52 protein-coding genes and 3 tRNA genes (2 of these 55 only partly in view) are annotated in these 56703 nt (G+C 71.0%); 36 read left to right on the top strand and 19 right to left on the bottom strand.

Annotated features, from left to right (window positions below):
- The 5 genes from IE250_RS16110 to nagB form a co-directional block, all read left to right on the top strand.
- Window positions 1–1174: the 3' portion of an extracellular solute-binding protein gene (locus IE250_RS16110; protein WP_189670260.1), read on the top strand. 119 nt of this gene lie to the left of the window's left edge; only the last 1174 of its 1293 coding nucleotides appear in the window; its start codon lies off the left edge, out of view; the stop codon is at window positions 1172–1174.
- A 168-nt stretch (window positions 1175–1342) separates the two neighbouring features.
- Window positions 1343–2290: a carbohydrate ABC transporter permease gene (locus IE250_RS16105; RefSeq protein WP_229872505.1), complete on the top strand. Its 948-nt coding sequence runs from the start codon at window positions 1343–1345 to the stop codon at window positions 2288–2290.
- A complete protein-coding gene (locus tag IE250_RS16100) occupies window positions 2287–3141 on the top strand; it encodes a carbohydrate ABC transporter permease (protein WP_189670259.1) in 855 nt (284 codons plus the stop codon). Before IE250_RS16105 ends, IE250_RS16100 begins: the two co-directional genes overlap by 4 nt.
- Before the next feature lie 53 nt (window positions 3142–3194).
- Window positions 3195–4184: an ROK family protein gene (locus tag IE250_RS16095; protein ID WP_189670258.1), complete on the top strand. Its 990-nt coding sequence runs from the start codon at window positions 3195–3197 to the stop codon at window positions 4182–4184.
- The gene (gene nagB, locus IE250_RS16090; RefSeq protein ID WP_189670257.1) at window positions 4184–4963 is read left to right on the top strand and encodes a glucosamine-6-phosphate deaminase; all 780 of its coding nucleotides are present in this window, start codon (window positions 4184–4186) and stop codon (window positions 4961–4963) included. Before IE250_RS16095 ends, nagB begins: the two co-directional genes overlap by 1 nt.
- 4 nt (window positions 4964–4967) lie before the next feature.
- Here nagB and IE250_RS16085 read toward each other — a convergent pair whose 3' ends face one another.
- Window positions 4968–6410 (bottom strand): AAA family ATPase, encoded by a 1443-nt coding sequence (locus tag IE250_RS16085; RefSeq protein WP_189670256.1) that lies wholly within the window; start codon window positions 6408–6410, stop codon window positions 4968–4970.
- A gap of 137 nt (window positions 6411–6547) precedes the next feature.
- Between IE250_RS16085 and IE250_RS16080 the strand changes: the two genes are divergently transcribed.
- From IE250_RS16080 to rdgB, 9 genes are all read left to right on the top strand, one after another.
- Window positions 6548–6850: a DUF3039 domain-containing protein gene (locus tag IE250_RS16080; protein ID WP_189670255.1), complete on the top strand. Its 303-nt coding sequence runs from the start codon at window positions 6548–6550 to the stop codon at window positions 6848–6850.
- Window positions 6847–8652, top strand: a complete 1806-nt coding sequence (locus IE250_RS16075; RefSeq protein ID WP_189670254.1) for a DEAD/DEAH box helicase — start codon at window positions 6847–6849, stop codon at window positions 8650–8652. Before IE250_RS16080 ends, IE250_RS16075 begins: the two co-directional genes overlap by 4 nt.
- A 109-nt stretch (window positions 8653–8761) precedes the next feature.
- Entirely contained in the window at window positions 8762–10210 is a 1449-nt protein-coding gene (locus IE250_RS16070) for a nicotinate phosphoribosyltransferase (protein ID WP_189670253.1), read from the top strand.
- Window positions 10211–10347: 137 nt separating this feature from the next.
- Window positions 10348–10656, top strand: a complete 309-nt coding sequence (clpS, locus tag IE250_RS16065; RefSeq protein WP_189670342.1) for an ATP-dependent Clp protease adapter ClpS — start codon at window positions 10348–10350, stop codon at window positions 10654–10656.
- Window positions 10653–11423, top strand: coding sequence for a DUF2017 family protein (locus IE250_RS16060; RefSeq protein WP_189670252.1), 771 nt, complete (start codon window positions 10653–10655; stop codon window positions 11421–11423). Before clpS ends, IE250_RS16060 begins: the two co-directional genes overlap by 4 nt.
- 101 nt (window positions 11424–11524) lie before the next feature.
- Window positions 11525–12328 (top strand): glutamate racemase, encoded by an 804-nt coding sequence (gene murI / locus IE250_RS16055; RefSeq protein ID WP_189670251.1) that lies wholly within the window; start codon window positions 11525–11527, stop codon window positions 12326–12328.
- The gene (locus tag IE250_RS16050) at window positions 12328–13155 is read left to right on the top strand and encodes an MBL fold metallo-hydrolase (protein ID WP_189670250.1); all 828 of its coding nucleotides are present in this window, start codon (window positions 12328–12330) and stop codon (window positions 13153–13155) included. Before murI ends, IE250_RS16050 begins: the two co-directional genes overlap by 1 nt.
- A gap of 40 nt (window positions 13156–13195) precedes the next feature.
- Window positions 13196–13951, top strand: coding sequence for a ribonuclease PH (rph, locus tag IE250_RS16045; RefSeq protein WP_189670249.1), 756 nt, complete (start codon window positions 13196–13198; stop codon window positions 13949–13951).
- On the top strand, window positions 13948–14583 hold the full coding sequence (rdgB, locus tag IE250_RS16040) for an RdgB/HAM1 family non-canonical purine NTP pyrophosphatase (protein WP_189670248.1): 636 nt from the start codon (window positions 13948–13950) through the stop codon (window positions 14581–14583). Before rph ends, rdgB begins: the two co-directional genes overlap by 4 nt.
- Here rdgB and IE250_RS16035 read toward each other — a convergent pair.
- The 5 genes from IE250_RS16035 to IE250_RS16015 all read right to left on the bottom strand — a co-directional run bounded on the left by IE250_RS16035 (window position 14580) and on the right by IE250_RS16015 (window position 18610).
- Window positions 14580–15314 (bottom strand): SDR family NAD(P)-dependent oxidoreductase, encoded by a 735-nt coding sequence (locus IE250_RS16035; protein ID WP_189670247.1) that lies wholly within the window; start codon window positions 15312–15314, stop codon window positions 14580–14582. The genes rdgB and IE250_RS16035 overlap by 4 nt on opposite strands.
- Window positions 15315–15375: 61 nt before the next feature.
- On the bottom strand, window positions 15376–16482 hold the full coding sequence (locus IE250_RS16030; protein WP_189670246.1) for an alanine racemase: 1107 nt from the start codon (window positions 16480–16482) through the stop codon (window positions 15376–15378).
- Between the two features lie 44 nt (window positions 16483–16526).
- A complete protein-coding gene (locus tag IE250_RS16025; RefSeq protein ID WP_189670245.1) occupies window positions 16527–17003 on the bottom strand; it encodes a RidA family protein in 477 nt (158 codons plus the stop codon).
- A gap of 140 nt (window positions 17004–17143) precedes the next feature.
- On the bottom strand, window positions 17144–17824 hold the full coding sequence (locus IE250_RS16020) for a GntR family transcriptional regulator (RefSeq protein WP_189670244.1): 681 nt from the start codon (window positions 17822–17824) through the stop codon (window positions 17144–17146).
- A 105-nt stretch (window positions 17825–17929) separates the two neighbouring features.
- On the bottom strand, window positions 17930–18610 hold the full coding sequence (locus IE250_RS16015) for a haloacid dehalogenase type II (protein ID WP_189670243.1): 681 nt from the start codon (window positions 18608–18610) through the stop codon (window positions 17930–17932).
- A 179-nt stretch (window positions 18611–18789) separates the two neighbouring features.
- Between IE250_RS16015 and IE250_RS16010 the strand changes: the two genes are divergently transcribed.
- Entirely contained in the window at window positions 18790–20067 is a 1278-nt protein-coding gene (locus tag IE250_RS16010; protein WP_189670242.1) for an NAD(P)/FAD-dependent oxidoreductase, read from the top strand.
- Here IE250_RS16010 and IE250_RS16005 read toward each other — a convergent pair.
- On the bottom strand, window positions 20064–20462 hold the full coding sequence (locus IE250_RS16005) for a DUF3054 domain-containing protein (protein WP_229872504.1): 399 nt from the start codon (window positions 20460–20462) through the stop codon (window positions 20064–20066). The two genes, IE250_RS16010 and IE250_RS16005, sit on opposite strands and share 4 nt — an antisense overlap.
- Window positions 20463–20640: 178 nt before the next feature.
- On the opposite strand from IE250_RS16005, the gene IE250_RS16000 reads away from it, so the two are divergent.
- Window positions 20641–21660 carry a trypsin-like serine peptidase gene (locus IE250_RS16000; protein WP_189670240.1) on the top strand — a complete coding sequence of 340 codons (1020 nt, stop codon included), beginning with the start codon at window positions 20641–20643 and terminating at the stop codon, window positions 21658–21660.
- A 98-nt stretch (window positions 21661–21758) separates the two neighbouring features.
- Here the strand turns inward: IE250_RS16000 and IE250_RS15995 are convergent, their stop codons facing one another.
- Window positions 21759–22964, bottom strand: a complete 1206-nt coding sequence (locus IE250_RS15995; RefSeq protein WP_189670239.1) for a sulfotransferase family protein — start codon at window positions 22962–22964, stop codon at window positions 21759–21761.
- Between the two features lie 159 nt (window positions 22965–23123).
- Between IE250_RS15995 and IE250_RS15990 the strand changes: the two genes are divergently transcribed.
- Window positions 23124–24788 carry an ATP-binding cassette domain-containing protein gene (locus IE250_RS15990; RefSeq protein WP_189670238.1) on the top strand — a complete coding sequence of 555 codons (1665 nt, stop codon included), beginning with the start codon at window positions 23124–23126 and terminating at the stop codon, window positions 24786–24788.
- Between the two features lie 35 nt (window positions 24789–24823).
- Here the strand turns inward: IE250_RS15990 and IE250_RS15985 are convergent, their stop codons facing one another.
- Window positions 24824–25396 (bottom strand): NUDIX hydrolase family protein, encoded by a 573-nt coding sequence (locus tag IE250_RS15985; protein ID WP_189670237.1) that lies wholly within the window; start codon window positions 25394–25396, stop codon window positions 24824–24826.
- A gap of 157 nt (window positions 25397–25553) precedes the next feature.
- Here IE250_RS15985 and trxA point away from each other — a divergent pair, with 157 nt between their 5' ends.
- Entirely contained in the window at window positions 25554–25916 is a 363-nt protein-coding gene (gene trxA / locus IE250_RS15980; RefSeq protein WP_189670236.1) for a thioredoxin, read from the top strand.
- Window positions 25917–25944: 28 nt separating this feature from the next.
- Here the strand turns inward: trxA and IE250_RS15975 are convergent.
- The 3 genes from IE250_RS15975 to bcp form a co-directional block, all read right to left on the bottom strand.
- Window positions 25945–26029, bottom strand: a tRNA-Leu gene (locus tag IE250_RS15975).
- A 35-nt stretch (window positions 26030–26064) separates the two neighbouring features.
- Entirely contained in the window at window positions 26065–27276 is a 1212-nt protein-coding gene (locus IE250_RS15970; RefSeq protein ID WP_189670235.1) for an acyl-CoA dehydrogenase family protein, read from the bottom strand.
- A complete protein-coding gene (gene bcp / locus IE250_RS15965; RefSeq protein ID WP_189670234.1) occupies window positions 27276–27758 on the bottom strand; it encodes a thioredoxin-dependent thiol peroxidase in 483 nt (160 codons plus the stop codon). Before bcp ends, IE250_RS15970 begins: the two co-directional genes overlap by 1 nt.
- 128 nt (window positions 27759–27886) lie before the next feature.
- Here bcp and IE250_RS15960 point away from each other — a divergent pair, with 128 nt between their 5' ends.
- From IE250_RS15960 to IE250_RS15930, 7 genes are all read left to right on the top strand, one after another.
- Window positions 27887–28183: a GroES family chaperonin gene (locus tag IE250_RS15960; RefSeq protein WP_189670341.1), complete on the top strand. Its 297-nt coding sequence runs from the start codon at window positions 27887–27889 to the stop codon at window positions 28181–28183.
- An 87-nt stretch (window positions 28184–28270) separates the two neighbouring features.
- Window positions 28271–28346 (top strand) — tRNA-Lys (locus IE250_RS15955).
- Between the two features lie 107 nt (window positions 28347–28453).
- Window positions 28454–28526: transfer RNA gene (locus IE250_RS15950), tRNA-Lys, on the top strand.
- Window positions 28527–28750: 224 nt separating this feature from the next.
- Window positions 28751–32290: a metallophosphoesterase gene (locus IE250_RS15945; RefSeq protein WP_189670233.1), complete on the top strand. Its 3540-nt coding sequence runs from the start codon at window positions 28751–28753 to the stop codon at window positions 32288–32290.
- Window positions 32287–33474 (top strand): HupE/UreJ family protein, encoded by a 1188-nt coding sequence (locus tag IE250_RS15940; protein ID WP_229872503.1) that lies wholly within the window; start codon window positions 32287–32289, stop codon window positions 33472–33474. Before IE250_RS15945 ends, IE250_RS15940 begins: the two co-directional genes overlap by 4 nt.
- Window positions 33475–33609: 135 nt before the next feature.
- Complete coding sequence (locus IE250_RS15935; protein ID WP_189670232.1) at window positions 33610–34629, top strand: VOC family protein; 1020 nt, start codon at window positions 33610–33612, stop codon at window positions 34627–34629.
- On the top strand, window positions 34626–35393 hold the full coding sequence (locus IE250_RS15930; protein WP_189670231.1) for an SDR family NAD(P)-dependent oxidoreductase: 768 nt from the start codon (window positions 34626–34628) through the stop codon (window positions 35391–35393). The genes IE250_RS15935 and IE250_RS15930 overlap by 4 nt, the downstream gene beginning before the upstream one ends.
- A gap of 70 nt (window positions 35394–35463) precedes the next feature.
- Here the strand turns inward: IE250_RS15930 and IE250_RS15925 are convergent, their stop codons facing one another.
- Entirely contained in the window at window positions 35464–36720 is a 1257-nt protein-coding gene (locus IE250_RS15925; protein WP_189670230.1) for an MFS transporter, read from the bottom strand.
- A 154-nt stretch (window positions 36721–36874) separates the two neighbouring features.
- Window positions 36875–37789 (bottom strand): LysR family transcriptional regulator, encoded by a 915-nt coding sequence (locus IE250_RS15920; RefSeq protein ID WP_229872502.1) that lies wholly within the window; start codon window positions 37787–37789, stop codon window positions 36875–36877.
- A gap of 167 nt (window positions 37790–37956) precedes the next feature.
- Here IE250_RS15920 and IE250_RS15915 point away from each other — a divergent pair, with 167 nt between their 5' ends.
- The 4 genes from IE250_RS15915 to IE250_RS15900 are packed head-to-tail and all read left to right on the top strand — an operon-like array spanning window position 37957 to window position 42287.
- The gene (locus IE250_RS15915; RefSeq protein WP_189670229.1) at window positions 37957–39126 is read left to right on the top strand and encodes an alpha/beta hydrolase family protein; all 1170 of its coding nucleotides are present in this window, start codon (window positions 37957–37959) and stop codon (window positions 39124–39126) included.
- The gene (locus tag IE250_RS15910) at window positions 39123–40124 is read left to right on the top strand and encodes a cyclase family protein (protein WP_373301705.1); all 1002 of its coding nucleotides are present in this window, start codon (window positions 39123–39125) and stop codon (window positions 40122–40124) included. Before IE250_RS15915 ends, IE250_RS15910 begins: the two co-directional genes overlap by 4 nt.
- A gap of 25 nt (window positions 40125–40149) precedes the next feature.
- Window positions 40150–41283 carry an FAD-dependent monooxygenase gene (locus IE250_RS15905; RefSeq protein WP_189670228.1) on the top strand — a complete coding sequence of 378 codons (1134 nt, stop codon included), beginning with the start codon at window positions 40150–40152 and terminating at the stop codon, window positions 41281–41283.
- A complete protein-coding gene (locus tag IE250_RS15900) occupies window positions 41280–42287 on the top strand; it encodes a fumarylacetoacetate hydrolase family protein (protein ID WP_189670227.1) in 1008 nt (335 codons plus the stop codon). The genes IE250_RS15905 and IE250_RS15900 overlap by 4 nt, the downstream gene beginning before the upstream one ends.
- A gap of 12 nt (window positions 42288–42299) precedes the next feature.
- On the opposite strand, the gene IE250_RS15895 is transcribed toward IE250_RS15900, so the two are convergent.
- Entirely contained in the window at window positions 42300–42458 is a 159-nt protein-coding gene (locus IE250_RS15895; RefSeq protein WP_229872501.1) for a hypothetical protein, read from the bottom strand.
- Window positions 42459–42591: 133 nt separating this feature from the next.
- On the opposite strand from IE250_RS15895, the gene trmB reads away from it, so the two are divergent.
- From trmB to IE250_RS15880, 3 genes are all read left to right on the top strand, one after another.
- On the top strand, window positions 42592–43386 hold the full coding sequence (trmB, locus tag IE250_RS15890; RefSeq protein ID WP_189670225.1) for a tRNA (guanosine(46)-N7)-methyltransferase TrmB: 795 nt from the start codon (window positions 42592–42594) through the stop codon (window positions 43384–43386).
- Window positions 43387–43577: 191 nt separating this feature from the next.
- A complete protein-coding gene (locus IE250_RS15885; protein ID WP_189670224.1) occupies window positions 43578–43916 on the top strand; it encodes a DUF485 domain-containing protein in 339 nt (112 codons plus the stop codon).
- Between the two features lie 11 nt (window positions 43917–43927).
- Window positions 43928–45562, top strand: a complete 1635-nt coding sequence (locus tag IE250_RS15880; RefSeq protein ID WP_189670336.1) for a monocarboxylic acid transporter — start codon at window positions 43928–43930, stop codon at window positions 45560–45562.
- A 66-nt stretch (window positions 45563–45628) separates the two neighbouring features.
- On the opposite strand, the gene IE250_RS15875 is transcribed toward IE250_RS15880, so the two are convergent.
- Entirely contained in the window at window positions 45629–47953 is a 2325-nt protein-coding gene (locus IE250_RS15875; protein ID WP_373301703.1) for an FdhF/YdeP family oxidoreductase, read from the bottom strand.
- 167 nt (window positions 47954–48120) lie between these two features.
- Here IE250_RS15875 and IE250_RS15870 point away from each other — a divergent pair, with 167 nt between their 5' ends.
- Both IE250_RS15870 and fdhD read left to right on the top strand, forming a co-directional pair.
- Window positions 48121–48546, top strand: coding sequence for an ester cyclase (locus IE250_RS15870; RefSeq protein ID WP_189670223.1), 426 nt, complete (start codon window positions 48121–48123; stop codon window positions 48544–48546).
- 66 nt (window positions 48547–48612) lie between these two features.
- Window positions 48613–49461 carry a formate dehydrogenase accessory sulfurtransferase FdhD gene (fdhD, locus tag IE250_RS15865; RefSeq protein ID WP_189670222.1) on the top strand — a complete coding sequence of 283 codons (849 nt, stop codon included), beginning with the start codon at window positions 48613–48615 and terminating at the stop codon, window positions 49459–49461.
- A gap of 9 nt (window positions 49462–49470) precedes the next feature.
- Here fdhD and IE250_RS24870 read toward each other — a convergent pair whose 3' ends face one another.
- From IE250_RS24870 to IE250_RS15855, 3 genes are all read right to left on the bottom strand, one after another.
- Entirely contained in the window at window positions 49471–49605 is a 135-nt protein-coding gene (locus tag IE250_RS24870) for an MFS transporter small subunit (RefSeq protein WP_268247834.1), read from the bottom strand.
- Window positions 49606–49607: 2 nt separating this feature from the next.
- Complete coding sequence (locus IE250_RS15860; RefSeq protein WP_229872518.1) at window positions 49608–50999, bottom strand: OFA family MFS transporter; 1392 nt, start codon at window positions 50997–50999, stop codon at window positions 49608–49610.
- A 174-nt stretch (window positions 51000–51173) separates the two neighbouring features.
- Window positions 51174–52502 carry a serpin family protein gene (locus IE250_RS15855; protein WP_229872500.1) on the bottom strand — a complete coding sequence of 443 codons (1329 nt, stop codon included), beginning with the start codon at window positions 52500–52502 and terminating at the stop codon, window positions 51174–51176.
- A gap of 215 nt (window positions 52503–52717) precedes the next feature.
- On the opposite strand from IE250_RS15855, the gene IE250_RS15850 reads away from it, so the two are divergent.
- Together IE250_RS15850 and IE250_RS15845 are read left to right on the top strand one after the other, a co-directional pair.
- Entirely contained in the window at window positions 52718–55108 is a 2391-nt protein-coding gene (locus tag IE250_RS15850; protein ID WP_189670220.1) for a Tex family protein, read from the top strand.
- Window positions 55109–55272: 164 nt separating this feature from the next.
- Window positions 55273–56703: the 5' portion of a dihydrolipoyl dehydrogenase family protein gene (locus IE250_RS15845; protein ID WP_189670219.1), read on the top strand. Its footprint extends 153 nt past the window's final position; the window shows 1431 of its 1584 coding nt (coding positions 1–1431); its start codon is at window positions 55273–55275; the stop codon falls past the right edge of the window.

The following is a 56703-nucleotide window of genomic DNA, read 5'->3' as shown; positions in this document are numbered from 1 at the left end:
CCGGGTCTGGCTCGTGGGCTCCGACACGCCCCCGGAAGCCCGCGACTACCTGAAGAAGACCTTCGAGGAGCAGAACGAGGGCAGCACCCTCGTCATCGAGGAGCAGGCCTGGGAGGGCCTCGTCGACAAGTACACGACGGCGCTGTCCGGCTCGGACGCCCCCGACGTGGTCGAGATCGGCAACACCCAGGCCGCCGCGTTCACCTCCGCAGGCTACTTCCGCGAGATCACCGCGGACGAGTTCGAGACCCTGGGCGGCGACGACCTGATCCCGGGCTTCGTCGAGGCCGGTGACTGGGAGGACAAGCACTACGCCCTGCCGTACTACTCGGGCTCGCGCGTCGTCTTCTACTCCAAGCAGGTCCTGGGTGACACCCCGGTGCCGACCACGCTCGACGAGTACGTCGAGACCGCCGTCGACATGACGACCGACGACCTGTCCGGCGTCTACTGGCCCGGCCAGGACTGGTACAACGCCCTGCCCTTCATCTGGGAGAACGGCGGCTTCGTCGCCGAGCAGGCCGAGGACGGCACCTGGGAGGCCGGCTTCTCCTCCGAGGGCGGCCTCGCGGGCCTGGAGCAGATCCAGACCATCATGACCGAGGGCAACAACGCCCCGGCCGACGCCAACGAGACGGACCTCCAGGTTCCGTTCTGCGAGGGCAAGGTCGGCTTCCTCTCCGCCCCGAGCTGGATCCAGTGGTCCATCAAGGCGCCGGAGAAGCCCGAGGACCCCGAGGGCGTGCCGGGTTGCGAGTCCACCTACGGCTCCGACCTCGAGGGCATGGCCCTGCCGGGCAAGGACGGCGGCGCCGCGCAGGTGTTCGCCGGCGGCTCGAACATCGCCATCGCACAGAAGTCGGCGCGTCCGGACCTCGCGATGAGCGCCTACGAGATCATCCTCAGCGACGAGTACCAGTCGATCCTCGCCGGCATGGGTCTGTTCCCGGCCAAGACCTCGCTCTTCGAGAAGGTCGACCAGTCCACCTCGATCGGCAAGGCCGCTGCTGAGGCCGCCGCCAACGCGAAGCTCACCCCGGCCTCGCCGAAGTGGGCCGACGTCGAGTCGAAGATGCTGCTGCAGAACGCCTTCTCGAAGATCGCCTCCGGCGAGGACGTGCAGACCGTCGCCGAGCAGCTCGACGCGGACATCGAGGAGATCCTCAACAGCTGACCCGTCAGCGCAAGCCCTCCCGTCCCGCCCGGTGCCTTACCCCAGAATCCCCGGGCGGGGCGGGACACCACTGCCCACCTGATGCCCGCCGTCGGCGCGCGCCCGGGCCTGTCGAGCCAGGTCTCGAAAGGCTCGACGAGCGAGGGCCGCCTCTCCGGAAGACAGGACATGAGCTCCGTACTTCAGAAACCCCCGGCGCCGACGCGCCAGCTGATCCGGCAGAAGCGCCGGCCGTCCTACCTGCCGTGGCTCCTGCTCTCGGCGTCGATGATCCTCGTCGGCGTGATGACGGGATATCCCGTCGTCCGCCTGCTCGTGATGTCCTTCCAGGAGTACGAGCGCGCCCAGCTCATGGGCCAGCCCGCCGAATGGGTCGGCCTCGACAACTACGCGACCGTCCTGACCGACGTCGAGGGGTTCTGGACCGTGCTGGCGCGCAGCTTCGCGCTCATGGTCGTCCTCGTGGTCACCACGCTGGTGCTCGGCATGCTCGTGGCGCTGCTCATGATCCGCATCGGCAAGGGCATGCGGCTGCTGGTCTCCGTGGGCCTCCTGCTGGCGTGGGCCATGCCGTCGCTGGCCGCGACCACGGTGTGGGGCTGGGTCTTCGACACCCAGTACGGCGTGGTGAACAACCTGCTCACCGCGATCACCGGCGACAGGTGGTTCGGGCACTCCTGGCTGCTCAACCCGTGGTCGTTCTTCCTGATCCTGACCTGCATCGTCGTGTGGGGCGCCGTGCCGTTCGTCGCCTTCACGCTGTACGCGGGCCTCACGCAGATCCCCGAGGAGGTGATGGAGGCCGCGCAGCTCGACGGCGCGAGCGCGTTCCAGCGCTTCCGGCTCATCCAGGTGCCCTACGTGCGCAGCATCATCACGGTGCTCGTGATCCTGTCGATGATCTGGGACCTGAAGCTCTTCACGCAGGTGTTCGTGCTGCAGGACATCGGCGGCGACCGGGAGCTGACCAACACCATCGGCGTCTACGTCTACCAGATGGGCATGGCCCAGGGTCACTACGGCCTGGCGAGCGCCATCGGCGTCATCTTCGTGATCGTCATGCTGGCCATCTCGTACCCCTATGTGCGGCGCACGCTGCGGGAGGAGGAGCTGTGATCAAGATCCGCAAGCGCGCCGCCGACGCCTGGTTCGGCGTCCTGGCCCTGATCGTCTTCGTGTTCTCGGTGTTCCCGGTGTACTGGATGCTCAACACGTCGTTCCTGCCGAACAACCGGATCCGAGGCGAGAACCTCGCGTTCTTCCCGACGCCGGACGTGTTTACGCTGAACAACTACCGCGCCGCGATGTTCGGTGAGGCGCGGGCGCCGTTCCCGCCCGCCGTCCTGAACTCGATAGGGGTCACGTTCCTGACCCTCGTCATCGCCCTGGTCGTGGGCTTCCTCGCGGCGCTCGCCCTCACCCGGTTCTCCTTCAAGGGCCGCCGGACTTTCATCGTATTGATCCTGGTTGTCCAGATGATCCCAGGAGAGGCGATGATCATCTCGCTGTTCCGGATCATCGACGGCTGGCAGCTGCTCAACACGATCATCGGCCTGACGCTCGTGTACTCGGCCGGTGTGCTGCCGTTCACCATCTGGACGCTGCGCGGATTCGTCAACGGTGTACCCAAGGAGCTGGAGGAGGCGGCGATGATCGACGGGTGCTCCCCGGCCGGCGCGTTCTGGCGGGTCACGTTCCCGTTGCTCGCGCCGGGCCTGGTGGCCACCGGTGTGTTCGCCTTCATCCAGGCGTGGAACGAGTTCGTCATGGCGCTGGTGGTCATGCAGCGGCCCGAGGCGATGACCCTGCCGCTCTGGCTGCGCACGTTCGTGCAGGCGACGCAGGCCACCAACTGGGGTGCGGTCATGGCTGCGGCGGTGCTCATCGCGATCCCCGTGGTGGTCTTCTTCCTGATCGTCCAGGGCCGGATGACCGGTGGTCTGGTGTCCGGCGCGGTGAAGGGCTGATGGGCGTCAGCAGTGGCAGGTCCAGCGATGAGTCCAGCAAGCGAAAGGTTGGGATGGGAACGGTCGGCAAGCGCAGGGGGAGTGCCGGGTCCGGGAACGGGCCGGCGCCCCGATACACGGTCGGCCTCGACATCGGCGGCACCAAGATCCTCGGCGCGCTCCTGGACCCGGCGGGCGACGTCGTCTCCACGGTGCGCCGGTCCACCGTGCACGGTGCGGACGGCCTGATAGCCGGTGCGGCGCGGGCGGTGCGCGACGTCGTAGCGTCCGGCGGGGTGGAGCTCTCGGACCTGGCCGGCGTCGGGCTGGGCATCCCCGGCATCGTCGACCACCGCTCCGGCACCGTAAAGCACGCGGTCAACCTCGGGGTGAACGACGACGAGCTCCCGCTCGCCGGCCTCCTCTCCGACGAGCTGGGCGGCGTGCCCGTGGTGGTCGAGAACGACCTCAACGTCGCCGCCGTCGGCGCGGCGCACGTGCTGGAGCGGTCGGGCGCCGACGGTGACCACGAGGACCTCGCGTTCCTCGCGCTCGGCACGGGCCTCGCGTCCGGGCTGGTGCTCGACGGGCGGCTGCGGCGCGGGGCGAGCGGCGCGGCGGGGGAGATCGGGCACGTCCCCGTGGACCCGCTCGGACCGGACTGCTCGTGCGGTCAGCGCGGCTGCCTGGAGCGGTTCGCCTCCGGCAAGGCGCTGGAGGCGGCGTGGCCGTCCCGGCACGGCAAGCCCTCCCCGGTCGAGCTGTTCGAGGCGGCCCGCGCCGGGGACGAGGAGGCGATAGTGGTCAAGGACAGGTTCGCCTCGGCGACGGCCGCGGCCGTGCGGCTGCTGGTGCTGACCACCGACGTGCGCCACGTGGTGCTCGGCGGCGGCGTCGCGCAGCTCGGCACCGAGCTCCTGGACGCGGTGCAGGACGCGCTGCGCGAGCAGGCCAAGGTGTCGCCGTTCCTCGGTTCGCTCAAGCTGGCGGAGCGGGTCCGGCTCGCTCCCACACACGTCCCGGTCGCGGCGGTCGGCGCCGCGGTCCTCGGAAGGAGAAGCTGATGGAGGTTGTGATCGCGCCGGCGGGCGAGCTCGCCCGGCTTGCGGCGGACGCCGTCGAGGGGTTGCTGCGGGCCGAACCGGAGGCGGTGCTGGGGCTGGCCACGGGGTCGTCGCCGCTCGCGGTGTACGACGAGCTGGTCGCCCGGCACAAGGAGGGGCTCTCGTTCGCGCGGGCCAAGGCCTTCATGCTCGACGAGTACGTGGGCCTGCCCGCGGACCACCCCGAGCGGTACCGCAACGTCATCGAGAAGGAGTTCGCCTCCCGTGTCGACTTCTCGCCCGGCGCGGTGCAGGGTCCGGACGGCCTCGCCGAGGACCTCCCCGCGGCCTGCGCCGCGTACGAGAAGAGCATCGCGGACGCCGGCGGCGTAGACCTGCAGCTCCTGGGCATCGGCACCGACGGGCACATCGCGTTCAACGAGCCCGGCTCGTCGCTCGCGTCGCGCACGCGGATCAAGACCCTGACGAAGCAGACCCGCGAGGACAACGCGCGGTTCTTCGGCGGGTCCGTCGACGACGTGCCCCGGCACTGCCTCACCCAGGGCCTCGCGACCATCATGTCGGCGGGGCACCTCGTGCTCCTGGCCTCCGGGCGCGCCAAGGCGGAGGCGGTGCACCAGCTGGTGGAGGGCCCGATCTCGGCGATGTGGCCCGCCACCATCATGCAGCTGCACCCCCACGCCACGGTGCTCGTCGACGACGCCGCGGCGTCGCGCCTGCAGCTCGCCGACTACTACCGGCAGACGTACGCCGGCAAGCCCGGCTGGCAGGGCCTCTGACCGGTCAGAGGTAGTTCCCCGCCACCGGCGCGGGCTTCCACCGGCCCGACGTCGCCACGTCGGCGACCCGGCTCGTCGTCAGACCGTCGGGGCCGTGCTCCAGGATGGAGCGGCGGGCGACCTCGCGCAGGTCCGCACCAGTGGCGCCGTCCAGGTAGGAGGCGACGAGGTCCACGTCGACCGGGGCGTCCGGCGGCAGGAAGAGGCGCAGGATCTCCATGCGACCCGCCTGGTCCGGCGGCGGCACCTCGATGATGGTGTCGAAACGCCCGGGGCGCTTCACCGCCGGGTCCAGGGCGTCGGGGTCGTTCGTGGTGGCGACGGTGAGCACGTCGTCCGAGCTGCGGGTGCCGTCCAGCGCGTCGAGGAACTCGGCGAACGACGTGTCCCCGCGCGAGCCCTTGGACGCCACGGAGTCGATCTCCTCCAGCACCACGAGGCACGGGCCGAGCCCGCGGATCTCCTCGTAGAGCTCGGTCATCCAGGTGCGCAGCACCTCGGCGGTGACGAGCACCACCGTGAGCGGCCCAGCGAGCTCCGTGGCGATCACCCGCGTGAGCTTCGTCTTGCCGACGCCCGGCTTGCCGGCCAGCAGCAGGCCGCGCGACGTCGTGTGGCCAAGGGCGCGCAGGGCGTCGCGGCGCGTGGTGACGCTGGAGCAGAACAGGTCCACCTCGCGCCACAGGTCGGCGGGCAGCACGACGTCGCCGCGTACCTGCACGGTGTGCTTGACCGGCGTCAGCTCTACGGTGCCGTTGCCCGGCCGCGCCGACAGGACGCCGCCGCGGTACGGGTGGTCCGCCTCGAGCGTGCGGGTCAGGTCCTCGAGGACCTGCTCGGCGAGCGCCAGCCCGCCCGGCGGGGCGAAGGCGGTGATGGTGGGCGTCCCGTACCGGTAGGCCACCTCGACGGCCACGGGCGTGTCGTAGGCCGACCCGGCCGGGAAGAGACATGCTGCGACGCTCGGCACGCTCACCGAGGTGCCGTTGCCAAGGGCGAGCGCGGCGCGCTGCGGGGCTCCGCCCGGGCCGAACACCGAGACGTCGTCCGCGTGCCGGTCCACCCAGAGCTGCAGCGCGTAGGCGTGCAGCCGCTGCAGGGTGCGCGACATGTCGCGCGAGACGTTGACCAGCGCGCTCTCGTCGACGCCCCACTTGCGGCTGAGCCACTCGGCCGAGGAGCGGGGATCCTTGGGGCGCTCCGGGATGGGGCGGCCGAGCATGGCCGCGACCGCGGCCACGGCACGGCGGGCGGCCTCGTCGTTGTCGCCGAAGTCCGGCCAGACGGGTTCGGGCAGGCCGCGGGGGAGTGCGCCGGCCAGGTCGTCCGGCAGCGGACCGGTCAAGTTGTCGGACAGCGCGTCGGACAGGGTTTCCGCGAGGTCGGCCGCAGACGCGGCGCCGTCGTCGGGCAGGATGAGGCTCCTCTCGGGGCGGGGGTGTGACATGCACACAGTTATATCCGTGGTCACCGACACCACCGCAAGGTATTCCGCGACTGAACTTGTCCCGACGATGCCCCGGACCTGCTCGGGAGCGCGCGCCGCTGGAGAGGGTGTCGGTGGTCCCGCGTAGACTTCTCGGCATGACCGAACCACTCTCCAACCCGCAGGACGAGCCCAGTACGCAGGGCGGTACGAGCGTCCTCGAGCGCGAGGAGACCCGGGAGGAGACGCAGCCCGGGGACCACGAACGCTTTGCGCACTATGTGCGCAAGGAGAAGATCATGGAGTCCGCCATGAGCGGCAAGCCCGTGATCGCGCTCTGCGGCAAGGTCTGGGTGCCGGGCCGCGATCCGGGCAAGTTCCCGGTGTGTCCGCGGTGCAAGGAGATCTACGACGGTCTCCGGGAACCGCAGGACGGCGGCAAGGGCGACTCTTCGAAGTGACGAGCCAGCCGCAGCAGCTGCCCCACACACCGTCGTCTGCGGCCGCTTCGTCGCTCAGCCCTGCCTTTCCACGCCGTGCCCCCTGGGGTACGGCGTCGAGCCTGCGCGCCTGGCAGGCGGAGGCCCTGGAGCAGTACCGCGAGCAGAACCCGCGGGACTTCCTGGCCGTCGCCACCCCGGGCGCGGGCAAGACGACGTTCGCGCTCCGCATCGCCACCGAGCTCCTGGAGCAGGGCGTGGTCCGGCGCGTCACGGTCGTGGCGCCCACCGAGCACCTGAAGACCCAGTGGGCCGACGCCGCCGCACGCGTCGGTATCCGCATCGACCCGCAGTTCAAGAACTCGCAGGGCAGGCACGGCACGCACTACGACGGTGTCGCGCTCACCTATGCGCAGGTGGCGGCCAAGCCGGCGCTGCACCGCGCTCGCACGGAGGCGGCGCGCACCCTCGTGATCCTCGACGAGGTGCACCACGGGGGCGACGCCCTGAGCTGGGGCGACGCCGTCCGTGAGGCTTTCGAGGTGGCCGAGCGCCGCCTGGCGCTCACCGGCACGCCGTTCCGCAGCGACACCTCGGCCATCCCGTTCGTCGAGTACGAGGCCGACGCCGAGGGCATCCGCCGGTCGAAGGCCGACTACACGTACGGCTATGGCGAGGCCCTGCGCGACCACGTGGTCCGCCCGGTCCTGTTCATGTCGTACGCGGGCGACATGCGCTGGCGCACCAAGATGGGCGACGAGGTCAGCGCCCGTCTCGGCGAGGCCATGACCAAGGACATGACGGGGCAGGCGTGGCGCACCGCCCTGGACCCCGAGGGGCAGTGGATCCCGTCGGTGCTCTCGGCGGCGGACAAGCGCCTCACCGAGGTGCGCCGTACGGTGCCCGACGCCGGCGGCCTGGTCATCGCGACGGACCAGGACAACGCCCGTGCCTACGCCAAGCACCTGCACGAGATCACGGGCAGGCGACCCACTGTCGTCCTGTCCGACGACGAGGGCGCGTCCGGGCGCATCGAGGAGTTCGCGCAGAGCGAGGACCGCTGGATGGTGGCCGTACGCATGGTGTCGGAGGGCGTGGACGTGCCACGCCTCGCCGTCGGCGTGTACGCCACGAGCGCCTCGACGCCCCTGTACTTCGCGCAGGCGATCGGCCGGTTCGTGCGTGCGCGCAGGCGCGGAGAGACTGCGTCGATCTTCCTGCCGAGCGTCGCGCCGCTGCTGAACCTGGCGGGCTCCATGGAGCAGGAGCGTGACCACGCGCTCGACCGGCCGCGCACGGCCGAGGAGCAGGGCATCGAGTACGACCCGGAGGCAGCGCTGATCGCGGAGGCCAACCGGGAGGAGAAGGCGTCGAGCGAGCTGCAGGGCTCGTTCCAGGCGCTGGAGGCCCAGGCCTCGTTCGACCGCGTCCTGTTCGACGGCGGCGAGTTCGGCACGAGCGCGGACGTCGGCTCGGCGGAGGAGCTCGACTTCCTCGGCCTGCCCGGCCTGCTGGAGCCGGACCAGGTGGCGACGCTGCTCCGGCAGCGTCAGGCGGACCACCTCAAGGCGCGCGGCGGGGCGCCGACCTCCCGCGAGGTGGAGAACGAGCGGTCGGAGCAGGAGCACCGTCGCGCGGCGGAGCTGCGCAAGGAGCTGGCCAAGCTCGTGTCGGCGTGGGCCAAGCGCAGCGGGCAGCCGCACGGCATGATCCACACCGAGCTGCGCCGCAAGTGCGGCGGGCCCGAGGTGCCCCTCGCGACGGCCGATCAGCTGACCGCGCGTGTGGCCCAGGTCCGGCGCTGGTTCGTCGGGCAGAAGTAGCACGGGAGCAGGACGATCCGCATGGCGAGACGATCCGCATGGTGAGACGGGGGGCCGTCGCGGCCGCATTAGTTCGGTCCAGGCCAGTTCTCTGGCCTACCGTGAGTGCATGACCGACGAGCTTCGGGGCATAGGCGCCCCGCTCACTGACTCGTGGCCTGCCTTTGACAACGGTGTCGAAGAGCCGCGGCCGCTTCCCGCAGCACCTCTGCCGGCGGTGCGCCCGTCGGTCGCGCTCCTGACCGACCGGTACGAGCTGACCATGCTCCAGGCGGCTCTCGCGGACGGGACCGCCCACCGGCACTGCGTGTTCGAGGTGTTCACGCGCCGCCTGCCGGCGGGCCGCCGCTACGGCGTCCTGGCGGGGACCGGCCGCATCCTGGAAGCGTTGCCACACTTCGTGTTCGAGGACGCCGAGCTGGCGTTCCTCGAGGACAACGGCGTGGTGGACCGCAGGACGCTCGACTACCTCGCGAGCTACCGGTTCACCGGCACCATCCAGGGATACGTCGAGGGCGAGGTGTTCTTCCCCGGTTCGCCGGTGCTGCAGGTCGAGGGCACCTTCGCGGAGGCCGTGCTGCTGGAGACCCTGATCCTGTCGATCCTGAACTACGACTCCGCGGTGGCGTCGGCGGCGTCGCGCATGACGAGCGCGGCCGGGGGGCGCCCCGTGCTGGAGATGGGCTCGCGCCGGGCGAGCGAGCAGGCCGCCGTGGCGGCGGCCCGGGCCGCCGTGATCGGTGGCTTCGCCGGCACGTCCAACCTCGAGGCCGGCATGCGGTACGGGCTGGACACCATCGGCACCGCGGCGCACGCCTTCACGCTGCTGCACGACACGGAGCGGGAGGCGTTCGCCTCACAGGTCGCCGCGCTGGGGCCCGGCACCACCCTGCTGGTCGACACGTACGACGTGAAGCAGGGCGTGGCGACCGCCATCGAGGTGGCGGGGACCGGGCTCGGCGCCGTGCGCCTCGACTCGGGCGACCTCGGTGTCCTGGCGCAGGAGGTGCGTCGGCAGCTCGACCAGCTCGGCGCCCTGGACACGAAGATCGTTGTCACCTCCGACCTCGACGAGTACGCGATAGCCGCCCTGGCCGCAGCGCCGGTGGACATGTACGGCGTCGGGACGTCGCTCGTGACCGGATCGGGCGCGCCCACCTGCGGCATGGTCTACAAGCTCGTGGCGCGCGCCGACGCGTCGGGCGTGCTGCAGCCGGTGGCGAAGGCGTCGGCCAACAAGGCTTCGGTGGGCGGGCGCAAGGCCGCCGCACGGCGTTACGGCCGCGACGGGTACGCCGTCGAGGAGATCATGGTGACCGGCCCGGACGCCGCGGTGTCGGAATGGGCGCCCCAGAGCGACGACCTGCGGCCGCTGCTCGCACCGCTGGTCGTCGACGGCGCGGTCGACTCGCGCTGGGTGGGCCCCTACGGGGTGGCGAACGCGGCGATCAACCACGGCATGGTGCGCGCCGAGCTGCCCCGCGGCGCGCGTCGCCTGTCCGCCGGGGACCCGGCGATCCCGACGGTGGACCTCCGGCTGGACAGCCTCCTCTACTGACCTTCGACCACCCCCATGACGACAGGTCACGGCCAAGCGACAACTTCGCGAAAATCTTGGACAGGGGTGTCCAGCGACGGGACGAAACCGCCTAGAGTGAGACTGTGACTTCTTCCCCACCGCCGCTGCTCATACCCATGGGGTCAGCCGGGACGGCCGTCGAGGAGGACACCGAGGCGGTAGCCGCCTCGGGGGTCGCCGACCCGTGGGTGACGATCGTCTGGAACGATCCGGTGAACCTCATGTCGTACGTGACATACGTATTCGAGAGCTACTTCGGGTACCCACGCGTGAAGGCAGAACGGCTCATGACTCAGGTGCACGAGGACGGTCGCGCAGTAGTGTCCAGCGGCGGACGCGAGCGCATGGAGGTGGACGTGCAGGCGATGCACGGGTTCGGGCTGTGGGCCACGCTGCAGGAGTCCGGCGCGCGGGGAGCCGCATGACGCCGTTCCGCGCCATGCGGCGGGGTTACGAGGCCAGGTTCGAACCCGTGGAGCGGGTTGTCCTGGCCAGGGTGGCGCGCGACGTCTCGGACATGCTCCGGGAGGAGGCCGGCCTGGACCTGTTCCCCGACGGCGACGAGCCGGGTTTCTCGACGCACCCCGGCCCGGGCAAGGGCCAGGCGTGGGCCAACGGCCTGCTCGCCCCCGATGAGCTGACCGACGCCGACCTGGCGCGGCTGACCGGCGTGACCGGCGTCGGGCGCATCCCGACGGACCCCGCGGCGCAGCGGCTCCTGCCGGACGCGAGCAAGGACGACACCGACATCGCCGCCGAGTTCCGGCGGCTCACGCAGAACGACGTCGCGCTGGCGAAGGTGGAGCGGCTCGAGGCGTTCGCCGCGCTCCTCGACCTGCCCACGGGCGAGGACGCCCCCTCGCCGCTGGGCCGGCACGGGGCTCCGCCGCCGGTGCGGGTGCCGCGCGAGGAGGCGGAGCAGTTCGCCGGGGCGCTCACCGACGTGCGGCTGGTGATCGCCGAACGGCTCGGCCTGAAGACGGACGACCAGGTCATGCAGCTCACCGACGAGATCATGTGGGACCGGCAGGCCGGCCGCGAGATCCCCGTGGCGACCGACGGCCGTGCGGCAAGGCGCTTCTGGTCCGGTGTGTTCGTCGCCGCGGGCTACGCCCAGGAGACCCTGATGGACGTGATGCTCGCTGAGCTGCGAGGGCGGCGTCCGCCGGGCTCGGCGACGGCATCCGAGTGAGCAAGTGTGGCGCGCTGACCTGCCGCAACGTGTCATGCGTCACGCGTGGCGCGGCTCACGGGTAACGGTTATGGCGGGTTGTCATCGCTAGGCTTCACCCCGTGAACGACGCGCCCATCGGGATCTTCGACTCCGGCCTCGGCGGCCTCACGGTCGCGCGCGCCATCCTGGACCAGCTGCCCAACGAGCAGGTCCGGTACCTCGGCGACACCGCGAACAGCCCCTACGGCCCCAAGCCGATCGCCGCCGTGCGCGCCATGGCGCTGGACGCCATGGACCGGCTCGTGTCGGACGGCGTGAAGATGCTGGTCATCGCGTGCAACACGGCATCGTCGGCCATGATGCGGGACGCGCGCGAGCGGTACACGCAGCGCCACGGCATCCCCGTGGTCGAGGTCATCCTGCCCGCGGCCAGGGCCGCGGTGACCGCTACCCGGTCGGGCCGGATCGGCGTCATCGGCACGCGCACGACCGTGCAGTCGCGTGCGTACGACGACGCCTTCCACGTCACGCCCGGCCTGACGATCACGAGCCAGGCCTGCCCGGAGTTCGTGCGCTTCGTCGAGGAGGGCAGGACCTCGGGCCCGGAGGTGCAGAAGGTAGCGCACGAGTACCTCGACCCGGTCAGGGCGGCCGGCGTCGACACGCTGGTGCTGGGCTGCACGCACTACCCGCTGCTCGCGGGCGCCATCTCCTACGTCATGGGCGAGGAGGTCACGCTGGTCTCCAGCGCCGACGAGACCGCCAAGGACGTGTACCGCACCCTCGTGGCGCACGACCTGGAGCGCGCGTCCGACGCCGGCGCCCCCGACCACCGTTTCCTGACCACCGGTGACCCGGCGCCCTTCGGGCAGCTGGCCGGCCGGTTCCTCGGCCCCGAGGTCTCCCTCGTGGAGGCCGTCTGATGCGCCTGGTCCCGCTCGGGGTCTCCGGCTCGTTCCCGGGCCCCGCGACGCCCGCGTCGTCGTACCTGGTGCAGGTTCCGGCCGCGGAGGCGGCCGCCGCCGGCTACGAGGCGCGCGACTGGAACGTCCTGCTCGACCTCGGCAACGGTGCGTTCGGCGCGCTGCAGCGGTACATGGACCCCATGGCGCTCGACGCCGTGTCGATCTCGCACCTGCACCCCGACCACTGCGCTGATCTCTCGGGCCTGTACGTGTACCTGCGCTATCACCCCGAGCGCGGGTCGCTCCGCAACGGCCGCCGGGACAAGCCACTGCCCGTCTACGGGCCGTCGACCGCCGAGCGGCACGTCGCGCTGTCCTACGGGCTGAGCGAGGGGGAGTCGATGGAGAACGACTTCGACTTCCGTTCCTGGGCGGAGCACAAGCTGGTCGAGATCGGTCCGCTGACCATCGAGCCGCAACGGGTGTTCCACCCGGTCGAGACGTACGGGGTCCGGGTGACCGGCCCGTCGTCGTCGGGCGGCACGACGACGCTGGCGTACACGGGGGACACCGACGCGTGCGAGTCCGTCGTCGAGCTGGCGCGCGACGTCGACCTGCTGCTCAGCGAGGCCGCGTTCCTCGAGGGGCGCGACGACGCGGTCGAGCCCGGCATCCACCTCACCGGCCGCCGCGCTGGCCAGGTCGCGACCGACGCCGGTGCCCGCCGTCTGCTGCTCACGCACCTGCCGGTGTGGAACGACCCCGCGGACACCCTGACCGAGGCACGCGGCACGTACGCGGGCCCGGTCGACGTCGCGGAACCGGGGACGGTCTACGAGCTCTGAGCTGTCAGACGTACGGGGGCCGGGTCGTTAGGGTGGTCGCATGACCTCCAGCACCAACACGACCGTCCGCGCCGACGGGCGCGCCACCGACCAGCTCCGCCCCGTGAAGATCACCCGGGGATGGCTCGACGAGGCCGAGGGATCGGTGCTCGTGGAGTTCGGGCGTACACGCGTGCTGTGCGTGGCGTCGTTCACCGAGGGCGTGCCGCGCTGGCGCAAGGGCTCGGGCGAGGGCTGGGTCACCGCCGAGTACGCGATGCTGCCGCGCGCCACCAACGAGCGCAGCCCGCGCGAGTCCGTGAAGGGCAAGATCGGCGGCCGCACCCACGAGATCTCGCGCCTGATCGGCCGGTCGCTGCGCGCCGTCGTCGACATGAGCGCGCTCGGCGAGAACTCGATAGTCCTGGACTGCGACGTGCTCCAGGCCGACGGCGGGACCCGCACCGCCGCGATCACCGGCGCCTACGTGGCTCTCGTCGACGCGATCGCGTGGGGCCGCCGGCACGGGCACATCAAGGGTGGCAAGCAGGTGCTCGCCGACTCCGTCTCCGCCGTCTCCGTCGGCATCATCGACGGCATCCCGATGCTCGACCTGCCCTACGTGGAGGACGTGCGTGCCGAGACGGACATGAACGTGGTGGTCACGGGCGCGGGCAAGTTCATCGAGGTGCAGGGCACCGCCGAGCACGCGCCGTTCGACCGCGCCGAGCTCGACGTGCTGCTCGACCTCGCGGTGGGCGGCACGGCCGAGCTCGCCAAGATCCAGCAGGACGCCCTCGCGCAGGAGCGCGCGTGACGGCGCGGATCGTCCTCGCGACCCACAACACCAAGAAGGTGGGCGAGCTGCGGGCCATCCTCGCCGCGGCCGGTCTGGTGCTGCCCGACGGTGGCCTTGTCACCTCGGGCGAGGTCGGCGCGCCCGAGCCCGTCGAGGACGGCGTGACGTTCGCCGAGAACGCGCTGATCAAGGCGCGGGCCGTGTGCGCAGCGACCGGGCTGCCCGCCGTCGCCGACGACTCCGGACTGGCCGTGGACGTGTTGGGCGGCGCTCCGGGGATCTTCTCCGCCCGCTGGGCCGGCAAGCACGGGGACGACCTCGCGAACCTCGAGCTGCTGCTCGGCCAGCTCGGCGACGTGCGCCCCGAGCACCGCCAGGCCGGGTTCGTCTGCGCCGCCGCGCTGGTCACGCCCGACGGGCGCGAGGAGGTGCGCACGGGCGAGATGCGGGGTGTGCTGGAGACCGCGCCCCGGGGCACCAACGGATTCGGCTACGACCCGATCCTGGCGCCCGACGAGGCTGCGCCGGGAGCGGGCGGGCGCCTTCGGACCGCCGCGGAGCTGGACCCGGAGGAGAAGAACGCCATCTCGCACCGGGGCAAGGCGTTCCGCGCGCTGGCGCCGGTGATCCTCGAGGTGCTGAGAGGCTAGAAAGCGGTGTAACCGCCGTCGACGGGGAGCACCGCTCCGGTGATGTACGACGACTCCGACGACGCGAGGAAGAGGACGGCGTCGGCCACTTCCTCGGGTGAGGCGAGGCGCCGGAGCGGGATCTGGGACTCGCGCTCGCGTCGGTACGCCTCGGGGTCGGCCCTGCGCTGGAAGGATGATTCGATGATCGGGGTGGCGGTCAGTCCGGGAGCGACGACGTTGACCCGGATGTTGCGCGGTGCCCACTCGATCGCCGCGCCCTTGGCGAGCATGATCAGCCCGCCCTTGGCCGCGGAGTAGAGCACCTCCCCAGGCATGCCGACCATGCCGAGCCGTGAGCCGACGCAGACGAACGATCCCCCTGCGGGGGGCATCAGCGGGGCGAAGTGCTTCATCACCAGGAACGCACTGAGCAGGTTGCTGCGGAGCACGTTCTCGGCGTCCTGGTAGTCCATCTCCATGAGCGGGCTGCTCACCTGCAGACCGTGGTTGAGGACGACCACGTCGACGGTCCCGTAGGTCGCGGCGGCCTGCGCGGCGAGACTGCGCACGAACGCCTCGTCGTTGAGGTCCCCGGCGACGTACAGGTCGTCCGGCTCCGCGGTGTCGAGTCGGTCCCTGCGGCCGGTGAGGAGCAGGCGTGCGCCCTCGCGGCGGAAGCTGGAGGTCACCGCCTGTCCGATCCCGCTGTTGGCGCCGGTCACAAGTGCTGTGACCTTCTCGAGTCTCATCTCAGCTTCTCCTGGTGGGTTGGGAATGGGTTGGGAGTGGGTTCAGGGGTGTTGCGGACAGTCAGCTGAGGAGTCCACGGGCGGCGACCGGCCACCGCTCCAGCATCGTGCCTTCGGTGTCGGTCACGAGCAGCTCGTCGAAGCTGTTCACGACTGGGCAGACGTGGTTGGGCACCACCGGTATCAGCGAGCCGACGCTCGGACGCGGTTGGCCGCCGGGTACCGCAGCAAACCCGTGGTACTCGTTGAGCTTCGCGAGGACCGCCTTCTTCCCGGCGATGCCGCCGTACCCTCGTTCGGGGTTGCCCTCGCCGCCCAGGGCCTTGGTGCCGACGTCGAGGATCACCTGGTCGGGGACCCAGTCGCTGACCACGGTGGCAGCGACGAACAGTGCGATCTGGTCGTCGTCGCACGTGCCGAGCCGGGTGTTGTTCAGGTCGTAGAAGACGTACTCGCCGGGACGGATCTCGGTGATCACGCTGCTGGTCGAGAACGCGGCCGTGGGCGTCGAGCCGGCGCTGACCACCTCCGCGGTGATGCCGACGTCGCCGAAGCTGCGCACCGCGGCGGTCAGCGCGGCTTCCTGGTCGTGCGCCGCCGGCTCACGGGAACCCGGACCAGAGCTGCCATGCCCCGGATAGGTGTAGACCCCGACCGGCACCAGCCCACGCTTGCGGGCCGCACGTGCGAGGTCGCCCGCGGCCGCGGGCGGGGCTCCGGACCGGCGGGCGCCACAGTCGATCTCCACCACCACCTCGAGCCGGTCCGGCTCCCCTCTCATCGCATCGGCGAGGGCCTCGACCGCGGCAAGGTTGTCCACCCCCACGCGCATCCGTGTGGTCTGCGCCAGACGGCGGATCCGGTCGCCCTTGGTGCCCGACGGCCAGACCGGGTAGGCGATGAAGATGTCCTCGAACCCGGCCTGGGCGAAGACCTCCGCCTCGCCGACGTTGCCTGCGCTGATCCCGACCGCCCCCGCCTCGACCTGGCGTCGACCGACCTCGACGCACTTGTGCGTCTTGACGTGAGGCCGCAGGTCCAGATCGTGCTCGACGGCGAAGCCTTGCATGCCGTCGATGTTTCGCTGCATGACGTCGGCCAGCACGATCGGCATGGGGGTGTCCACCCGGTCGACCAGGCGGTTGAGTACTCGTTGTAGCCGGTGCATGCTGCACTCCTCGAACTGGGAAGCGGGAGGTTGAACGGCGCGTCCTAGACCGCTGTGCAGACCATCTGGATCTCGACCGGGCTGTTCAGCGGCAAGCTGGCGACACCGATGGCAGTGCGAGCGTGCCGCCCGTTCTCGCCGAGCACGTCGACGAGCAGCTCACTGGCCGCGTCGGCGACTTTCGACTGGTGACCGAACTCGGCCGTGCTCGCCACGAAGACCAGCATCTGCACGATCCGGACCCGATCCAGGCCGCCAACGGCTTCCGCGGCAACAGCGAGCGCGTTGAGCGCGGCGTGACGTGCCAGCCCGCGGCCGGTCTCGAGGTCGACGTCCCGGCCCAGGACGCCCTGGCCCAGGAGCTTGCCGTTCTTGTAGGGCAGCTGACCCGCCACGTACACGCTGGAGTCAACCGTCCGGTGGTTCACATAGGTCGAGCTCTTCCCGACGGCGGGAAGGTCCAGACCGAGAGCCTCGAGCCGCTCCACACTCGAACCGCACGTGGCCTGAATGGTGGTCATCTGACTCAGGTCTCCTTCGTGGACTCGCACTGATGCCGGGAGTCTTCAACGATCGCTGTCGATTGTCGACCATACACCAGGATCGTCGATTGTCAACAATCTTAGATGAACGCTCGCCCCTCACCCAAGGCGTCCTGCGCTCAAGCGTGCTCGGCGGGTGCCTTCCCCGGGTCCTCGGTACCGGCTCGCAGCGCTGACTGGAAATGCTGTGCCAGCTCGCGCCGGAACATCTCCGTGTCGCCCTCCAGGGCGACCGCGGCCAGTTTCTCGTGCTCGACCGCGATGTCGTGCAGGTCACCGTAGGAGCGATGGTCGACTGTGAGGTACAGGCGCAGCTTGGACTCCCAACCGTTCCAGAGGCTGCGCAGAACGCTGTGCCCCGACAGGTCGTAGAAGAGCCTATGGAACTGGAGGTGCGCATCGATGCTGCCCGGGATGTCGTTCTCCGCGGTCGCCCGATGAAGGTCCTCGATCGTCCGAGTCAGCCTGGACCGCTCGGGACCGCGCAGCGCTTCGAGAGCCAGTTCCCCGGCGTACGGCTCGACAAGCAACCGGATCGAGGCGATCTCGGCGACTTCCTGGGCGCTCACCTCCACGACAAACGCCCCGCGGAAGGGGATCTTCACGATCAGCCCCTCCTCCTCGAGCCTGGTCAGTGCCTCGCGGAGGGGCGACCGACTGATCCCGAGGTCCTCGGCGATGTCCCTCTCGCGCAGCTGTCCACCGGGCGGGACTGTCCCGTCGAGGATGGCTGCACGCAGCACGCGGTACACACTCTCCGGGGTCGTCGTCCGCTGTAGCCCTCCGAGCTTGAGGTCCATCCCCGCCGCCTCTCCTGGTCGTTTGTCGACAATACCGGATGGCCGAACTGCATCGGCTCAAACCCAGGACCATCGGCCGAAAGCGCAGGCGGGCAGGGTGGCTGGTCAAGGACGCGGCAGGCCCAGGAGGACGGGCAGGTCTGCGATGTCGGTGATCCGCTCGTAGCCGAGCCACGACTCGTCGTGCTCGAAGCCCCGGTCCACGTACACCTTGTGCTCGATACCCATGGCCGCCGCAGGGCGGAGGTCGTACATCGGACTCGCGGAGACGTGCACGATCTCGTCGGGTGCCGCTCCGAGCTTGTCCAGCATGTACTCGAACGCACGGAGCCGGGGCTTGTAGACACCCATCTGCTCGGCAGTGATCACCACATCGAACGGGGCCTGGAGATTTCCCACCAAGCGCGACGCGTGCGCGTCGTCGCTGTTCGTCACTATCACCAGCGGGTACGCCTCTGCCAGGCGCCTCAGTGCCTCGGTGACACCGGGGTACGGGCCCCAGGTGGGGACGTGGTCGTAGACCGCCCGCGCGTCGCCCTCGCAGTACTCCAGGCCGAACCTGCGCATGGCGCGCTCCATGGAGCGACCGGCGATCTGCTCGAACGACTTCCACTCGCCCATGCACTCGTCGATCCGGTACTCCTTGCACGCCTGCAGGAAGCCGGGGGCGATCTCCGCCGGCAGCCGGTCGCCCAATACCTGACGGATCGCGTCGTTGATACGGAACTGGATCAGCGTTCCGTTCATGTCGAACGTCACGAACTTCGGCTTGATATCGAATCCCACGAGTCCTCCTGGTGCTCAGGTCCGGAGCGGCCTGATCCGCTCTGGTCGATTGTCGACCATACGTGTATGGTCGTCGACTGTCAACAACTTCTGGGCCCAGGCCACGACCCACCGGTGGCGCTGTCTGCCCTGTTCCTCGGTGGCCATCGCCGGCTTCCGAGCCCATGTGAGGAGTAACAATGAAGTTCACGTCCTACTGGCTCGACTCCGCGCCCGAGGGTTCCCCCGAGCGGTCGACAACCACCGTGGAAGGGCGCACCGACGTGGCCGTCATCGGCGGTGGCCTGACCGGCGTCGTGGCAGCGCTGCATCTCGCTCGACGCGGAGCGAAGGTGCACCTGTTCGAGCAGCACACCGTGGGGTTCGGCGCCTCCGGTCGCAACGGCGGCATGGCAACCACCGGCATGTCGATCGGCATCAGGGACGCGGTGGCCAAGATGGGCTTCGACAAGGCCGCGCCGTTGTACCGCGCCTACGGCCAAGCGATCGACCTGATCGAGAAGCTCGTCACCGAGGAGGGCATCGACTGCGACTTCACGCGCCCCGGCAAGCTGATCCTGGCGTCGAAGGCGGCGCACTACCAGGGATTCGAGAAGACCGCCGAGCTGTTGAACACCCGTCTGGACGCGGAGACTCAGCTGGTCCCCAAGGACGAGCTGCATCGCGAGATCGGATCGGACGCCTTCCATGGCGCGATGGTCGATTCGAGGAGCGCGGGCCTCCACGTGGGCAAGTACATCCGGGGGCTCGGCGTAGCAGCAGAGCGCGCCGGCGTGACGATCCACGAGAGGGCGCCGGTGCTGAAGCTGACCAAGCTCGGCTCAGGCCACGACCTCGAGACCCCTCGTGGCCGGATTCAGGCAGACCAGGTGCTCCTGGCAACGGGCGCATACACCCGTCGGCCGTTCCGCTGGCACCAGTTCCGCATCGCTCCCGTCGGCAGCTTCATCATCGCCACAGAGCCGCTCGACGCAAGCGTGTGTGACGATCTTCTGCCCAGGCGAAGAGTGGCCTCGGACTCCAAGAACCTCCTCAACTACTTCCGGATCACTCCCGACAACCGCCTGCTGTTCGGCGGCCGAGCACGGTTCGCGATGTCCAGTCCGCAGTCCGACGAGAAGAGCGGCAAGCTCCTCCGCGACGCCATGGTCCACACCTTCCCGCAGCTGTCCGACGCCAGGATCGACTACTGCTGGGGAGGTCTGGTCGACATGAGCATCGACCGTCTGGTGCATGCCGGCGAGCGTGACGGCGTCTACTACTCCATGGGGTACGCGGGACACGGAGTCCAGATGGCCACGTATATGGGGCGCCAGATGGCCGAGCACATGTCCGGCGTTCCCGAGGCGAACATCTGGCGCGACTTCGAGTTCCGTCGCATCCCCGGACACTTCGGTCCGCCCTGGTTCCTGCCCGTCGCCGGCGCCTACTACAAGCTCAAGGACCGCGTGAGCTAGCTCGGCTTCGCGCCGGCCTGGTTGCGGCGCAGCGCCGCGACCAGGCCGCGCCAGCCGAGCATCGTGATGGCCAGGAAGATCGTCGTCACCAGGGCGAACGACCAGGCCAGCCCCTGGCCGCTCACACCACGGAGCACCAGGCCACCGATCACGGTGGTGAACCAGATCAGCACGCCGGTGGGCCAGATGCGTGCCGGGTCCTGCCACGCGCGGGTCCACACCCAGCCGATCGCGGCCGCGAGCGCGAACGGCCACACCACGCGGCCGAGGGCGCTCAAGAACGACCCGTCGTGCGACGCGATGCCGATGAGGGTGAAGGCGAGGACGGCGACGGCGTCGGCCACGGCGGCGGGCCAGACGGGAGCGGTGCGGGAAGCGGGGGCGGTGGTAATCACGGTGTCGAGGGTAGCCCTGGGCGGAGGACGGCCCACCCCGGCGGCCCGAGCCATCGATGGCGCCTGTCGCGGAGAAAATTTACAGATAGGACATTTGCCGCTCTTCCTCCCGAATCACTCCGATTCGTAGGATCCTCCCGGCCCGCCGTTCGGCGGGCAGTGTGATCAAGGAGGCAGCATGCGAAGCAACCTCTCCCGCACCTTTCTCGCGGGGCTGGCGGCCCTGACGCTGAGCGGCACCGTGGCCGTCGTGTCCGTCGCGCCGGCAACGGCCCAGCCGAGCGAGGCAGCCAGCAACGTCGTCGTGCACAGCGCGGCGACCGCCCAGGCAGCCCAGGACAGGGTGGTCGACTACTGGACCCCCCAGCGGATGCGGGCGGCCGTGCCCGCGGAGGTCCTGGTGGCTGACAAGGACAAGTCCTCGGCGGGCGGCACGGTGGCCGCGGGCCGGCCGACTGTGGTCCCGCAGGCGAAGGCGCAGGCGGCGGCCAAGCCTGCCCCGTCCGCGGACTTCGTGGGCGGCTACTACACGGGTGGTGGAGAGATCGTCGACACCACCGGCAAGGTGTTCTTCACGCTCGGCGGCGTGAACTACGTCTGCTCGGGCAGCGCCGTGAGCTCCGGCAACAAGGACGTCGTGCTCACCGCCGGGCACTGCGTGAACGAGGGTCCTGGTGCCTACGCCACGAACTGGGCGTTCGTGCCGGCCTACGACGACGGTGCCCGGCCCTACGGCACCTTCACGGCCCGCCAGCTCACCACCACCGCCCAGTGGCAGAACAGCGGCGACTTCGACTACGACGTCGCCTTCGCGGTGATGAACACGGTGAACGGGGCGCACCTGACCGACGTCGTCGGTGGCCAGTCGATCGGCTTCAACCAGGCCCGCGGCCAGTACATGTACTCGTTCGGCTACCCGCAGGCCAACCCGTACGACGGCTCGGACATCGCGTGGTGCCACGGCACCGTCGTGCAGGACACGTTCGGCGGCAGCACCGACCAGGGCCTGGACTGCAACATGACCGGCGGCTCGTCCGGCGGCCCGTGGTTCGTGAACTACAGCGAGGCCACCGGTCTGGGCACGCTCAACTCGGTGAACTCCTTCAAGTACCGGGGTGGCAGCATGCGGAACTACATGTTCGGCCCGTACCTGGGCACCGTCGCACAGACGCTGTACGGCTCGGCGGCGTCGCTCTGATCCGCTGAACCGTTCGGGCCCGCAGCCTCTTCGTGGGCAGTCGTTGGTCGGGCTTGTCGAGACCTGGGTCTCGACAAGCTCGACCAGCGGGCAGGGACCTACCTCGGCAGGGCCGCCTGCAGGTTCACATACTCGGCGAACGCCTCGCGCACCTCGTCGCGGTTCAGCCCGAACCGCTCCAGGGTGTACTGGTGCGGGGCGCGCTTCCGCGGCGCCTCGCGGGCCGCGGCCAGGTTCGCGTCGTCGTCGGCGCCCCACTGCGCGCCGAGACGCTCGAACAGCTCAGGCAGCGCCGCGCCCGGGTCGCCGGTGAGGCGGCTGTACGGCAGGTCGAGCACCACGTCGGGCCCCAGCTCGGTGCGCTGGGCCAGCGCACCGGACACGCCCCGGGACATGATCGACAGCCAGTCGCGCCCGATCTGGGCCAGGTCCACAGCGCTCGGGTACCGGTGCAGCCGCTGCGAGGACTCGGCCAGCGAGCACAGCGAGGCCAGGGCCACCTCAGGGGCGCGGTGGGTCCAGACGAACCGAGCGTCGGGGAACACGTCGCGGATCTCCGACAGGTGGAAGAGGTTCGCCGGGTGCTTGAGCACCCAGCGCCGGGCGGGACGGCCGTAGGACAGGAGCTGGAGCGCGTCGCGCAGGAACCGGTAGTCCGGCCGGTGGTCGAAGGTCTGGAGGCGCTCGAGGTAGTCCGGCATGGGTACGGCCGAGGCGTGCAGCTCCGAGTGGGTCCGGATGAACGTGTCCTCCTCCTCGGCGGCCGCGTAGAGCGGGTGGATGGTGTCCCAGGTGGGGCTGAGTGCGGACACCATGGCGTACTTCCGCCGGGTGCGCCGGATCAGCGCGGCCTCGGTGTCGTCGTCGACGGCGAGGCCCAGATGGGTCATCTCCCAGAGCTTCGGCCCGCGATGCCCGGGCGACCTGGCGAGGATGTTGTAGGTGAGGGTGGTGCCCGTCCGGGGCATGCCGACGACGAACACCGGGGCGTCCACCGGCTGGTCGGCGATCTCGGGGTGCCGGGCGTGCAGGTCGCCCACCACGGCGCGGTTCCGGATCCGGCTTTCCGCCATCCCCTTCCCCGCCATCCAGCCGAGCGGGCTCAGCCCCGGGAACTCGGCGAAGGCGCGCAGCGCCAGCCGGAGGTGCTCCAGGTCCGCCGCGTACTCGGCGCTCAGCGGCGTCCGGCCGCGCTCCGCGCGCGCGATCATCCGGTCGAACACGGCGTCCGGGTCCCTGCGGGTGCGCGTCCCGGGAGCCAGGAGCAGGTTGGTCAGGCGAAGGGCAGGCGTGGTCTGGGACACGTCACTCCAGGGGTGTGGGCGTGAGCCGGCGAGGGGATGGGCACATCCTCGCGCGGGAAATAGTGCGCGTAAAGGAAAAAACGGACAGGCTCCGCGAGTAGCCCGGTGCGCTGGAGCCGCCGGCTTCGGACTCGCCCCGGGCCCCCGTAGGCTTGGCGGATGCATCTCGTCGCCCAGGACCTCGCCTTCGCGTACCCCGGGCGGGACGTGCTGGCCGGCATGAGCGTCACCGTGAACGACGGCGCGCGGCTCGGCGTCGTGGGGGAGAACGGGTCGGGCAAGTCCACGTTCCTGCACCTGCTGGCTGGCGACCTGCAGCCCAAGTCGGGTGAGGTGCGGCGGCAGGGCACCGTGGCGCTCGTCGAGCAGGAGCTGCACCCCACCCCGGGCCAGACCATCGGCGACCTGATCGCCGGGACGCTCGACGGCCTGCGGACGGCCGCAGCCGAGCTGGAGGCAGCGGCCTCCGCTTTCGACCACAGCTCGGGCGACCTCGCGGTGCTCGAACGCACCCTGTCGCTCGCGGAGCACCTCGCCGTCTGGGACGCCGACCGGCGGGTCGAGGTGGCCCTCACTCGGCTGGGCGCCCCGCGCGACCCCGCCCTGCGGCTCGACCGGCTCAGCGTGGGGGAGCGGTTCCGGGTTCGCCTCGCCTGCCGCCTTGCGGAACGCTCCGACCTGCTCCTGCTCGACGAGCCCACCAACCACCTCGACGACTCAGCCATCGAGTTCCTCACGGGCGAGCTCGTCGCGTGGCGCGGCGGCGTCGTCCTCGTGACGCACGACCGCGAGCTGCTCGACGACGTCGCCACCGCCATCCTCGACCTCGACCCGTCCTGGGACGGCAAGCCCGTGCTCTACGGGCAGCCGGGCTACCTGGCCTACCGGTTTGCGAAGAACCAGGCGCTGCACCGCTGGCGGCAGCGCTACCGGGCCGAGCGCAAGCGGGCGGCGCAGCTCGCCGAGCGGCTCGATGAGTCCTACGAGGGCCTCTCCGACGCGTGGCGCCCGCCAAAGGGGTCGCAGGGCCACCGTCGTGCCACGCGTGCCCGCATCCACGTCAAGGCCGCCGACCGGCTCATCCAGAAGCTCGAGGCCGAGGCGATCGAGGTGCCCACCCCGCCGGTGGAGCTGGCGTTCCCGGACCTCCCGGCGATGTCGCCGGGCTGGGATCCCGGCAACCCTGTGGTGGAGGTCCGTTCGCCGCGCGTCGGGACACGTCCGCACGGCGGGGACAAGGGCGGCGGGAACGACGACGGCGCCCGCCTGGACCTGCCCGGTACGCGGGTAGCGGTCCCGCCGTCGGGCCGGCTGCTCATCATCGGGTCGAACGGCACGGGCAAGTCGACGCTGCTCGCGGCGCTGGCCGGCGCCCTGGAGCTCGACCGGGGGAGCCGGGTCGTCGCGCCGGGGGCGCGGATCGGCGTCGTCGGCCAGGAGAGCGAGCTCATCACCGGCAAGGCACGGCTGCGGACCGGGTTCGAGACGTACGCCGACGAGGCGCTGCGGCTGCTGTCCTCGGGCGAGCTTGACCCCGACCACGTAGTGCCTGTCGCGGGGCTCGGCCTGCTCAGCGAGGAAGACCTGGACCGGCCGCTCGCCGAGCTGTCCGCGGGGCAGCGGCGCCGGTTCGAGCTCGCGCGGGCGCTGCTGCACGCACCGCACCTGCTGCTCCTTGACGAGCCGACGAACCACTTGTCGATCGACCTCGTCGACGAGCTGACCCGCGCGCTGCAGGTCACGCCGTGCGCCGTCGTCGTAGCCACCCACGACCGCCGCATGCGCTCGGACCTGGAGGACTGGCCGGTGCTGGACCTGGGGTAGGGCCCGTCTCGAGTTCGGCGCCGGCGCCCGCTATCTCACGGAAGCCGGCCAACGTGGGACATCGCCTGCTTGAGCAGCATGCCCTGGCCGTTCATCATCTCGGCCTGGACGTCGTCGGCGCACGCCTCCTCCGGCGTCAGCCAGGCGAGGTCCAGGGAATTCTGCTGCGGCCGGCAGTCGCCCGTCACGGGTACCACGTACGCGAGCGAGACGGCGTGCTGGCGCGGGTCGTGGAACGCGGTGATCCCCGGCGTCGGGAAGTACTCGGCGACGGTGAACGGCTGCGGCGACGGCGGCACCTGCGGCAGCGCCACCGGGCCGAGGTCCTTCTCGATGTGCCGCAGCAGCGCGTCCCGGACCCGCTCGTGGTACATGACGCGCCCCGAGATCACGGCCCGCGTCATCGTGCCCTGCGTGTTCACTCGCAGGAGCAGCCCGACGGCGACCACGTCACCCGAGTCGTCGACCCGGACCGGCACGGCGTCGACATACACGAGAGGGAGCTGCGCCCGTACGACAGCGAGGTCCTCGTCGGTCAGCCAGCCCGCCACCTGGGAGGGGTCGCGGTAGAAGTCGTCGTCGGAAGGGTAGTCGGCAGTGTCCGTCACGGGTCCGTTCTACCAGGTCGGGCCGCGCGGTGCCTTACCCCCGCGCCGCCGGATCGGCCCGTGGGTGTTGAACGGCTCACGGAAGGGCTGTTCCCGGAATAGCTGAGGGCATAACTGTGCTGCACGAGGAAGACAGTCAACGAGAGGAAAACGCGACATGGCCACCGTCGACATCACCGATGCCACGTTCGAGAAGACCGTCAGCGACAACGGGATAGTCCTCGTGGACTTCTGGGCCACCTGGTGCCCGCCGTGCAAGATGTTCGGCCCGGTCTTCGAGGCGTCCTCGGAGAAGAACGACGACATCGTGCACGCGAAGATCGACACCGACGCGAACCCCGGAATCTCGGCCGCGGCGCAGGTGACCTCCATCCCGACGCTCATGGCGTTCCGCGACGGCGTGCTGGTGTTCCGCCAGGCGGGCGCTCTTCCGGCCAAGGCCCTCGCCGAGGTCGTGGAGGCCGTGCGCGACCTCGACATGGACGCCGTCAGGAAGGACCTCGCCGCTCAGCAGAACTGACGCGGCGAGGACGGCGCAACACAGCTGGTGGTGCGCGAGGCGGGACTCGAACCCGCACGTCCGAAGACACCAGGACCTAAACCTGGCGCGGCTGCCAATTACGCCACTCGCGCGCGGCGCACAGTCTACGGGCAGCCGAGCGTGCAGGTCAGCGGAACGCGGCGATCCCCGTGATGTGTCGCCCGAGCACCAGAGTGTGCACCTCGTCCGTGCCCTCGTAGGTGCGCACCGACTCCAGGTTGTTGGCGTGCCGCATCGGCGAGTGGTCCAGCGTGATGCCGTTGCCGCCCAGCACGGTGCGCGCCTCCCGGCAGACGTCGATCGCTATGCGCGCGTTGTTCAGCTTGCCCGCCGAGATCATGTGACCCTCCAGGCGCCCGGTATCCTTCAGCCGGCCGAGGCGCAGCGCCATGAGCTGTGCCTTGGTGATCTCGAGGGCCATGTCGACGAGCTTGGCCTGCGTGAGCTGGAAGCCCGCGATCGGCGTGCCGAACTGCTCGCGCCCCTTGGCGTAGGCCAGGGCGGCCTCGAACGCGTCCCGCGCGGCGCCGACCGCGCCCCACACGATGCCGTAGCGAGCCTCGTCGAGGCACGCGAACGGCCCCGCAAGGCCGGGATGCTCCGGCAGGAGGGCGTCCGCGGGCAGGCGGACGCCCTCCAGCGTGATGTCGCACTGCACGGACGCGCGCATCGACAGCTTCGGCTCGATGGGCACGGCGGAGAACCCCGGGGCCGACGTCGGCACGATGAACCCGCGCACCCGGTCCCGCTCGCCGCCTCCGTCCTGAGGCTCGCGCACCTTGGCCCAGATGATCGCGATGTCCGCGAACGAGGCCATGCCGATCCACCGCTTGGCGCCGTCCAGGACCCACTCGCCGCCGGATTCGCCGCCCTCGCTGCCGGCCTCGAAGCGGGCGAGTGTGGTCATGCTCGCCGGGTCGGAGCCGGCGCCGGGCTCCGTGAGCCCGAAGCAGCCCACCACCTCGCCCGTCGCCATCCGGGGGAGCCACTGCTGCTTCTGTGCCTCGGAGCCGTGCTTGTGGATCGCTGACATGGCCAGCGAGCCCTGCACCGAGACGAAAGTGCGGATGCCGGAGTCGCCCGCCTCCAGCTCCTGTGCCGCGAGCCCGTACTCGACGGCGGAGCGCCCGGCGCAGCCGTACCCGGTCAGGTGCATGCCGAGCAGCCCCAGCTCGCCCAGCTCGGGGACGAGATCGCGCGGGAAGTAGGCTTCGGCGAACCAGCGGGCGATGTTCGGCCGGACGCGGCGGTCCACGAACTCCCGCACGCGGTCCCGCGTGGCCAGCTCGGTGTCGCTGAGCTCGGCGTCGACGTCGAGCAGGTCGGCGGGCGAGCTCATCAGCTCATCAGCCCGAGGGCCTTGCGTACCCGGGCGACGTGGCCGGTCGCCCGGACGTTGTAGAAGGACTCGGCCACCGTCAGGTCCGGGTTCACCACGAACGTGGAGCGGATCACGCCCACGTACGTCCTGCCGTAGTTCTGCTTCTCGCCCCAGGCGCCGTACGCCTCCAGCGTCGCGTGGTCCTCGTCGGACGCGAGCGGGAAGGTGAGCGTCTCGGCGTCGGCGAACTTCGCCAGCTTTGCCACCTTGTCGGGGGAGATGCCCACGACGGCGTAGCCCGCGCCCTGCAGGGATGCCAGGGAGTCGCGGAAGTCGCACGCCTCCTTGGTGCAGCCCGGCGTCGCGGCGGCCGGATAGAAGTAGACGATGACGCCCTTGTCAGTGCTCTGCGCCAGGTCGGCGAGGCGGACAGTGGAGCCGTCAGCGGTGGGCAGCGTGAAGTCGGGAGCCTTGTCCCCGGGCTCGAGGTGAGTGGTCATGCGCGTAACGGTAGACCTTCTGCCGGGATCACCTTGCCCCCTCGGTCGCGTAGCGTTGTCCCGTGAGCACTCCCGCTGTGACGAACGCTGCAAACGCCGTGACCAAGCCAGGCACCCTCCCGATCCGCATGCTGCACGACCGCCTCCTGGTCGAGCCCGAGATCGACGCGTCGGAGCGGCATTCGACGGCCGGCCTGGTGATCCCGGCGACCGCCGTGGGGCCCAAGCGGCTCGCGTGGGCGAAGGTCGTGGCCAAGGGTGAGCACGTGCGACAGGTCGACGTCGGCGACCGCGTCTTGTACGACCCCGAGGAGCGCGCCGAGGTCGACCTGGCAGGCAGGGACTACGTGCTCCTGCGTGAGCGCGACGTGCACGGCGTGGCCGAGAGCGACGAGACGGACGGCGCGACGGGGCTGTACCTGTAGGTCAGGCTGTCGTGCAGTTCACAGGCCCGGGCAGTTCGTTCGGTTACCGGTGACGCCCCTGGTCCTGGTAGTGTTTCTCCCCGTTGCGCGCCATTAGCTCAATAGGCAGAGCAGCTGACTCTTAATCAGCGGGTTCGGGGTTCGAGTCCCTGATGGCGCACCAGCACGACGGTTCGGGATCCCCCTTTCAGACGGGTGGACGCCGGCGGTCGTGGGCGGAGAAATCGGTAGCGCTGTGGGCTCCACGCCCTGGTAATCTTTCCGTCGCAGGCGCCATTAGCTCAATAGGCAGAGCAGCTGACTCTTAATCAGCGGGTTCGGGGTTCGAGTCCCTGATGGCGCACAACATCGCGAAGGCCCCCACCACGGTGGGGGCCTTCGCGCTTCCCGCTCAGCCGCAAACTTCACCCGCTCTGCACGCGCCCCTGACGTGCGCATTCGCCCGGATACCCGACAGTTTGTCCGGTTGTCGCCTTCCGCTCCAGCTCCGTTCACCCGCCGGGTCCAGGTTGACCACCGGGCGTGCTCAGGTGCCGTCCACCTTCACGGAGCACAGGGAGGACGGCCATGCGGCCACACACCAGGAATCAGCGAGCGAGGCAGCGGGTCAGGCACCAGGCCGGCCTCATCGCGGCGGTCACGGCGGCCACGCTCGCCGTGACGGGGTGGGTAGCGACGACGTCGTCCGCCGCCCCCGCGGACACGAGCCGGCCGGCGAGGAGCCCGATCGCGACTGCCCCGCACGAGCCGAAGGCCCCGCAGCAGCCGGAGGCCCCGGCATCGGGCAGCCCGGTCCTCACGCCGGCCGACGGCGAGTTCCTCGAGGGGACTGTCCCCGTCGCGGCCGAGCCCGTCGCGCCCGGCGACGACATCGAGAGCCTGACCATTGACGGCACCGACGTGCCTGGCGCCACCGAGACACTGGGCACGTCGATCCTCGGCTACAACGTCGCGACGAACTCGACCGAGGCGCGCTACCGAAACTACGTATCAGTGAACGGGTCGGAGCCGATCTACCTGCCCGACGCCGTGAGCAAGCGCGTCGAGCTGGAGATCCCGAACGAGTACCTCGTGACCGGCGAGAACACCATCGAGGTCGTCGTTGGCACCATCAACACCGACTGCGGCGTGAACCACGACGACTTCGTGCTGTCGGACTTCACGCTCGAGCCGCTCGGCGAGACCGCCGACGGCGAGGAGAACGAGTACACCTACGCGTTCGGCGACGGCAGCTGCGGCACCAACACGAGCCTGCTGCTGCGTGCGGAACTGACGTTCTTCGTGCAGGGCGACCCGCAGGGCACCACCGGCCTGAGCGCCGACCTGGACACCACGACGCTGGCCAACGGCGCGCACACGATCGAGGCCCGCACCGCGGCGGGCGACACGACGACGCACCAGGTCCGCGTGAACAACGCGCCGGCCGGCGCGCCGCGGCTCACCCCGGTCGACGGCACCCTCGCCAACGGCACGGTCACCGTCACGGGTGCCCGCCCCGCGGACGAGGACGGCGCCACGACCGGGCTCACGGTCGACGGCGAAGCGGTCGAGGCAACGGCGACCCTTGGCTTCGGCGACGCTGCGTTCTCGTTCAACGTAGGCTCGAACGCCGTCGACGGCCAGGCCGCGAACCTGCTGGTGGTGAACGGGATCGAGACGCCGATGGGCGGCTCGTACGCGAGCCAGCGGGCCGACGTCGCGATCCCCAACGAGTGGCTGCGCCCCGGCGAGAACACCGTCAAGGTCGTCACCGGCACGTTCGCGGGCGACTGCAACCGCGACGACTTCACGATCTCGAACCTCGCGCTGACGCCCGCCGTGGGCACCGCCGCCGGCGTCGGGCTGAAGCCCTCCTACGCCATGGGCGACGGCACCTGCGGCTCCAGCGGAACGGCGCTGCGCGAGATCACGGTGACGTTCACCGTCGACGCCCCCGCACGCGGCCTGCGCGCCGACGTCGACACCGCCACGCTGCCCGACGGCGAGCACGAGCTCGCGGCGACCTCCACCACCGGCGAGACCGCCACCCGCGCCCTGTTCACGGACAACACCGGCCCGGCGCTCGTCTCGGCCACGCCCGCCGACGGCGACCGGCTCACCTCGAGCGTGCCGCTCGCGGTCTCCGTTGACGACGCCTCCGGCGTGGTGCAGGGTCCGGACGTCACGCTCGACGGCGAGGAGATCGCCCAGGGCGACCCGGTCGGCCCGGGCCTCTCCGCCGGCAACCACACTCTCGCGGTCTCCGCGACGGACGGCCTCGGCAACGAGGTCACCCACGAGATCGCCATCGTGAGCGCCGGGATCCCGGACGCGCCGGCGAACCTCGCACCGGCGTCGGGCACCTCGGGCGTGAGGAGCGCCGCGACGCTGGAGGCGACGGTCGCCGAGCCCGACGGCGGCGACGTCACAGCGCGTTTCTCAGCCGCAGAGATCCTCACGCCGTCCGCGGCCTGGCAGGGCGAGGCCGGCGCCGTGCCGACGGACCTGACGGTGCCGGGCCAGGCTCAGCTGAGCACCAGGGCGCTCGCGCCGGGCGACGGCCGGTCGGCGGCATCACCGACTTCGCGCGACGTCACCTACCAGCGGTTCGACGTGCCGGTCCGCGGCCGGGTCGAGGCGCCGGTGCTGCGCTGGGAGGGCGTCGCCGACCCGGCCCGCCTGGTCAGCCTGCGGGCCTGGAACCCGGAGACCGATGCCTGGGACGTCGTCGCCTCCGCGCGCGGCGCAGTCGACGGCGGCACCGTGCTCGAGGGCACCGTGACCCGGGACTACGTGGACGACGGCATGGTCCACGCCATGGTCACCGGCGAGGACCCTTTCGCCGACGACATCGACGCGGGCGACCCGAACGGCTTCGCCGACCCCGACGCGTACGACTTCTCGATGGTCCACTACACGGACACGCAGTACCTGTCCGAGGGCGCCGTCGAGCAGGAGACCGCCGAGGAGCGCGCCGTGTGGGCCAAGGGCTACACGGGCGTCATGGACTGGATCGTGGACAACGCCGAGCAGCGGAAGATCGCGTACGTGGCGCACACCGGCGACATCACCGAGACCAACATCCGGGCGTTCCCGCCGGAGCTCGAGGACCAGGTCATCGGCGAGTTCGACTTCGCCTCCGAGGCTCAGGGCCGCATCGACGCCGCGGGCATCCCGAACGGCGTCGTCGCGGGCAACCACGACAACCAGTCCGGGACCAACCCTGAGCTGTACGACCGGTACTTCGGCCCGCAGCGGTACGAGGAGGTGTCCGAGGGCTGGGCGGACGCGTCCTACGGCGGCACCATGAAGCCGGGCTCGAACGAGAACCACTACGACCTGTTCTCGGCCGGCGGCCTGGACTTCGTGGTGGTGGGCCTGTCCTACGGCGTGACGCGTGACGAGGCCGAGTGGGCGGCGTCGATCTTCGACCGGTACTCCGACCGGAACGGCATCCTGCTCACGCACGACTACCTTGAGCCGTCTTCGTCGCCCGACGGGCGCGGGGCCAACTTCGGCGGGTCCGACGGCCCGCTGCTGTACAACCTGCTCGTCAGGGACAACCCGAACGTGTTCATGGTGCTGGCCGGGCACAGGCACGGCGTGGGCACCAACGTGCGCCCGCCGGTGATCGGGGACATCGGGGGAGGCGTGGTCGAGCTGCTCGCGGACTACCAGTTCTACACGGTGTCAGCGGACCAGCTCGGGCTCACCCGGATCGGCGGGTACAACCCCGCCGACCGGCTCCAGTTCGGCGCGTCGTTCTTCCGCATGCTGCAGTTCGACGTCGACCGCGGCGAGGTGTCCGTCGACACCTACTCGCCGCTGCTGGGCGAGTTCGGCGCCACCGAGTACGACACCGAGCACCGGTACAACGGCCTCGAGGACAACATGGTGCTGCCGGTCGACCTGACCTCGCGCACCACGTCGTTCACGACGGACTTCGTGGTGCTGTACGACCCGAGGTACGAGATCGGCGAGGACACCGTGTCCTCCGGCGAGGTCGCCTCGGTCCGGTGGACCGGCCTCAAGCCGGACCGCACCTACGCGTGGTTCGTCACGGCCCGCACCTCCGGGGGCGGGGCGACGACGGCTTCGCCGGCGTACTTCACCACGGCGCGCCGTTGAGGTTCGGACGCTCCTTGGCCCTGGCGGGGCTGCTCACTGTGGTGGGCAGTCCCGCCGGGCTGTTGCTCGCGGCCCCGGCGGTGGCCCACGACGCCACCAGCGACGTCTACGCGGAGGTGACCGGGCCGGCGGCAGGCGAGCCGACGGCGGACGTGGCCGCCGTCCTCGATCTCGAGTACGACCTGCTCATGAAGTCCGCCTGGCTGCGGGCCGAGGCGTACGAGGCCACGGGCCGGGCTGAGCAGCTGGCTCAGCTGGACAAGCACGAGGGCGCGGTCGACGGTTACGTCACCGACCGCTTCGTCGTCGCTTACGACGGCGAGCCGTGCGCACCGACGCTGGTCGCCGCGGACATCGTCGAGCGCGGGGAGCGCCCGTACGCCGCCCTGACGTACTCCTTCGCGTGCGACGGCGGGCTGGGCGGCGTGCACGAGGTCTCCAGCGCCCTGTTTCCGGACGCGGAGTCGTTCGTGCACTCCACGGAGACGGTCATCCGGTACACGCTGGACGAGGAGGAGGGCTCCGCGGTGCTCACCGCGGCGTCGCCCACCCTCACCACGGGCGAGAACCGCGTGCTCAAGCAGGTCGGGGAGTTCTTCGTGCTGGGCGGCGAGCACCTGCTGCTCGGGCTGGACCACGTGCTGTTCCTGCTGGCGCTGCTGATCGACGCGCGGCGGCTGCGCGACGTCGTGTGGACCGCCACCGCCTTCACCGTGGCGCACTCCGTGACGTTCCTGCTTGCGGCGCTGGGCGTGGTGTCGGTGCCCGTGACAGTGGTCGAGCCGGTGATCTCGGCCTCGATAGCGGTGGTGGCGGCCGTCGACCTGTACAGGATCTGGCGCGGGCGGGGCGGACTGGTCCCCGGGACCCGGGCCGAGCGCGGCGCCTGGGACCGGTGGCGGCTGCCCGTGGTGTTCGTCTTCGGCCTGGTGCACGGCGTCGGGTTCGCGGGCGCACTCGGCATCGACGCGGCCTGGTCGTGGACCTTGCTGTGGTCGCTGCTCTCGTTCAACGTGGGCATCGAGGCGGTGCAGCTCGGCATCATCGCCGTGGTGTTCCCGCTGCTGGTGCTGCTTCGAGTCCGGGCACCGCGGGCCGCCCGATGGGTGCTCGGGACGGCGACCGCGGGGATCGTCGCGGTGGCGCTCTACTGGGTGGTGGAGCGGATCGCGGGGGCGTTCTGACGGCAGGCGGGCACCTAAGTGGCATCAGCCAGACTGATGCCCTCGATCATCAGATTCGTCTTCCGTGATGACTCCACGCTGACAAGAGTGGGGAGCGGCGCCCCGGGCGCCCCGTTCCCTACCGGAGGATCAACGATGATCAAGCTGCTTTCCCATCTGTCCCACCTGGAGATCACGACGCCCGACGTCGAGGCTTCCGTCCGCTTCTACACCGAGCAGGTAGGTCTGCGGGAGTCGGGGCGCGAGAACGGCGTCGTGTACCTGCGGTCGTGGGGGGACTACTACCACTACAGCCTCGCGATCAGCGAGGGCCCCGAGCCGAGCCTGGCAAGCATGGCGTGGCGCACGACCAGCGCCGAGGCGCTCGAGGAGGCCGCGCGCCGCGTCGAGGCCAAGGGCGTCGACGTCGTCTGGTCCGAGCAGGGCTTCCACCACGGCCGCTCGTTCCGGTTCGTGGGCCCGTGGGGCCACACCATGGACCTGTTCTGGGAGGTCGACAAGTACGCGGGCGAGGGCGACCAGGCCTCGATCTTTCCGGACCGGCCCGAGCGCCGGAGCCGGCACGCCGTGGCCCCCCGCCAGCTCGACCACGTCACGGTCGCGGCGTCCGACGTCCGCGGCTTCGCCGACTGGTACTCCGAGGTGCTGGGCTTCCGCATCATGGCCCACACGGTGCTCGACGAGGCTCCCGTGACGGTGTTCACGGTGATCACGACCAACGAGAAGTCGCACGACCTGGGCATCGTCCTGGACGGCTCGTCGCGGCCTGGCCGGATCAACCACTTCGCCTTCTGGGTGGACACCCGTGAGGACCTGCTCCAGGCCGCCGACGTGCTCATGGAGAACGGCACCGACATCGAGTACGGGCCGTCCATCCACGGCGTCGGCGAGCAGAACTTCCTGTACTTCCGCGACCCGTCCACCATGCGAATCGAGGTGAACACGGGCGGCTACCGCAACTACGTGCCCGACTGGGAGCCGCGCGTGTGGACGCCGTCGACGGGGTCCAACAGCATCTACCGCAACAGCGTCATGCCGATGTCCATGACCGAGTCGTTCCCGCCGGCGCCCGAGCCGTCGGCGACCGAGGAGGGCGTGCACCCGGCGACCCGGGAGGCGCTGCTCAACCCCTACGCGCGGCTCGGCCAGGGGTGACGACCCGACCGACCGCGACGACGACCTTCCCGGACCCGTCCGGGAAGGTCGTCGTCGTCACCGGCGCGCGCGGCGGGATCGGTTCCGCCGTGGCGGACCTGCTCGTGGCGGCCGGCTGCCGGGTGGTCGCGACGGACCTCGAAGCGCCTGCGGTGTCCGGGGCCGTGAACCGACGGCTGGACGCTGCGCTCGACGCCGGCTGGCGTGACCTCGCCGAGTACCTGACGGCCACGTTCGGCCGCGTGGACGGGCTGGTCAACAACGCCGGGGTCACCTGGCGTGCCCGGCTCGCCGACATCGAGCCGGACGACCTGGCCAGGGTGCTCGCCGTGAACGCGACCGGCCCGGCGCTGGGGATGCGGCGCCTCTCGCCGCTGATGCCGGCCGGGTCCTCGGTGGTGAACATCGGCTCGGCCGCCGCCGTCACCGCCCACTACGGGGTGGCGTACGGGGCGAGCAAGTGGGCGCTGCGCGGGATCACGAGGACGGCGGCGATGGAGCTGGGGCCGCGCGGGATCAGGGTCAACCTCGTGAACCCGGGTTTCGTCGAGACCCCGATGACGGCGAGCGCCCCCGAGTCGTTCCGCGCGGCCAACGTGGCCGCCACGCTGCTCGGCCGGACCGGCCGCCCCGAGGAGGTCGCGGCTGTGGTCGCCTTCCTGCTCAGCGAGGCCGCGTCGTTCGTGAGCGGCGCCGAGATCGCGGTCGACGGCGGCCTCACCGCGCACGGCGGCGGCAAGGCCGTCTCGGACGCGATGCCCTGACGGCGCATGATGTCCGACGGCACAGGGCGCCCGACGGCGGTTGCCGTCGGGCACCTCGGGGTTCGTGGCCTCAGGCTGCGACGGGCTCGATCGCGAGACCCTCGTCGTGCTTCTCGGACAGAGGTTCACGCTGCACCACGACCAGGAGGATCACAGCGGCGGCCCCGCACGCGAGGCCGATCGCGCCCAGGGCGGGCGGCAGCGACGTCACCGGGTCGGCACCGGCCTGGACGGCCTGGACGATCAGCGGGGACACGAACTGGCCGAGGAAGAAGGCGGCCGTCCACAGCCCGGTGGCGCGCCCGCGCTCGGCGAAGGCGAGGCGTCCGACGGCCCAGACCAGCATGGTCGGCAGCAGCAGGCCGCAGCCGAGGCTGCCGAGCACGGCGCCCGCGACGACCCCGGGTACGACGCCGGCGACTGCCATGAGCCACATGAGCACGAGCCCGGCGCCCAGGACGCCGAGGGCCACCGGCAGCAGCACCTTGGCGGTGAACCGGGCCAGCCTGGCGAAGGCGATCGACCCGATGGCCGTCGCCACCGACGCGCCGGCGGTGAGCAGCCCGATCTGCTGGGTGTCCGTGATCCCGACTCCGCTGTAGACCAGCGCGGACTGGGAGAGCAGCACGAAGAAGGCGAAGCCGCCGAAGACCGTGGTGACCAGGGGCAGCCGGAGCGTGCGCCACGGGATCGGGCGACCTGCGGCCGCTCGCTCGGCCGCGCGCTCCCCCTCGTCGGGGACGGGCTCGTCGAGCACGAAGAACATCGGCACGACGATCACGATGCTCAGGGCGTACGCCCAGAACGGCGCGCGCCAGCCGGCCGCGCCCAGCACGCCGCCCACCACGATGAAGATCGTCGCGGCGACGGTGGTGAACACGGTCTGCAGGCCGAGGTAGCGGTTCCGGCGGTCGCCGCGGTAGTAGTCAGCGATGAGGGTGGTGCAGCACGCCATGATCGCTGCCTCGGCCAGGCCGACGAGCAGGCGCAGGACCAGCACGGGGGCGATGGAGCCCGAGACGAGGCTCTCCGGCAGCCAGGCCACGGCGGTCCCGACGACGGCATAGACCACCATCGCGACCAGCAGCAGGTTGCGCCGGCCGGTCCGGTCCACGATCTGCCCGGCGAACGGGGCGAAGAGCGCGATCATGAGAGCGGGCGCCGAGAGGATCAGGGCGGGCGGCAGCGGGCTGCTCGCGAACTGCTCCTGGAGCTGGGGCAGCACCGGGGCGAGCAGGACGGCGGCCAGCGCGGACAGGCAGCTACCCGCCAGCAGCAGGACGCCGGGCAGGGCTCCTCTGCTCGGGGGCGACGGGGTGGGGTTCATGGGAATCCTCCTGGGGTTCCCCGCGGCGGTGCGGGATCGGCGTCCCGGGCGGCGTCGTCGTCGGGAGAGGCTGGAGGCCGACACTAGTGCCGCGTCGGAGGAGGTCAACGGCCCTTTTGGTGATGCCGCGCATCAGCCTCATGAATGCCCCCTGCTACAGCGCCCTGCCCGCCTCCACGAAGAGCTCACGCATCCAGGCGTGCTCCGGGTCCCGGGTGCGCACCGGGTGCCACCAGAGCGCCTCGGTGATGGGCGTCGCCTCGAACGGGCACTCGAGCACGCGGATCCCGGGGTGGTGCAGCGCTAACGCGCTCAGGTGGCGCTGGACCAGCGCCAGCCGCCGCGTGCCCGCGACGAAGGCGGGCAGTGCGAGGAAGCCGTCGACCACGCACTCGACCTTCGGCTCCAGGCCGAGCTGCTGGAGCTGGAGCGAAGCGGGGGTGAACGCGGACCGGGACATGTAGGTGAAGACCCACGGTGCGGTGGCGAGGTCCTGCGTGGTGAGCACGTCGGAGACGGCGTCGTTGTCCGTGGCGGCGAGGATCACCCAGTCGTCCGTCACGACGTCACGGTGCGGCAGCCCGTCGATGAACCCGTGCGGGATGAGGATGGCGTCGACCGTGCGCAGGTGCTCCGCGACGGCGTCGACGATCTGGGGCGTGTGGTGCGTGAAGCGGAACCGGACGTGCGGTGCCCGCTGGGTGGCCAGCGCGGTCACGGCGGCGCCCAGCGTGACGAACGCGTAGTCCGAGCCGAGGACCGTGAACTCACGGGTCGACTCGTGGGGATCCCAGTCGGCCTGGTTCTCGAAGACCCGCCGTGCGGCGTCGAGCGCGAACCCCGTCTCTTCGGCGAGCCGCTCGGCCAGCGGCGTGAGCCGGTAGGTGTTGCCGTCGCGCGCCAGGATCGGGTCGCGGAAGTGCGTGCGCAGCCGCGACAGGGCGGCGCTCATCGCCGGCTGGCTGAGCATGAGTCGTTGCGCCGCGCGGGTGACGCTCCGCTCGGCGAGCAGGGCGTCGAGGTACACGAGCAGGTTGAGGTCGTGCCGGGAGATGGACGGCGCTGTCACGCCCTGACCGTACGGCGTGCGCCGGTATCGCGGCAATCGCTGTGCGACGCTAGGCGCATCGATGTGGCGAATACCCGCCATCAGCAAGATCGCCTTCACGAGGAGCTCCAGGTGTCCTGTGATGGTGACCGTCCCGCGTGACGAGGCGCGGGCGGACGGAGCCTCGCATGTTCATGTACTTCCCCGGCAACTACGTCTGGAGCATGGCCGTCGTCGCCGCGCTCAACAACGGCGGCCTGATCGACGAGGTTGACCGGGCGTGCCGGCCGGTCCTGGAGGCGGCCGAGCACGGCGACGACGCAGGCACCGAGCAGCTCTACGCGGCCTGGCAGTCGGTGGTGGACCGCCTCGTGGCCTCGGCCGACGACGACGTCGCCCGCGGCCGCGTCATCGGCGCGGCCGACAAGCTGTACCGCGCGAGCCTGTACACGTCCCAGGCCGAACGCCTGCAGTCCCCCACCTGGTCCGGGCGCACTGAGGCCTACCAGCGGTCGATGTCGCTCCTGGCCCGGCACCTGGAGCTGAGTGGATCGCCGGTGCGGCGCGTCGAGGTTCCGTACGCGGGGTCGTCGCTACCCGGGTACTTCCTGCCTGCACCGGAGGCGTCGCCGGACGCCCCCGCGCCGGTCGTGATCCAGTGGAACGGGCTCGACTCGACCAAGGAGATGATGTACTACTCCGGCTTCCCCCAGATGCTCGCCCGCCGCGGCATCTCGACCCTCATGGTCGACACGCCGGGGTCCGGCGAGGCGTTGCGGATGCGCGGGCTGACCGCGCGCCACGACACCGAGGTCTGGGCGGCGGCCTGCGTCGACTTCCTGGAGACCCTGCCCGAGGCGGACGCCTCGCGGGTAGGCCTCGTCGGCTGGTCCCTCGGGGGGTACTACGCACCGCGCGCCGCGGCGTTCGAGGACCGCGTGCGGCTGGTGGTGGCCTGGGGTGCCAACCACGACTGGGCCGCCGTCCAGGAGGCGCGGCGGCGGCGCGAGGGCGAGAACCCCGTGCCGCACTACTGGGAGCACGTGTTCTGGGTGTGGGGCGTGTCGACGATGGACGAGTTCGTGCAGGCGACCAAGGGCATGCACCTGGACGGCGTCGTCGAGAAGATCCGCGTCCCGTTCCTCATCACCCACGGCGCGGGCGACCGGCAGATCCCGGTCGAGTACGCGCACCGCTCCTACGAGCAGGCCGTGCACAGCCCTAAGCGCGAGCTGCGGATCTTCGACGACCCTGAGGGCGGCACGGAGCACATAAGCATCGACCACATGGCGTACGTCGCCGCGTACATCGCCGACTGGGTGACGGAGACGTTCGCCGAGCTGGACGGTGGGCGATGAGTGTCATGCCGGCTCTGCCGGCCGACGGGCGGCCGACCCTGGACCGGACCGACCCCGAGGGCGCCGTCGCCCGGGCGGCGGCCGAGGTGAGCAACTGGGGCCGCTGGGGCGACGACGACGTGCTCGGCACCGTGAACTTCCTCGACGATGGCAAGCGCCGCGAGGGCGCGGCCCTGGTGCGGCGCGGGGTCTCGTTCTCCCTGGCGCAGCGGTTCGACATGGACGGCCCGCAGACCGGCTGGCGCCGGCGCACCAACCCGGTGCACACGATGCTGGACACCGGCGTCGACGCCGAACGTGGCAGCCAGGGCTTCCCGCACGGCTTCGGCGGCGCCGACGACGTCGTCTCGATGCCCCTGCAGTGCTCCACCCAGTGGGACGGTCTGGGCCACATCTTCGACCATGGGCGCGCCTGGAACGGGCGCGCGGCCGGCGACGTCGTGACGAGCGAGGGCGACCGGGTCACCGGCATCGAGCACATGGCCCCGCACCTGGCCGGGCGCGGCGTGCTCCTCGATCTGGGTCGTCACCTGGCGGACGGGGAGCTGCCCGACGGGTACGCGATCACCGAGGACGACCTGCGGGCTTGCATGGCGGCCCAGGGACCGACCGCGCAGGTGGGACGCGGCGACATCGTCCTAGTCCGCACCGGCCGCCTGGCGCGCGCCCGCCGCGAGGGCTGGGCCGGGTACGCCGGCGGACCGAGCGCCGGCCTGTCCTTCACCACCGCTGGCTGGCTGCACCGCACAGAGATCGCCGCCGTCGCCACCGACACCTGGGGCTTCGAGGTGCGGCCCAACGAGTTCGACGACGCCTTCCAGCCGCTGCACCAGGTGGCGATCCCGCACATCGGGCTGACCGTCGGTGAGATGTGGGACCTCGACGCCCTGGCCGCGGACTGCGCCATCGACGGCCGGTGGGACTTCTTCCTCACCGCCGCACCGATCCCCGTGACAGGCGCCGTCGGCGCCCCGGTCAACCCCGTCGCCGTGAAGTGAACCGACCACCAGGAAAGGCCTGACCATGTCTGCAGTGCACTCCGTCGCCGTCGCCGGAGCCGGTGTCGCGGGGCTCGCCACGGCGATCCTCCTCGCCGAGGGAGGCGTCGACGTCCACGTCTTCGAGGCCAAGCCCGCCCTCGACTCCCTGGGCTCGGGCATCACCCTGCAGGGCAACGCCTTGCGCGCCTTCGACCGACTGGGGGTATGGCCGCAGGTCCGCGCCCAGTCCTATGCCTTCGACGTCCTCGGCCTGCGCGCCCCCGGCCCGGAGGCCCGGGTCCTCGTCGAGATGCCCGACGACCGCACGGGCGGGCCGGGCTACCCGGCCACGGTCGGGATGTACCGCCCGGACCTCGCTGCGATCCTGCTCGACCGGGCCGAGGCTCTGGGCGCGACGATCACCTTCGGCGTCCAGGTGGCGGCGCTCACGCAGGACGACGACGGCGTCGACGTAGTGCTCTCGGACGGCCGGACCGTGCGCCACGACCTGCTCGTTGGCGCCGACGGGCTGCACTCGACGGTGCGCGGCCTGCTCGGGATCGAGACCACGCCCGAGCCCACCGGGATGGGCATCTGGCGCGCGTTCGTGCGGCGACCGGAGCAGGTGACCCACACCGAGCTGTACTACGGGGGTCCGGTCTACATCGCCGGCTACTGCCCCACGGGCCCCGACACGATGTACGCCTACCTGGTCGAGAAGGGTCAGGACCGGTTCGGCGTGACCCCCGCCGAGGCGGTGAAGGCCATGCACGACCTCTCCCTCGCCTACCACGGGCCCTGGGAGGAGATCCGCGCCGAGCTCGACGAGGCGTCGCGCATCAACTACACCCGGTTCACCCAGCACCTGGTCCCGGCGCCGTGGAACCGCGGGCGCGTCGTCATCGTCGGCGACGCGGCACACAGCTGCCCGCCGACGATGGCCCAGGGCGCTGCGCAGGCCGTCGAGGACGCGCTGGTGCTCGTCGAGCTCCTGCTGTCGGCGGAACGCCTGGACCAGGAGGTGTGGGACGCGTTCCACGCCCGCAGGCTCCCGCGCGCCACGGCCGTCGTCGAGGCGTCCGTCCAGCTCGGCCGATGGCTCCTCGACGACGTCCACGACGCCGACGTCCCGGGCCTCATGCACCGGGTCGCGGCGATGGTGAGCGAACCTGCATGAGGCTCGCGCGCTGGCGGCATCGAGGCGAGGTCGGCGAGGGCTTCGTCGTCGACGACCACGTTCTGCCGCTGCCCGACGGCGGGACGATCGCCGGCCTGCTCGCCGCCGGGCTTCCGGCCACGCTCGAGATCGGTGCCGCGCTCGTCGCGGCCACGCATGGCGACGAAGAACCCAGGCTGGACGACGTCGAGCTCCTGCCCCCGCTCGTGCCCACCACCATCCGTGACTTCGTCGCCTTCGAGGAGCACGTCGAGGGAGTCAGCGCGGCCGTGGACGGCCGCAGCGAGGTGGTGCCGGAGTGGTACGAGTACCCGACGTTCTACTTCACGAACCCGCACTCGGTCGTCGCGACGGGCGAAACCGTCGTCCCGCCGCAGTGCGAACGCCTCGACTTCGAGCTGGAGGTGGCGGCCGTGATCGGGGCCGTCGCCGGTTCGGACGGCGCGAACCTCACGCCCGAGCAGGGCGCGGCGGCGATCTTCGGGTTCACGATCCTCAACGACTGGTCGGCCCGGGACGTCCAGGCCCGGGAGATGAGGGTGCGGCTGGGACCGGCCAAGGGCAAGGACTTCGCGAGCACGCTCGGGCCGTGGATCGTCACGGCGGACGAGCTCGCGGACGTCCTCGACCCCGACGGCTTCCACCGCCTCGCCATGGAGGCCGAGGTCAACGGCACGCCGGTAGGCAACGACCTGCTGTCGAACATGGGCTGGCCGTTCGGCGAGCTCGTCGCCTACGCGTCCAGGAACACCCGGGTGGTGCCAGGCGACGTGCTCGGGTCGGGCACGGGCGGGAACGGCTGCTGCCTGGCCGAGCTGTGGGGCCGGTCCGGCGAGCTCAGCCCGCCGCCGCTCGTGGCGGGCGACGAGGTGGTGCTGCGCGTCGAACGCCTCGGTGAGCTCCGCAACGTCGTGGGCCACGCAGGACCGGTGCCGCGCGTCCCGCGCGCGCGTCCACGGCGTCCAGGGCCGCCTCGCGCCACGACCGAGGTGGACCTGGCGTGACTGCCGGGCGCCTCAGTCGGCGTGGTCGTGATCGCGGAGCAGGCCCCGGAAGAGGCCGTCCGAGCGCTGCGCGACGGCGACGTCTCGCGCCACCCGGTCGGGCCGGTCGCTCGGCTCGTCCCAGGGCCAAGGGTCGTCGTCCGGATCGGTGGCTGGTGCGGTGGCGAGCAAGCTCAGCTCCTTCATTTCGCTGGTGGTCCGGGCGTCTGCAACCAGCCTGCCGCGCTCCTTGGCCGGCGTGCGCGGCGTGCCCCGAATCCTTGCGGATACGCAACCCCGCGCCGCATCCTCGTACGCTTCTCCCGTGAGCCAGCCCGTTCCTCCTCAGCCCGACGCCGCACACCAGGACCCCGCCGACCGGCCCGAGCTCTCGGGGTTCCGGACCAAGCCGGTGTCGTTCATGCGCAGGTCCGGCCGGCTCACCGACAAGCAGAAGCGGATCTGGGCCGAACGTCACGCCGTCTACGTGATCGACGTGCCCCGGGCGATCGCCCGCACCTCCGTGGACCCGGACTTCGTGCTGGACACGGAAGCAGTCTTCGGGCGCAAGGCCCCGCTGGTCGTGGAGATCGGCTCCGGGCTGGGGGACGCCGTCGTCGAGGCCGCCTCCACCGATCCCGAGCGCGACTACCTAGCCGTCGAGGTCTACCGGCCCGGGCTCGCGCACACGATCGCGCGTGCCGAGCGGGCCGGCGCGGCGCGGGGGCAGGAGGGGCTGCGGAACCTGCGGCTCGTGCAGGCCAACGCGGCCGAGCTGCTGGAGACCACCCTCTGGGCCGGGTCCGTGGACGAGCTCTGGATCTTCTTCCCCGACCCGTGGCACAAGGCGCGCCATCACAAGCGCCGCCTGGTCACCGCCGAGTTCGCGGCGCTCGCGGCGCGCGTGCTGCGGCCGGGCGGGACCCTCCGCCTCGCGACCGACTGGGCAGAGTACGCGGAGCAGATGGTCGAGGTCATGGACGCCGACGAGAGCTTCACGAATCCACACGGTCCCGGGGGCCGGGCCCCGCGGTTCGAGCGGCGCGTGCTCACCGGGTTCGAGCGCAAGGCGCACGGCGCCGGACGGACGATCGCGGACCTGGAGTATGTCCGGCGCTGATTGCCGCGCTGACCGGCGGGTTCCCGGGTTCTGGCGACGGAACTTGAAGACATAACGACTTGGTCAAGTCCGTAAACTCACCGTGTGAACTATTTGCCCTCAGCGTGTGAGTTGCGGCACATTGGCCCCGGTGCGAGATGCGCACCGGGCCGCGAGCAGAGCGCGCGCCCCCATGACCCAATGGAGGCGTCATGAGTGACGTACAGGCATCAGGGCCTGCAGAGACCGATTACCAACGCGTGGAGAGATCTGACGAGTTCCAGAGCCTCCGCAAGGCGTTCCGGAACTTCGTCTTCCCGATGACCGCGCTGTTCCTTGTCTGGTACCTCCTCTACGTGCTCATGAGCACGTACGCGCACGACTTCATGAGCATCCGTGTCGGCGGCACCATCACGGTCGGTCTGATCTTCGGCCTGCTGCAGTTCGTGTCCACGTTCGTCATCACCACGGTCTACGCGCGGTGGGCGAACGACAAGTTCGACGCCCGGGCAAAGGCCCTGCGCGAGGAGATCGAGGGGGGCGAGCTGTGAACTGGACCGTCATGGCGGCCGAGGCCACGAACGTCGGCAACACGGCGATCAACATCGGTATCTTCGCGGCGTTCGTCGCCGTCACGCTCGTCATCGTCTTCAGGGTGTCCAGGCAGAACAAGAGCGCCGCGGACTTCTACGCCGGCGGCCGTAACTTCACGGGCACGCAGAACGGCACGGCGATCGCCGGCGACTACCTGTCCGCGGCGAGCTTCCTGGGCATCGCCGGGGCCATCGCCGTCAACGGGTACGACGGCTTCCTGTACTCCATCGGCTTCCTCGTGGCGTGGCTCGTGGCGCTGCTGCTCGTCGCCGAGCTGCTGCGGAACACCGGCAAGTTCACGATGGCCGACGTGCTGTCGTTCCGCCTGAAGCAGCGGCCGATCCGCCTGGCCGCCGCGCTGTCCACCCTCGCGGTGGTGTTCTTCTACCTGCTGGCCCAGATGGCGGGCGCCGGAGGCCTCGTGGCACTCCTGCTCGGCATCACTGACAAGGCCGGTCAGGGCCTGGTCATCGCAGTCGTCGGCGCCCTCATGATCCTGTACGTGCTGGTGGGTGGCATGAAGGGCACCACGTGGGTGCAGATCATCAAGGCGACGCTGCTCATCCTGGGCGCCGGGGCCATGACGATCTGGGTCCTCGCGACCTTCGGCTTCAACCTCTCCGCGGTCATGCAGGAGGCCGTGAACATGGCCGGCGACAAGGGCGAGGCAATTCTCGAGCCGGGCCTGCAGTACGGGGCCACGGCCCTGTCGCAGCTCGACTTCCTGTCTCTCGCGCTGGCCCTGGTGCTCGGCACGGCCGGCCTGCCGCACGTGCTCACGCGGTTCTACACGGTGCCGTCGGCCAAGGAGGCCCGGAAGTCCGTTGTCGTCGCGATCTGGCTGATCGGCATCTTCTACCTGTTCACCCTGGTGCTCGGCTACGGGGCCGCGGCGCTCGTCGGCCCTGAGACGATCCTCGCGGCGCCGGGCGGCCAGAACTCGGCGGCGCCTCTGCTCGCGTTCCAGCTGGGCGGCGAGATCCTGCTCGGCATCATCGCCGCTGTCGCGTTCGCGACGATCCTTGCCGTCGTGGCGGGCCTGACGATCACGGCGGCGACCAGCTTCGCGCACGACATCTACGCCTCGATCATCAAGAAGGGGCAGGTCGCCCCGGACGGCGAGGTCCGGGTGGCCCGCTGGACCGTGGTCGTGATCGGCATCATCGCGATCATCGGCGGCATCTTCGCCAACGGGCAGAACATCGCGTTCCTCGTGGCCCTGGCGTTCTGCGTCGCGGCGTCGGCCAACCTGCCGACGATCATCTACTCGCTGTTCTGGAAGCGGTTCAACACGTCCGGCGCGCTGTGGAGCATCTACGGCGGCCTGATCTCGACGGTCGTGCTGATCATCTTCTCGCCGGTGGTGTCCGGAAAGCCGGCCGACCCCGTCACCGGGCTCAGCAAGTCGATGATCAGCAACCCGGCTATCGACTTCCACTGGTTCCCGCTCGACAACCCGGGCATCGTGACCATCCCGCTCGCGTTCGTGCTCGGCATCGTCGGCACGTACCTGAGCAAGGAGCGGTCGCACCCGGAGAAGTACGCCGAGATGGAGGTCCGCTCCCTCACGGGCGCGGGCGCGGAGAAGGCGACCGCGCACTGACGGCTCCGCCGAAGTAGAACTCTGGCGAAGTAGAACTCTCTCGTACGGTTCTACTTCGCCAGAGTTCTACTTCGGCGCTTCCAGGCGGATCACCACCGACTTCGACGCCGGCGTGTTGCTGCCCTCTGCCGTGTGGTCCAGCGGGACCAGCACGTTGGTCTCCGGGAAGTACGCCGCGGCGCACCCGCGCGCCGTCGGGAACGCGATGATCCGGAACCCCCGGGCACGGCGTTCCTCCGTGCCGCCGTCCCGGCCCGGCCACTCGCTGACCAGGTCTACCGTCTCGCCGTCGGCGAACCCGAGGTCCGTCAGGTCCTCGGGACGCACGAACACGACGCGGCGTCCGCCCTTGACGCCGCGGTACCGGTCGTCGAGCCCGTAGACGGTGGTGTTGAACTGGTCGTGGGAGCGGACCGTCTGCAGCAGCAGGCGGCCCTCCGGCACCCGGACCACCTCGAGCTTGTTCACCGTGAAGTTCGCCTTGCCGGTCGACGTCGGGAACAGCCGGGCGTCGCGCGGCGGGTGGGGCAGGACGAACCCGCCGGGCTCCGCGACCCGCCGCTCGAAGTCCTCGAAGCCCGGCACCACGCGCGAGATCGAGTCGCGGACACGCGCGTAGTCGTCGGCGAACTCCTCCCACGGCGTCGCGTCCTCGGGGCCGAGCACGCGGCGGGCCAGGTCGCAGAGAATGGCGGTCTCGCTGCGCAGGGAGTCCGACGCCGGGGCCAGCCGCCCCCGCGAGGTGTGCACCACGCTCATGGAGTCCTCGACGGTGACCACCTGCTCCCGACCGGCGTGGACGTCCCGCTCGGTGCGGCCGAGGCACGGGAGCACAAGCGACCGCCTGCCGGGCAGGACGTGCGAGCGGTTGAGCTTGGTCGAGACGTGCACTGTCAGCGGCACCTCCCGCAGGGCGGCCTCGGTGACGGCGCTGTCCGGCGTCGCGGCGGCGAAGTTGCCGCCCACCGCCATGAAGACCCTGAGGCGCCCGTCGCGCAGGGCGCGGACGGTGTCCACGACGTCGTACCCGTGGGCGCGCGGGGGCTCGAAGTCGAACTCCGCGGCGAGCGCGTCGAGGAACGGCCCGGTGGGCCGCTCCCAGATGCCCATGGTGCGGTCGCCCTGCACGTTGCTGTGACCGCGGACCGGACAGGCGCCGGCGCCCGGCCGGCCGACGTTCCCACGCAGCAGCAGGAAGCTCACCACCTCGCGGATGGTCGCCACCGCCTGCTTGTGCTGGGTCAGGCCCATCGCCCAGCAGACGATGATGTTGTCGGCGGCCTTGACGTCGTCGACGAACGCCTCGATCTCCGCCCAGTCCAGGCCGGTGGCCAGCTCGACGTCGGCCTGGTTCACGGTCCGCCATGCGGCCGCGGCCTCGGCGAAGCCCGAGGTGTGCTCGGCGATGAAGTCGTGGTCCAGGACGGGCTTGTGCCCGGCGGTGCGCGCGTCGTCGTCGGCCTCCAGGAGCAGGCGGTTCACCGCCTGGAACAGGGCCAGGTCGCCGGCGAGCCGGACCTGGAGGAACCGGTCCGCGAGCTTGGTGCCTTGCCCCACCACGCCGCGCACCCGCTGTGGGTTCTTGAAGGTCTGCAGCCCGGCCTCGGGCAGGGGGTTGATCGCCACGATCCGCGCCCCGCGGTCCTTGGCCTCCTCCAGCGCGGTGAGCATGCGCGGGTGGTTGGTCCCGGGATTCTGGCCGACGACGACGATCAGGTCGGCGTGGTCGGTGATGTCCGCCAGGGACACGCTGCCCTTGCCGATGCCCAGCGTCTCCGTCAGGGCCGTGCCCGACGACTCGTGGCACATGTTCGAGCAGTCGGGCAGGTTGTTCGTGCCGAGCTTGCGCGCGAGGAGCTGATAGACGAACGCCGCCTCGTTGCTGGTGCGGCCGGAGGTGTAGAACGCTGCCTGGTCCGGCGAGTCCAGCCCGCGGAGCTCGGCGGCGACCAGGTCGAGGGCCTCGTCCCAGGAAACGGGCCGGTAGTGGTCGGCGCCCTCGTCGCGCAGCATCGGCTCGGTGAGGCGCCCGGACTTGCCCAGCCGGTGGTCGGTCCAGGTCGCCAGCTCGGAGATGGGGTGCTCGGCGAAGAACGCCGCGTCCGCGCGCTTGCGGGTGGCCTCCTCGGCGACCGCCTTGGCGCCGTTCTCGCAGAACTCCGCGAGGTGCGGCTTGCCCGGCTCGGGCCAGGCGCACCCTGGGCAGTCGAAGCCGCGGTGCTGGTTGACCAGGGGAAGCGTACGCAGGCCACGCCCGACGCCCGCCTCCGCGAAGACGTGGGACAGGCCATGGACGACGCCGGGTACGCCGGCGGCGCTGTTCTTCGGGGGCCCGATGCGCAGGCCCTTCTCGGGGGCTTCGGTGCGGGCCTCGTCGCTCACGTCGGTCACGTGTGCGACCCTACGCCGGTCTCACCCGTGTGTGGAGGCTGCGACATATCGGTCGGGGGGCCCGCGCGATGGCGCCCACCGCGGAGGCAGCGTTAACTGAAGTCGTCTCCGGACGACCCGTCCCCGGATCGCCCGGTCACCCCATCCGCTCCTGAAGGAGGCACACCATGGGACAGGCACGCGAGTTGATGAACCGGGTCACCGAAGCGGTTGTTGCCGGCGACCTCGACGTGTTGCGTGAGGTCTACGACAAGGACGTCGTTGTCACCACGCCGGACGCGGGGACACTGCACGGCATCGAGGCGTTCATCGGATGGAACAGGTCATTCGTCGACTCGTTCTCCGAGCGCGACTACCACTCCGAGCGGGGGCTGGAAACTGGCGAGTGTGCCATCGATCAGGGCGAGTTCATCGGAACCCATACCGGCCCGATGGAGCTACCCGACGGAAGCAGCCTTCCGCCGACCGGCAAGCGGATCCGGATGCGGAGCGTCGACATCGCCACGGTCTCGGACGGAAAGATCGTCCGGCACGACTTCTACTTCGACCAGGCCGACCTGGCCGCCCAGCTCGGGGTCGCTCCGACGGCCTAGCGCAGAGGCTGATCGTCGGGGGCCTGGCCTGGACAAATCGATCGGCCGGGGTGGGAGACTGGCGGCATGGGAGTCGTCACCGACCGCCGGCCCGTGGTCCGCGTCCGCGAGGGCGCACGTGCGGCACGCCCGGACACGCTCGCCGTCGAGGAACCACTCATGGTCCGGCTGGTCGGCCCCGCCGCGTCGCCGGTTGGCGGCACGACGCCGGCCACCGGCACGTCGTCGGGCAGCGAGGCGCTGACCGTGACGATGCGGACGCCCGGCGACGACTTCGACCTCGTGGCCGGCTGGCTGGTCTCGGAGGGGGCGGTGGGCGCACCGGACGACATCGTGGCCATGCGGCTGTGCCCCGACGAGGACAACACCGTGGAGGTGGCGCTCGCGCGCGGAGTCGAGCCCCCGCGGTCGCGGGCCTTCGCGACAACGAGCGCGTGCGGGGTCTGCGGGTCGGACACCGTGGTGGAGGTGCGGGCCGGGCTGCGGTGGCCGGTCGCGAGCGACCCGGTCACGGTCGGCGCCGACGTGATCGCCTCCCTGCCCGACCTGCTGCGCGAGCGCCAGCGCGCCTTCGACCGGACGGGCGGCCTGCATGCGGCGGGTCTGTTCACCGCCGACGGCGAGCCGCTGTACGTGCGGGAGGACGTCGGCCGCCACAACGCCGTCGACAAGGTGGTCGGCGCGGCGCTCCGCGACGGCGCCCTGCCCGCTGCCGGGACGGTCCTCCAGGTCAGCGGGCGGGCGTCGTTCGAGCTGGTGCAGAAGGCCGTGCGGGCCGGTATCCCGGTGCTGTCCGCGATCTCGGCGCCCTCCACCCTCGCCGTGGACCTGGCGGACGAGTGCGGCCTGACCCTGCTGGGCTTCGTGCGCGGCGAGTCGATGAACGTCTACACCTGGGCGGACCGGGTGCGCTGACCCGGCGCGTCAGCCCGCGAACAGCGGGATGACGCTCCTGATCGTCTGGAACAGGCCGTACGCCAGCGGGACGGTCACGACCAGCCAGGTGACGACCAGCCGCGGGACCTGGTTCGAGGACTGCTCCGGCGTCTGCTCGCCCATGGTCACACCTTTCCTTCGACGAACGCGTCCGAGCGGCCCGGCGACTCGTGGAACTGCGCCGCCACTGGCCGGACCAGGGCGTTGGCCACGAAGCCGAGCGCGAGCACGCCCACCATGGTGAACAGCGCGGGCCGGTAGTCGGCGGCGACCAGCTCGCCCGGCGTCCCCTGGGCGTCGAGGAACCCGTTGATGATGAGCGGTCCGGCGATGCCCGCCGCCGACCACGCGGTGAGCAGGCGGCCGTGGATCGCGCCGACCTGGAAGGTGCCGAACAGGTCGCGCAGGTAGGCGGGGATCGTGGCGAAGCCACCGCCGTAGAACGACAGGATGACGGCGGCGACGAGCACGAAGATCGCCGTGGAGGCGTGGCCCACGGTGGCCAGCAGCACGTACAGGACCATCCCGACACCCAGGTACATGATGTACGTCGGCTTGCGGCCGATGTAGTCCGACGTCGACGACCACACGAAGCGGCCCGCCATGTTGAACAGGGACAGGAACGCGACGAAGCCGGCCGCCGTCGTCGGCGCGACCGAGGACGTGCCGCCGTCGCGGAAGAAGTCCTGGATCATCGGCGCGGCCTGCTCCAGGATGCCGATGCCCGCCGTCACGTTGCAGAACAGGACGGTCCACAGGAACCAGAACTGCGGGGTCCTGATGGCGTTCGCCGCTGAGACGTTCGCCGCCGACACCATCGGCTTGGCCGCCACCGCCGCGGCGTCGAAGCCCGCGGGTGCCCAGCCGGGCGGTGGAACCCTGACGGTGAACACGCCCAGCATCATCACGAGGAAGTACGCGATGCCCAGGGTGACGAAGAGTGAGGTGACGGCACCGCCGGAGGCCACGGAGGTGGAGTCCGAGGGGTCGTACCCGCTGTCGTAGAAGGCCATCAGCTGCCGGGACAGCGGGGAGGCGACGAGCGCGCCGCCGCCGAACCCCATGATCGCCATGCCGGTAGCCAGGCCCGGCCGGTCCGGGAACCACTTGATCAGCGTGGACACCGGCGAGATGTAGCCGATGCCGAGCCCGATCCCGCCGACGAATCCGTACCCGAGGTAGACCAGCCACAGCTGGGACGTCGCGATGCCGAGCGCCCCGATGAGGAATCCGGAGGCCCAGAAGCAGGCGGAGGTGAACATCGCGGCGCGTGGCCCGGCGCGCTCCACCCACGTGCCCATCACCGCCGCCGAGAGCCCGAGCATGACGATCGCGATCGAGAAGATGACGCCGATCGCCGTGAGGCTCGACTCGAAGTGGGCGACCAGCGCGTTCTTGTACACGCTGGTGGCATACGCCTGGCCGATGCACAGATGGATGGCGAGCGCCGCCGGCGGGATGAGCCACCTGCTGTAGCCGGGCTTCGCCACCGTGTGCTCGCGGTCGAGGAACGACAGCGCCACGGAGCACCTCCTCGTGCTCGGGGGATCGGCCGCACAAGATACGGTTTCACCCGTTTTGTCTCGCACGGTACTGGCGCTGGATGCCCGGGTCAATGGTTGACGGCGCCCGCGCGCGCCCCGCGCCCGCGCGCGCCCCGCGCCCGCGGGCGCGGGGCGCGGGGACATGCGTCAGTGCTGCGGGCTGCGCACGGCCGCCAGGAAGAGGGGGAGCTCGGTCTCGGTGTGGGCGATCCGCAGCAGGTAGGGGCGGTCGACGGTCATCTGGACCGCAGACTCGTCAGGCGCGGCGGCGCTCTCCGCCATGCCCAGTTCGGTGACGGCGGCCGCGACGGTGCCCTCCTCGTCCAGGCTCAGGTAGGCCTGTTGCATCGCCTGGCTCAGGAAGAGCGACTGGGTGGTGCTGATGCCGGACAGGTCCGGGGCCTCGTACAGGCCGCCTAGGCCCGCCTCCTCCAGCGTCGGGGCCAGGTCGAGGATGGGCGGCTCGAGCTCAAGGGTCGGCATCGCCAGCTCGACGGTCTGCGGCTCCTCGGCGTCGAGGGCCTGGATGAGGGCGGTCAGCTGCCCGGGCGTGACCTCCGACGGATCGGTGCCTGCCGGCGGCAGGAGCACGTCCGCGTGGAACGCGTCGGCGTAGGGGAGCCGGACGGCGGCCCACTCGCCGCGGGTCGCGTAGGCCAAGGACTGCGTGCCGTGCAGCATCTCCGTGGGCTCCGTACCGGCGGGACCGGTGAAGTCCTCGTCGCTGGTGGCGTGCTCCTCGAACGGGATCTCCCAGCGGGCGGCGAGCAGTATCGCGTTCTGCAGCACCAGGCGCAACGACGGTTCGGGCTGGATCGCCGACTCCTCGATCAGGCCGCCCGTGTGGTGGTTCACCCAGGCGTCCAGGACCTTCTTGCCCTCGCCGCTGCCCAGGTCGGTGCGCTGGACGCCGGCGTCGAACGCGGACGCGAGCGCGTCGAGGTAGTCCTGCTCGACGGAGAGCTGGTCGTCGAGCACCGCCTGGTTCGCCAGGTGCAGCAAGGGCTTCTCGGGCAGCTCGTCGTCCTGCGCGACGCCGGGATCGCCGTCGTGCGCCGCGAGCGTGCCCTGCAGCGCGTTGTAGGCGGAGGTGCGGTCCTGGCTCGAGGCGCCGAGCGCCGCATCCAGGGACGCGGCCGTCTCGCCGCGCGCGCCCTCGGCCAGCAGGGCCAGCGCGAAGCTCAGGGATGCGGGGGAGACCAGGGCGTTCTCGTCCGGCTCGGCCGCCGTGCGCAGCGCAAGCAGGCCCAGCTCCTCCGTCGCCGCGACGGCATCGGCGCTCGCGGGCGCGTCGGCAGGCACCACGACGACCCGCTCCGCGTCCGAGCGCTCCAGGCCCCCGTCCGGGCCGGGCCCGCACGCGGTCAGGGCGAGAACCGCGGTCGCGACCACCGCTGTGGGCGCCGCCGCACGGCGTTGGGCGAGGCGCGGGGCGGTGTGCTCGACTGGACCAGGGGCTCGATCGCTACGCTGCACGGCTTTCCTCCTGGGTAAGGGCCCGCCATCGGGTCGTGTCCCGAATATGTCGTGACCTGCGTCGGGCTTGCAGCGTGTCGCGTGTCGGACACAGGTGACCAGGGTGACTCGTGGGACTGACACGCGCGGTTGGATGCAACAGATGTCAGTGGTGCCAGGCACAATCTGTCCCGACCACCCGGGTGTGTTCAACGCAAGAAGTGAGGTAAGGGACGTTGGCAAGTATCAACCGGCGGATCGCCGAGGAGCTGGGCGTTCGGGAAGGGCAGGTGACCGCGGCGGTCGACCTGCTCGACGGCGGCGCCACCGTGCCGTTCATCGCCCGCTACCGCAAGGAGGCCACGGGAACGCTCGACGACGCTCAGCTGCGCACCCTCGAGGAGCGGCTGCGGTACCTGCGCGAGCTGGAGGAGCGCCGCGCGGCGATCCTGACGTCGGTGGAGGAGCAGGGCAAGCTCACGGACGAGCTGCGCGCCCAGATCCTGTCAGCGGAGACCAAGTCGCGCCTTGAGGACATCTACCTCCCGTTCAAGCCGAAGCGGCGCACCAAGGCGCAGATCGCACGCGAGGCCGGCCTGGAGCCGCTCGCCCTCGCGCTGCTCGACGACCCGTCGCTCGACCCGACGGCGGCGGCCGGCCCGTACGTCGACGCCGACAAGGGCGTGGCCGACGCCGCGGCGGCGCTCGACGGCGCCCGCGCGATCCTCGTGGAGCGCATGGGCGAGGACGCCGACCTGATCGGCACGCTGCGAGAGCGCCTGTGGAAGCGCGGTCGCATGCTGTCCACCGTCCGCGACGGGGCGCAGGACAAGGGCGCGAAGTTCTCCGACTACTTCGACTTCGCCGAGGCCCTGTCCAGCCTGCCGTCCCACCGCGTGCTCGCCCTCTTCCGGGGCGAGAAGGAGGGCGTGCTGGACCTGACGATCGAGCCGGAGGAGGGCATCGAGGCCGGCGTGCCGACGTCGTACGAGGGCACGATCGCGCACCAGTTCGGCATCGCGAACCAGGGCCGCCCGGGCGACCGCTGGCTCGCCGACACGGTCCGCTGGGCGTGGCGCACCAAGATCCTGGTGCACCTCGGCATCGACGTGCGGCTGCGGCTCCGCTCCGAGGCGGAGGACGAGGCGGTACGTGTCTTCGCGGCGAACCTGCGCGACCTGCTGCTCGCGGCGCCCGCGGGTACGCGGGCCACGATGGGGCTCGACCCGGGCCTGCGCACGGGCGTCAAGGTCGCCGTCGTGGACGCGACCGGCAAGGTCGTGGAGCACGCGACGATCTACCCGCACGCGCCCGCGAACCGCTGGGACGAGTCGCTCGCCGTGCTGGCGCGGCTCGCCAAGAAGCACGACGTCGACCTCGTCGCGATCGGCAACGGGACGGCGTCGCGGGAGACCGAGCGTCTGGCCGCCGACCTCATGAAGAAGGCGCCGGAGCTCGGTCTGACGAAGGCGATCGTGTCCGAGGCCGGCGCGTCCGTGTACTCGGCGTCGGCCTACGCGAGCGCCGAGCTGCCCGAGCTCGACGTGTCCATCCGGGGCGCCGTCTCCATCGCGCGCCGCCTGCAGGACCCGCTCGCGGAGCTCGTGAAGATCGACCCCAAGTCGATCGGCGTGGGCCAGTACCAGCACGACATCACCGAGACGAAGCTGTCGCGTTCGCTGGACGCCGTGGTGGAGGACTGCGTCAACGGCGTCGGCGTCGACCTCAACACCGCGTCGGTGCCGCTGCTGTCGCGGGTCTCGGGCATCACCTCGACGCTCGCGGAGAACATCGTGGCCCACCGGGACGCCAACGGCCCGTACCCGTCGCGTGCGGCGCTCAAGAGCGTGCCGCGCCTTGGCCCCAAGGCGTTCGAGCAGTGCGCGGGCTTCCTGAAGGTCTCGGGCGGCGACGAGCCGCTGGACGCGTCGTCGGTGCACCCCGAGGCGTATCCGCTGGCCAGGCGCATCGTGACGGCGTCGGGCGCGGACGTGCAGGCGCTCATCGGCAACGGCGGCGCGCTACGCACGCTGCGGCCGACCGAGTTCGTGGACGAGACCTTCGGGCTGCCGACGGTCACCGACATCTTCGCCGAGCTGGAGAAGCCGGGGCGGGACCCGCGCCCGGCGTTCACCACGGCGTCGTTCGCGGACGGCGTCGAGACGCTCGGGGACCTGCTGCCCGGCATGGTGCTGGAGGGCCAGGTCACGAACGTCGCCGCGTTCGGTGCCTTCGTGGACATCGGTGTGCACCAGGACGGGCTCGTGCACGTCTCGGCGATGTCGAAGAACTTCGTCAGCGACCCGCGCGAGGTCGTGAAGTCGGGCGACATCGTGAAGGTGAAGGTCATGGACGTCGACCTCCAGCGCAAGCGGGTGGCCCTCACGCTGCGCCTGGACGACGAGATCGGCTCGGGCCCCGGCGGTCGCGCCTCGGGTGGCTCCCGCTCCGGTGGGCCGGGTTCCGGCGGCCAGGGTAGCGACGGGCAGCGCGGCGGCGGGCGCCAGGGCGGCGGCGAGGGTCGCGGTCGCAACGGGCGTGGCCAGGGCGGACAGGGTGGCCGCGGCCGTCCGGCGCCGGCGGACACCGCGATGGCCGACGCCCTGCGCAAGGCCGGGCTGGCCTGACCTGTCGGTGTCGGACGTACCGGGTCCGTTTCGAGAATGACCAGGGGAACCGATGCGGCCTCGATTCTGCACCCGAGGTCGTTCTCGAAACGGGTCGGTTCCACATCTGACATGTCCGGCGGTGCCTCCTGGCGATCGGGCCGCCAGGGAGACACGATGACGCCATGAGTGTTTCCGAGGAGTTGTTCGACGTCATCGTGATCGGTGGCGGGCCGGTGGGCGAGAACGCGGCTGACCGCGCCTCGCGCACCGGCCTTTCCGTTGCCCTGGTCGAGTCCGAGCTGGTGGGCGGTGAGTGCTCGTACTGGGCGTGCATGCCGTCGAAGACGCTGCTGCGCACCGGCGCCGTCCGCGCGATCGTGCAGGACACGCCGGGCCTGAGCGACCCCGGCACGCCCGATGTAGCCGCGGTCCTCGCCCGGCGCGACGAGATCACCAAGGACTGGGACGACGCCGGGCAGGTCTCCTGGGTCGAGAGCTCCGGCCTCACGCTCGTGCGCGGGCACGGCCGCCTGACAGGCGAGCGGCTCGTCGAGGTCACGGTGCCGCACGAGAGCCCGGCCGGCGTCGACGCCGACACGGACAGTGCGGCCGACTCCGGCGCAGGCCTTGCGGAGGCCGAGACGGGGGAACTGCAGACCCGGCTCCTGCGGGCCCGGCACGCCGTGATCGTCGCGACCGGCAGTGTGCCCGTCCTGCCCGACGTCCCGGGACTCGCGGGGGCCTCGCCCTGGTCGAGCCGCGAGGCAACGTCGGCCGACGAGATCCCCGAGTCCCTCGTCGTGGTCGGCGGCGGAGTCGTGGGCGTCGAGATGGCGAACGCCTACGCCGACCTCGGCGCCCAGGTCACGCTGCTTGCCCGGGGCAGCCTGCTGTCCGGCGCCGAGCCGTTCGCGGGGGAGATGGTCGGGGACTCGCTGCGGAAGCGCGGCGTGGACGTCCGGACGGGCGTCAACGTCAGCTCGGTCGAGCGCCCCGACGCCGGGGCAGAGAGCGACTCGGCAGGCCCCGTGACCGTCACGCTGTCCGACGGCGGGCGGGTCACCGCCGCCGAGATCCTCGTGGCCACCGGACGCCTGCCACGCACCGCGGACCTGAGTCTGGAGAACATCGGCCTGGAGGGGGCGCTGGGCCGCGGCGGGGCGCTCGTCGTCGACGAGTCGTTGCAGGTCACGGGCGTGCCCGGCGGTTGGCTGTACGCGTGCGGTGACGTGACAGGCCGCGCAGCTACCACACACCAGGGCAAGTACCAGGGCCGCATCGTCGGCGACGTCGTGGCCGCCCGCTACGGCACGGAGGCCGGTGACCGGGCGCCGACCACGGGCGAGGCCGCTCCCGCCGTCGGGCAGGAGGGAAAGAGGTGGTCGAGGTATACCGCGACCGCCGACCACGCCGCGCGCGTCCAGGTGGTGTTCACTCATCCGCAGGTCAGCTGGGTGGGGCCGACGGAGCACCAGGCGCGCTCGGCCGGGATCCCGGTGGAGGCCGTGTCGTACGACCTGTCCTGGGTTTCCGGCGCGAGCGTGGCGGGGCCCAACTACTCGGGCCGCGCCCAGGTGCTCGTCGACACGCAGCGGCGTGTCCTCGTGGGCGCC

This window comes from Promicromonospora soli (genome assembly GCF_014653785.1).
GTDB lineage: Bacteria > Actinomycetota > Actinomycetes > Actinomycetales > Cellulomonadaceae > Promicromonospora > Promicromonospora soli.
This window is presented reverse-complemented; position numbering and strand designations above follow the sequence as displayed.

What these genes read in the sequence shown, in the direction of transcription:
- IE250_RS16105 (WP_229872505.1), top strand. Translation starts at nt 1,343, where the DNA reads ATGAGCTCCGTACTTCAGAAACCCCCGGCGCCGACGCGCCAGCTGATC.
- IE250_RS16095 (WP_189670258.1), top strand. Translation starts at nt 3,195, where the DNA reads ATGGGAACGGTCGGCAAGCGCAGGGGGAGTGCCGGGTCCGGGAACGGG.
- nagB (WP_189670257.1), top strand. Translation starts at nt 4,184, where the DNA reads ATGGAGGTTGTGATCGCGCCGGCGGGCGAGCTCGCCCGGCTTGCGGCG.
- IE250_RS16085 (WP_189670256.1), bottom strand. Translation starts at nt 6,410, where the DNA reads ATGTCACACCCCCGCCCCGAGAGGAGCCTCATCCTGCCCGACGACGGC.
- IE250_RS16080 (WP_189670255.1), top strand. Translation starts at nt 6,548, where the DNA reads ATGACCGAACCACTCTCCAACCCGCAGGACGAGCCCAGTACGCAGGGC.
- IE250_RS16070 (WP_189670253.1), top strand. Translation starts at nt 8,762, where the DNA reads ATGACCGACGAGCTTCGGGGCATAGGCGCCCCGCTCACTGACTCGTGG.
- clpS (WP_189670342.1), top strand. Translation starts at nt 10,348, where the DNA reads ATGGGGTCAGCCGGGACGGCCGTCGAGGAGGACACCGAGGCGGTAGCC.
- IE250_RS16060 (WP_189670252.1), top strand. Translation starts at nt 10,653, where the DNA reads ATGACGCCGTTCCGCGCCATGCGGCGGGGTTACGAGGCCAGGTTCGAA.
- IE250_RS16050 (WP_189670250.1), top strand. Translation starts at nt 12,328, where the DNA reads ATGCGCCTGGTCCCGCTCGGGGTCTCCGGCTCGTTCCCGGGCCCCGCG.
- rph (WP_189670249.1), top strand. Translation starts at nt 13,196, where the DNA reads ATGACCTCCAGCACCAACACGACCGTCCGCGCCGACGGGCGCGCCACC.
- IE250_RS16035 (WP_189670247.1), bottom strand. Translation starts at nt 15,314, where the DNA reads ATGAGACTCGAGAAGGTCACAGCACTTGTGACCGGCGCCAACAGCGGG.
- IE250_RS16030 (WP_189670246.1), bottom strand. Translation starts at nt 16,482, where the DNA reads ATGCACCGGCTACAACGAGTACTCAACCGCCTGGTCGACCGGGTGGAC.
- IE250_RS16025 (WP_189670245.1), bottom strand. Translation starts at nt 17,003, where the DNA reads ATGACCACCATTCAGGCCACGTGCGGTTCGAGTGTGGAGCGGCTCGAG.
- IE250_RS16020 (WP_189670244.1), bottom strand. Translation starts at nt 17,824, where the DNA reads ATGGACCTCAAGCTCGGAGGGCTACAGCGGACGACGACCCCGGAGAGT.
- IE250_RS16010 (WP_189670242.1), top strand. Translation starts at nt 18,790, where the DNA reads ATGAAGTTCACGTCCTACTGGCTCGACTCCGCGCCCGAGGGTTCCCCC.
- IE250_RS16000 (WP_189670240.1), top strand. Translation starts at nt 20,641, where the DNA reads ATGCGAAGCAACCTCTCCCGCACCTTTCTCGCGGGGCTGGCGGCCCTG.
- IE250_RS15990 (WP_189670238.1), top strand. Translation starts at nt 23,124, where the DNA reads ATGCATCTCGTCGCCCAGGACCTCGCCTTCGCGTACCCCGGGCGGGAC.
- trxA (WP_189670236.1), top strand. Translation starts at nt 25,554, where the DNA reads ATGGCCACCGTCGACATCACCGATGCCACGTTCGAGAAGACCGTCAGC.
- IE250_RS15970 (WP_189670235.1), bottom strand. Translation starts at nt 27,276, where the DNA reads ATGAGCTCGCCCGCCGACCTGCTCGACGTCGACGCCGAGCTCAGCGAC.
- bcp (WP_189670234.1), bottom strand. Translation starts at nt 27,758, where the DNA reads ATGACCACTCACCTCGAGCCCGGGGACAAGGCTCCCGACTTCACGCTG.
- IE250_RS15960 (WP_189670341.1), top strand. Translation starts at nt 27,887, where the DNA reads ATGCTGCACGACCGCCTCCTGGTCGAGCCCGAGATCGACGCGTCGGAG.
- IE250_RS15945 (WP_189670233.1), top strand. Translation starts at nt 28,751, where the DNA reads ATGCGGCCACACACCAGGAATCAGCGAGCGAGGCAGCGGGTCAGGCAC.
- IE250_RS15935 (WP_189670232.1), top strand. Translation starts at nt 33,610, where the DNA reads ATGATCAAGCTGCTTTCCCATCTGTCCCACCTGGAGATCACGACGCCC.
- IE250_RS15925 (WP_189670230.1), bottom strand. Translation starts at nt 36,720, where the DNA reads ATGAACCCCACCCCGTCGCCCCCGAGCAGAGGAGCCCTGCCCGGCGTC.
- IE250_RS15915 (WP_189670229.1), top strand. Translation starts at nt 37,957, where the DNA reads ATGTTCATGTACTTCCCCGGCAACTACGTCTGGAGCATGGCCGTCGTC.
- IE250_RS15910 (WP_373301705.1), top strand. Translation starts at nt 39,123, where the DNA reads ATGAGTGTCATGCCGGCTCTGCCGGCCGACGGGCGGCCGACCCTGGAC.
- IE250_RS15905 (WP_189670228.1), top strand. Translation starts at nt 40,150, where the DNA reads ATGTCTGCAGTGCACTCCGTCGCCGTCGCCGGAGCCGGTGTCGCGGGG.
- IE250_RS15900 (WP_189670227.1), top strand. Translation starts at nt 41,280, where the DNA reads ATGAGGCTCGCGCGCTGGCGGCATCGAGGCGAGGTCGGCGAGGGCTTC.
- IE250_RS15885 (WP_189670224.1), top strand. Translation starts at nt 43,578, where the DNA reads ATGAGTGACGTACAGGCATCAGGGCCTGCAGAGACCGATTACCAACGC.
- IE250_RS15880 (WP_189670336.1), top strand. Translation starts at nt 43,928, where the DNA reads ATGGCGGCCGAGGCCACGAACGTCGGCAACACGGCGATCAACATCGGT.
- IE250_RS15870 (WP_189670223.1), top strand. Translation starts at nt 48,121, where the DNA reads ATGGGACAGGCACGCGAGTTGATGAACCGGGTCACCGAAGCGGTTGTT.
- fdhD (WP_189670222.1), top strand. Translation starts at nt 48,613, where the DNA reads ATGGGAGTCGTCACCGACCGCCGGCCCGTGGTCCGCGTCCGCGAGGGC.
- IE250_RS24870 (WP_268247834.1), bottom strand. Translation starts at nt 49,605, where the DNA reads ATGGGCGAGCAGACGCCGGAGCAGTCCTCGAACCAGGTCCCGCGGCTG.